The 57671-nt window shown below is 64.4% G+C and carries 52 protein-coding genes and 1 tRNA gene (2 of these 53 only partly in view); 30 read left to right on the forward strand and 23 right to left on the reverse strand.

Annotated features, from left to right (window positions below; all coding sequences use genetic code 11):
• From XH90_RS02420 to XH90_RS02430, 3 genes are all read right to left on the reverse strand, one after another.
• A protein-coding gene (locus XH90_RS02420) for an efflux RND transporter periplasmic adaptor subunit (protein WP_194479041.1) crosses the window boundary here: on the reverse strand, nt 1-265 show its 5' end (the start). Its footprint begins 665 nt before the window's first position; 265 of the gene's 930 nt are visible here — the first part of the coding sequence; its start codon is at nt 263-265; its stop codon lies off the left edge, out of view.
• A 143-nt stretch (nt 266-408) separates the two neighbouring features.
• The gene (locus XH90_RS02425; protein WP_194482561.1) at nt 409-1080 is read right to left on the reverse strand and encodes an OmpA family protein; all 672 of its coding nucleotides are present in this window, start codon (nt 1078-1080) and stop codon (nt 409-411) included.
• 142 nt (nt 1081-1222) lie between these two features.
• Entirely contained in the window at nt 1223-2746 is a 1524-nt protein-coding gene (locus XH90_RS02430) for a caspase family protein (protein WP_194479042.1), read from the reverse strand.
• Between the two features lie 371 nt (nt 2747-3117).
• Here XH90_RS02430 and XH90_RS02435 point away from each other — a divergent pair, with 371 nt between their 5' ends.
• Nucleotides 3118-3924 (forward strand): N-acyl homoserine lactonase family protein, encoded by an 807-nt coding sequence (locus tag XH90_RS02435; protein ID WP_194479043.1) that lies wholly within the window; start codon nt 3118-3120, stop codon nt 3922-3924.
• A 115-nt stretch (nt 3925-4039) separates the two neighbouring features.
• On the opposite strand, the gene XH90_RS02440 is transcribed toward XH90_RS02435, so the two are convergent.
• Nucleotides 4040-4783, reverse strand: coding sequence for a class I SAM-dependent methyltransferase (locus XH90_RS02440; RefSeq protein ID WP_194479044.1), 744 nt, complete (start codon nt 4781-4783; stop codon nt 4040-4042).
• A gap of 49 nt (nt 4784-4832) precedes the next feature.
• Nucleotides 4833-5375, reverse strand: coding sequence for a MarR family winged helix-turn-helix transcriptional regulator (locus XH90_RS02445; RefSeq protein WP_194479045.1), 543 nt, complete (start codon nt 5373-5375; stop codon nt 4833-4835).
• A 110-nt stretch (nt 5376-5485) separates the two neighbouring features.
• On the opposite strand from XH90_RS02445, the gene XH90_RS02450 reads away from it, so the two are divergent.
• The 5 genes from XH90_RS02450 (at nt 5486) to fahA (ending at nt 11156) form a co-directional block, all read left to right on the forward strand.
• Complete coding sequence (locus XH90_RS02450) at nt 5486-7114, forward strand: FAD-dependent oxidoreductase (RefSeq protein WP_194479046.1); 1629 nt, start codon at nt 5486-5488, stop codon at nt 7112-7114.
• Nucleotides 7115-7136: 22 nt separating this feature from the next.
• Nucleotides 7137-7364, forward strand: coding sequence for a DUF2783 domain-containing protein (locus XH90_RS02455; RefSeq protein WP_148777872.1), 228 nt, complete (start codon nt 7137-7139; stop codon nt 7362-7364).
• A gap of 35 nt (nt 7365-7399) precedes the next feature.
• Nucleotides 7400-8356: an MBL fold metallo-hydrolase gene (locus tag XH90_RS02460; RefSeq protein ID WP_194479047.1), complete on the forward strand. Its 957-nt coding sequence runs from the start codon at nt 7400-7402 to the stop codon at nt 8354-8356.
• Between the two features lie 2 nt (nt 8357-8358).
• Nucleotides 8359-9705 (forward strand): homogentisate 1,2-dioxygenase, encoded by a 1347-nt coding sequence (gene hmgA, locus XH90_RS02465; protein WP_194479048.1) that lies wholly within the window; start codon nt 8359-8361, stop codon nt 9703-9705.
• A gap of 176 nt (nt 9706-9881) precedes the next feature.
• Complete coding sequence (fahA, locus tag XH90_RS02470) at nt 9882-11156, forward strand: fumarylacetoacetase (RefSeq protein WP_194479049.1); 1275 nt, start codon at nt 9882-9884, stop codon at nt 11154-11156.
• A 1-nt stretch (nt 11157) separates the two neighbouring features.
• Here the strand turns inward: fahA and XH90_RS02475 are convergent, their stop codons facing one another.
• Nucleotides 11158-11469: a DUF1272 domain-containing protein gene (locus XH90_RS02475; protein ID WP_194479050.1), complete on the reverse strand. Its 312-nt coding sequence runs from the start codon at nt 11467-11469 to the stop codon at nt 11158-11160.
• 73 nt (nt 11470-11542) lie between these two features.
• The gene (locus XH90_RS02480) at nt 11543-12022 is read right to left on the reverse strand and encodes an Lrp/AsnC family transcriptional regulator (RefSeq protein ID WP_194479051.1); all 480 of its coding nucleotides are present in this window, start codon (nt 12020-12022) and stop codon (nt 11543-11545) included.
• A gap of 122 nt (nt 12023-12144) precedes the next feature.
• Between XH90_RS02480 and hppD the strand changes: the two genes are divergently transcribed.
• On the forward strand, nt 12145-13263 hold the full coding sequence (gene hppD / locus XH90_RS02485) for a 4-hydroxyphenylpyruvate dioxygenase (protein ID WP_194479052.1): 1119 nt from the start codon (nt 12145-12147) through the stop codon (nt 13261-13263).
• 32 nt (nt 13264-13295) lie between these two features.
• Here hppD and XH90_RS02490 read toward each other — a convergent pair whose 3' ends face one another.
• From XH90_RS02490 to XH90_RS02505, 4 genes are all read right to left on the reverse strand, one after another.
• A complete protein-coding gene (locus XH90_RS02490; RefSeq protein ID WP_194479053.1) occupies nt 13296-14402 on the reverse strand; it encodes a CaiB/BaiF CoA-transferase family protein in 1107 nt (368 codons plus the stop codon).
• Between the two features lie 205 nt (nt 14403-14607).
• The gene (locus XH90_RS02495; RefSeq protein ID WP_194479054.1) at nt 14608-15405 is read right to left on the reverse strand and encodes a xanthine dehydrogenase family protein subunit M; all 798 of its coding nucleotides are present in this window, start codon (nt 15403-15405) and stop codon (nt 14608-14610) included.
• A 15-nt stretch (nt 15406-15420) separates the two neighbouring features.
• Nucleotides 15421-17763 (reverse strand): xanthine dehydrogenase family protein molybdopterin-binding subunit, encoded by a 2343-nt coding sequence (locus tag XH90_RS02500; protein WP_194479055.1) that lies wholly within the window; start codon nt 17761-17763, stop codon nt 15421-15423.
• An 83-nt stretch (nt 17764-17846) separates the two neighbouring features.
• Entirely contained in the window at nt 17847-18332 is a 486-nt protein-coding gene (locus XH90_RS02505; protein ID WP_194479056.1) for a (2Fe-2S)-binding protein, read from the reverse strand.
• Between the two features lie 562 nt (nt 18333-18894).
• On the opposite strand from XH90_RS02505, the gene XH90_RS02510 reads away from it, so the two are divergent.
• From XH90_RS02510 to XH90_RS02530, 5 genes are all read left to right on the forward strand, one after another.
• Entirely contained in the window at nt 18895-19344 is a 450-nt protein-coding gene (locus tag XH90_RS02510; RefSeq protein ID WP_194479057.1) for a carbon monoxide dehydrogenase subunit G, read from the forward strand.
• Nucleotides 19345-19683: 339 nt separating this feature from the next.
• Nucleotides 19684-21399 carry a PQQ-dependent methanol/ethanol family dehydrogenase gene (locus tag XH90_RS02515; RefSeq protein WP_246755674.1) on the forward strand — a complete coding sequence of 572 codons (1716 nt, stop codon included), beginning with the start codon at nt 19684-19686 and terminating at the stop codon, nt 21397-21399.
• Nucleotides 21400-21536: 137 nt separating this feature from the next.
• On the forward strand, nt 21537-22724 hold the full coding sequence (locus tag XH90_RS02520; RefSeq protein ID WP_194479058.1) for a c-type cytochrome: 1188 nt from the start codon (nt 21537-21539) through the stop codon (nt 22722-22724).
• Between the two features lie 123 nt (nt 22725-22847).
• Nucleotides 22848-23534, forward strand: a complete 687-nt coding sequence (locus tag XH90_RS02525; protein WP_194479059.1) for a response regulator transcription factor — start codon at nt 22848-22850, stop codon at nt 23532-23534.
• A 130-nt stretch (nt 23535-23664) separates the two neighbouring features.
• Entirely contained in the window at nt 23665-24357 is a 693-nt protein-coding gene (locus XH90_RS02530; protein ID WP_194479060.1) for a response regulator transcription factor, read from the forward strand.
• 145 nt (nt 24358-24502) lie between these two features.
• Here XH90_RS02530 and XH90_RS02535 read toward each other — a convergent pair whose 3' ends face one another.
• The gene (locus tag XH90_RS02535; protein ID WP_194479061.1) at nt 24503-25861 is read right to left on the reverse strand and encodes a hybrid sensor histidine kinase/response regulator; all 1359 of its coding nucleotides are present in this window, start codon (nt 25859-25861) and stop codon (nt 24503-24505) included.
• The gene (locus tag XH90_RS02540) at nt 25858-27027 is read right to left on the reverse strand and encodes an FIST N-terminal domain-containing protein (protein ID WP_194479062.1); all 1170 of its coding nucleotides are present in this window, start codon (nt 27025-27027) and stop codon (nt 25858-25860) included. Before XH90_RS02540 ends, XH90_RS02535 begins: the two co-directional genes overlap by 4 nt.
• Nucleotides 27028-27277: 250 nt before the next feature.
• Between XH90_RS02540 and XH90_RS02545 the strand changes: the two genes are divergently transcribed.
• Entirely contained in the window at nt 27278-29317 is a 2040-nt protein-coding gene (locus XH90_RS02545; RefSeq protein WP_194479063.1) for a methyl-accepting chemotaxis protein, read from the forward strand.
• 3 nt (nt 29318-29320) lie between these two features.
• Here the strand turns inward: XH90_RS02545 and XH90_RS02550 are convergent, their stop codons facing one another.
• Nucleotides 29321-29692 carry a DUF3175 domain-containing protein gene (locus XH90_RS02550; RefSeq protein ID WP_194479064.1) on the reverse strand — a complete coding sequence of 124 codons (372 nt, stop codon included), beginning with the start codon at nt 29690-29692 and terminating at the stop codon, nt 29321-29323.
• Nucleotides 29693-29822: 130 nt separating this feature from the next.
• On the opposite strand from XH90_RS02550, the gene XH90_RS02555 reads away from it, so the two are divergent.
• From XH90_RS02555 to XH90_RS02565, 3 genes are all read left to right on the forward strand, one after another.
• Entirely contained in the window at nt 29823-31310 is a 1488-nt protein-coding gene (locus XH90_RS02555) for an MFS transporter (protein WP_194482563.1), read from the forward strand.
• A gap of 3 nt (nt 31311-31313) precedes the next feature.
• A complete protein-coding gene (otsB, locus tag XH90_RS02560) occupies nt 31314-32135 on the forward strand; it encodes a trehalose-phosphatase (RefSeq protein WP_194479065.1) in 822 nt (273 codons plus the stop codon).
• A gap of 227 nt (nt 32136-32362) precedes the next feature.
• Nucleotides 32363-33826: a trehalose-6-phosphate synthase gene (locus tag XH90_RS02565; protein ID WP_194479066.1), complete on the forward strand. Its 1464-nt coding sequence runs from the start codon at nt 32363-32365 to the stop codon at nt 33824-33826.
• Between the two features lie 41 nt (nt 33827-33867).
• On the opposite strand, the gene XH90_RS02570 is transcribed toward XH90_RS02565, so the two are convergent.
• Nucleotides 33868-34209 (reverse strand): hypothetical protein, encoded by a 342-nt coding sequence (locus XH90_RS02570; RefSeq protein WP_194482564.1) that lies wholly within the window; start codon nt 34207-34209, stop codon nt 33868-33870.
• A 194-nt stretch (nt 34210-34403) separates the two neighbouring features.
• Here XH90_RS02570 and XH90_RS02575 point away from each other — a divergent pair.
• Nucleotides 34404-34493, forward strand: a tRNA-Ser gene (locus tag XH90_RS02575).
• Nucleotides 34494-34500: 7 nt separating this feature from the next.
• Here the strand turns inward: XH90_RS02575 and XH90_RS02580 are convergent.
• The gene (locus XH90_RS02580) at nt 34501-35454 is read right to left on the reverse strand and encodes a LysR family transcriptional regulator (RefSeq protein WP_194479067.1); all 954 of its coding nucleotides are present in this window, start codon (nt 35452-35454) and stop codon (nt 34501-34503) included.
• Nucleotides 35455-35552: 98 nt separating this feature from the next.
• Here XH90_RS02580 and XH90_RS02585 point away from each other — a divergent pair, with 98 nt between their 5' ends.
• The 3 genes from XH90_RS02585 (at nt 35553) to XH90_RS02595 (ending at nt 39460) form a co-directional block, all read left to right on the forward strand.
• Nucleotides 35553-36734 carry an MFS transporter gene (locus XH90_RS02585; RefSeq protein WP_194479068.1) on the forward strand — a complete coding sequence of 394 codons (1182 nt, stop codon included), beginning with the start codon at nt 35553-35555 and terminating at the stop codon, nt 36732-36734.
• A 12-nt stretch (nt 36735-36746) separates the two neighbouring features.
• Nucleotides 36747-37781 carry an aldo/keto reductase gene (locus XH90_RS02590; RefSeq protein ID WP_194479069.1) on the forward strand — a complete coding sequence of 345 codons (1035 nt, stop codon included), beginning with the start codon at nt 36747-36749 and terminating at the stop codon, nt 37779-37781.
• 122 nt (nt 37782-37903) lie between these two features.
• Nucleotides 37904-39460 (forward strand): amidase family protein, encoded by a 1557-nt coding sequence (locus tag XH90_RS02595; protein WP_194479070.1) that lies wholly within the window; start codon nt 37904-37906, stop codon nt 39458-39460.
• A gap of 56 nt (nt 39461-39516) precedes the next feature.
• Here XH90_RS02595 and XH90_RS02600 read toward each other — a convergent pair whose 3' ends face one another.
• Complete coding sequence (locus XH90_RS02600; RefSeq protein ID WP_371748379.1) at nt 39517-40815, reverse strand: TadE/TadG family type IV pilus assembly protein; 1299 nt, start codon at nt 40813-40815, stop codon at nt 39517-39519.
• A 281-nt stretch (nt 40816-41096) separates the two neighbouring features.
• Between XH90_RS02600 and XH90_RS02605 the strand changes: the two genes are divergently transcribed.
• From XH90_RS02605 to recQ, 5 genes are all read left to right on the forward strand, one after another.
• On the forward strand, nt 41097-42029 hold the full coding sequence (locus XH90_RS02605) for a glutathione S-transferase family protein (protein WP_194479072.1): 933 nt from the start codon (nt 41097-41099) through the stop codon (nt 42027-42029).
• A gap of 179 nt (nt 42030-42208) precedes the next feature.
• Nucleotides 42209-43510 carry an O-acetylhomoserine aminocarboxypropyltransferase/cysteine synthase family protein gene (locus tag XH90_RS02610; RefSeq protein WP_194479073.1) on the forward strand — a complete coding sequence of 434 codons (1302 nt, stop codon included), beginning with the start codon at nt 42209-42211 and terminating at the stop codon, nt 43508-43510.
• A 12-nt stretch (nt 43511-43522) separates the two neighbouring features.
• On the forward strand, nt 43523-44524 hold the full coding sequence (locus tag XH90_RS02615; RefSeq protein WP_194479074.1) for a homoserine O-succinyltransferase: 1002 nt from the start codon (nt 43523-43525) through the stop codon (nt 44522-44524).
• 105 nt (nt 44525-44629) lie between these two features.
• Nucleotides 44630-45373 (forward strand): polysaccharide deacetylase family protein, encoded by a 744-nt coding sequence (locus tag XH90_RS02620; protein WP_194479075.1) that lies wholly within the window; start codon nt 44630-44632, stop codon nt 45371-45373.
• 104 nt (nt 45374-45477) lie between these two features.
• Complete coding sequence (gene recQ / locus XH90_RS02625; protein ID WP_194479076.1) at nt 45478-47343, forward strand: DNA helicase RecQ; 1866 nt, start codon at nt 45478-45480, stop codon at nt 47341-47343.
• Between the two features lie 173 nt (nt 47344-47516).
• Here the strand turns inward: recQ and XH90_RS02630 are convergent, their stop codons facing one another.
• On the reverse strand, nt 47517-48533 hold the full coding sequence (locus XH90_RS02630; protein ID WP_194479077.1) for a 1-aminocyclopropane-1-carboxylate deaminase: 1017 nt from the start codon (nt 48531-48533) through the stop codon (nt 47517-47519).
• Between the two features lie 159 nt (nt 48534-48692).
• On the opposite strand from XH90_RS02630, the gene XH90_RS02635 reads away from it, so the two are divergent.
• Nucleotides 48693-49157: an Lrp/AsnC family transcriptional regulator gene (locus XH90_RS02635; RefSeq protein WP_194479078.1), complete on the forward strand. Its 465-nt coding sequence runs from the start codon at nt 48693-48695 to the stop codon at nt 49155-49157.
• A gap of 45 nt (nt 49158-49202) precedes the next feature.
• Nucleotides 49203-50348 carry a PLP-dependent cysteine synthase family protein gene (locus XH90_RS02640; RefSeq protein ID WP_194479079.1) on the forward strand — a complete coding sequence of 382 codons (1146 nt, stop codon included), beginning with the start codon at nt 49203-49205 and terminating at the stop codon, nt 50346-50348.
• 59 nt (nt 50349-50407) lie between these two features.
• Here the strand turns inward: XH90_RS02640 and XH90_RS02645 are convergent, their stop codons facing one another.
• Together XH90_RS02645 and XH90_RS02650 are read right to left on the reverse strand one after the other, a co-directional pair.
• Nucleotides 50408-51988 carry a diguanylate cyclase gene (locus XH90_RS02645; protein WP_194479080.1) on the reverse strand — a complete coding sequence of 527 codons (1581 nt, stop codon included), beginning with the start codon at nt 51986-51988 and terminating at the stop codon, nt 50408-50410.
• 144 nt (nt 51989-52132) lie between these two features.
• A complete protein-coding gene (locus XH90_RS02650) occupies nt 52133-53002 on the reverse strand; it encodes a hypothetical protein (protein ID WP_194482565.1) in 870 nt (289 codons plus the stop codon).
• A gap of 214 nt (nt 53003-53216) precedes the next feature.
• Between XH90_RS02650 and XH90_RS39575 the strand changes: the two genes are divergently transcribed.
• On the forward strand, nt 53217-53345 hold the full coding sequence (locus XH90_RS39575) for a hypothetical protein (RefSeq protein ID WP_256442498.1): 129 nt from the start codon (nt 53217-53219) through the stop codon (nt 53343-53345).
• On the opposite strand, the gene XH90_RS02655 is transcribed toward XH90_RS39575, so the two are convergent.
• On the reverse strand, nt 53346-54281 hold the full coding sequence (locus XH90_RS02655; protein WP_194479081.1) for an alpha/beta hydrolase: 936 nt from the start codon (nt 54279-54281) through the stop codon (nt 53346-53348).
• A 149-nt stretch (nt 54282-54430) separates the two neighbouring features.
• Here XH90_RS02655 and XH90_RS02660 point away from each other — a divergent pair, with 149 nt between their 5' ends.
• The gene (locus XH90_RS02660) at nt 54431-55318 is read left to right on the forward strand and encodes a branched-chain amino acid aminotransferase (RefSeq protein ID WP_194479082.1); all 888 of its coding nucleotides are present in this window, start codon (nt 54431-54433) and stop codon (nt 55316-55318) included.
• Nucleotides 55319-55324: 6 nt separating this feature from the next.
• On the opposite strand, the gene XH90_RS02665 is transcribed toward XH90_RS02660, so the two are convergent.
• Nucleotides 55325-55942, reverse strand: a complete 618-nt coding sequence (locus XH90_RS02665) for a trans-aconitate 2-methyltransferase (protein ID WP_194479083.1) — start codon at nt 55940-55942, stop codon at nt 55325-55327.
• Nucleotides 55943-56049: 107 nt separating this feature from the next.
• Entirely contained in the window at nt 56050-56643 is a 594-nt protein-coding gene (gene phaR / locus XH90_RS02670; protein WP_194479084.1) for a polyhydroxyalkanoate synthesis repressor PhaR, read from the reverse strand.
• A gap of 297 nt (nt 56644-56940) precedes the next feature.
• Between phaR and XH90_RS02675 the strand changes: the two genes are divergently transcribed.
• Nucleotides 56941-57671, forward strand: partial view of an acetyl-CoA C-acetyltransferase gene (locus XH90_RS02675; RefSeq protein ID WP_194479085.1) — the 5' portion only. It continues 448 nt past the right edge of the window; only the first 731 of its 1179 coding nucleotides appear in the window; it begins with the start codon at nt 56941-56943; the stop codon falls past the right edge of the window.

Genomic DNA, 57671 nt, shown 5'->3' on the forward strand with positions numbered 1-57671 from the left:
CGCCTTCGGTGACGAAGACGTCGGTGACCCTCGATCCTTCCTGGTCGGCCATGACCACGGCCTCGCGCCGCGGCACGAAGAAGCCGGTCACCCGCACCAGGTCGGAGAAGCAGGCATTGGTCGACTTCGCCACGATGACGAGCGCCTCGCCCGGCGTGTCCTTCGCCTCGGGACGATGCCGATGCTCGAACCAGTAATAGCCGACGCCGAGCGCGATGATGAACGCCACGGTACCCGCAGGCTTGAGATATTCGGAGATGTTCATCGCCGGATCATCCTGGCCTGGCGTGTGGTTATCGGAAAGGTTTCCCTGAAACGAAGCGGCGTCCCGCAGGGCTGCAGGACGCGCGCCGGGCTTGAGACTTTACACCACATCACGACTGGTCACTGCAAAGGATTACGTCGTGGTCACTTCGATGCGGTGGTCTTGTTTTCCATGTTCACGACCTGCACGCGGCGGTTCACCTCCGCCATCGGCTGGCTCGGATCCTTCAGCTTGCTCTTGCCGTAGCCGACGGTGACGAGGTCGGCCGCGGCGATGCTGTACTTCTCGACGAGGTAGCGCTTGATCGAATCCGCGCGACGTTCCGACAGTTCCTGATTGTAGCTCTCGCCGCCGGCGGCATCGGTGTGGCCCGCGACCACGAAGGTCGAGCCCTTCAGGTCGGGGTTGGTCAGCGCGCGGCCGAGCGCCTGCACCGAAGGCAGCGACTTGGCGCTGATGTCGGCCGAGTTGTAGTCGAAGGTGATTTCCAGATCGATGTTCGGCTTGTCCTTGGCGGCGGTGGCGATCTCCTCGCGCTCGGTCGACGACAGCGAGCGCGTGGCGCGGCCGCGGACCGACTGGATCAACTTGGTTTCCGCCGCGTTCGGGACGGGATCCGCCTGCGGGCCGATCGAGAGGCCGCGGGTCAGCGGCTTTTTCGGCGGCGGCGCCAGGGCGCGGACGATCTCGTCCTCGGTGACGTTCTTGCTGTTGCCGTCGTCGCCGGGCAGGGCGGGTGAGAGTGTCAGCGACAGCGCGGCACCGAGGGTGACGACGGACAGGATCGCGGTCAGTCCTTTTGCAGCCAGTCTCATCATCTGTCCCTCCTGCGCAAGCCCGCGCGGTTCCAAATTTCCTGCAACAGGCCCACGACAGGGCCGTCTGCGGCATCCGTTCAGTTAGTCTTGGCGGGGAGGCCTGGGGTTCGAGGCGCCGCCCGCCTCAAATCAAAAAATATCAACGCACTCCGTAACTTGCGAATTCCTGTACGATGTTCGGGTCCATCGCCTTGGCGTTTGCGATGTCGAGTCCGCCCTCCTGGGCGGAGCCGTTGCGCTGCTTGGCCACACCCCGTCCATAGAGGGAGGAGGTCAGGCGGGGGTTGATCTTCAGGGCGGCGTCGAAATCGGCGATGGCGTTCTTCACCGCCCCGGATTTGAGGTTCACCAGCCCACGGCTGTCCAGTGCATCGACGAAATTCGGGCGCAGCCGTAGCGCCTCGTTGCAGTCTTTCAATGCGCCCTGGAGGTCGCCGACCACGGTACGGGTCCAGCAGCGGTTGTTCAGCGCTTCGACGTCCTTCGAATTGATCCGCAGCGTGTCGTCGAAATCCTTGATGGCGAGGCGGTAGGCCCCCTTGCTGGCATAGACCTGGCCGCGCCGGTACAGCGCATTCACGTCGTCAGGGTTGGCGGCGATCTTGGCCGTGAGGCCCTTGATGGTGGGATCTTCCGCCAGCGCGGCCGCGCTCGGACCGCCATCGGCGTTCGGCGCCGGAGCCGTCTCGGCCGGCTTCACCGGCGGTGGCGGCGGAGGCAGCGCGGCGTCCACCTGCGGCTTCGGCGCCGGCGGCGGTGGTGACGGAGGTGCGGGCGGCGCCGGCGGATTGTTCGCAGCCACGGGTGCGGGCGGCGGGGCTGGCGGAGCCGGAGGCGGATTGTTGGCAACGGGAGGCGGTGGTGCGGGGGACGCCGGCGGCGGCGTCATCGCCGTCGGGCGCGATCCGGTCGCACCCGGGATGAACGAGAAATCCTCGGCGAGCGAGGACGAGATCCACGGCACCTGCTCGCCGCGCGAGGCGCGGGTGACGCCCATCTTGGTGCGGTTCAGCGTTTCCTCCGCCATCAGGTCGGGGACGCGGATTTCCTTGAGCAATTCCTGCACGAACAGGCTGTGGTCGCCGCCGGCATCCGACACCACTGACGCCAGGGCGGCCGAATACATCACCAGGGTGCCGTTCGGCGCAATGACCGGCGTCAGGCCTGCCGAGAAGCTGCGGAACCGGCGCTCGAACGGGTTGCGTCTGCTGGCATCGATCAGCGCGATCTTGACGCCGGCACCGCGCGTGTTGAGCTCGCCGAGGATGGCCTCGATGCTGAAACCGTCGCGGCGGACGTCGGACTCGGTCCAGATCTGCGCATCGACCGGGATCATGTAGCTCTGCCGTGCCGACTGGATGCCGAACCCGCTATAGAATATCAGCGCCACCGAGCCCGGCTTGATCTTGCCGTAGAGCTTGTCGAAGGCGCGGCGCATGCCGTCGCCGGTCAGGTTCTCGCCGGTCTCCACCGTGAAGCCGTCGCGCTTGAGCTCGTCGGCGACGTCGCGGGCGTCGTTGATCGGCTCCTTCAGCGGGCTGTCGGCATCGGGATATTTGGCGTTGCCGATCACCAGCGCGAAGCGGTCACCGGCCGCATGCGACGGGGCGGCCGGGATAAACGCGACAAGCAACGGCAGAAGAAAAAGGAAGCGAATTTTCATAATCAGCGCGGTCCAGCCAAAAAGGCGCCGTTCCCAGCTTGCGCCGCGGCGACCTTAACTTACGCAAAGTGCATTATCAAACCGGCGAACGGGGGCGTCAACCGCTTGGAGATTCGGCATTATCGCGACAATTGACCGCGACGCAGAGGCCGCTCGCGAGGGGAAAAATTCGGCGGTCACGGTCTCACTCGACGCGTTCTGGTTCGGGGTTCCGGCAGCCATGTTAGGCCGGCACTCGCGACGAAAATGTGATTGGTCTCACATTCCAGCCCCGCATTCGCCGCGGCCTCGGACGTTTGACCTTTGCGGCGGACGATGGCTTGGTGCGCGGCAGGCCCATTCAGAAAAAAGCAAGAGCCGGGATCAACGCCATGGGAAACGCCTACGAAATCTACGCCCTGCGCTATGCGACGATGTCGCCGCGCACCCCCAGCATGAATTTTCTGGCGCCCGATCCGCATGACAGCGCGGCGCAGGATCTCGACTACTTCGTCTGGCTGATCCGGGGGCAGGGCCGCGATATCCTGGTCGATACCGGCTTCAATGCCGAAGAGGCTGCCTCGCGCGCGCGAAAACTGACACTCAATCCGGTCGACGCGCTGGAGCGCTTCGGCGTCGCGGCATCCAGCATTCGCGACATCATCGTGACGCATCTGCACTACGACCACGCCGGCAATCTCGATCGCTTCCCGAATGCGCGCTTCCATCTCCAGGAGCGCGAGATGGCCTACGCCACGGGCCGCTGCATGTGCAACGGACTGCTGCGACATCCATTCTCGGTCGAGCACGTCACGCAGATGGTCCGCCATGTCTATGGCGAGCGCGTGAATTTTTATTCCGGTGATGGCGAGGTCGCGCCCGGCGTGACCGTGCATCGTGTCGGCGGCCATTCCGACGGCCTGCAGGTGGTCAAGGTCGAGACGGCGCGCGGTCCGGTGGTGCTGGCATCGGACGCCGCGCATTACTACGCCAATCTGCAGCGCCGCAGCCCGTTCCCGATCGTCTACAATGTCGGCGACATGGCGGTCGGCTGGGAGACGATCGAACGTCTCGCCGGCCATCCCGATCGCTACATTCCCGGCCACGATCCGATCGTGACCGAAATCTATCCGCGCGCGAGCGACAAGGTCGATGCCTGGGCGCTGCACCTGCCGCCGACGCGGTCGTTTGCGAAGTGACGACGGTGGCTAATCTGCCTGCCTGGCGTCAGCCTCTTCGCGGGTCTGGATCAGGCCGAGGCTCTCCTCGATCTCCGGATCTGTTCAACCTCCGAGACGAGCGGCGGGCGCGGTGTCAGCGAGTGCCGGCGGGATCCTTGCAAGCAACGATATCGCGGGGAGATTTTAGCGCCGCTGGCTCCGGCGGAGAGAATATCGCCAGGTATCCTGTGTCCCCTGCAAGCTGATATGCGGCGACCTCGCGATAGCCGACGGCGGTCAATTCGCAGCGCAAGAGCTCGATTGGCGTGCCATGCTTCGACGTCGGAAGCTCGAGATCGACAATCCCGATCCGCGCACCCCGCTTCAAGGCGGGCGCGAGATTGTAGAGGAAGGCATAGGGCTGGGCGATCTCGTGATACATGTGCACGAGAATTGCGGCATCCAGCGAGGAAGCGGGCAGGCGCGGGTCGTGTGGTTCGCCGAGCGCGAATTGCACGTTCGTCAACTTCAGAAGTTCGGTTCGCCTGGCGAGCTCGACGAGGTAATCCCGCGTGACGTCCTGGGCAATGACGGAGCCGGCGGGGCCGACGAGGCGCGAGAGCCTGACCGTGTGGTAGCCGCTGCCTGCTCCGATGTCGGCGACCGTCATGCCTGGTTTCAGTTCGAGAGCACGTGCGATCTGGCCGGCCTCATTGAGGGCGTCGCGGCGCTCTTCGGCGGCACGGCGTGGGCTGACGATCCGTGCAACGGGGCGCTGCGGCGAGGGAAACTCGTTCGCAGCGACACCCGGAGGAGCCAGATAACCGATGTCAGCGGCGTATGCGCGAGTTGCGGCAAATGCCACAAGTAGCGCCGCGATATAAGCCTGTGCCTTCACGAGCCTACCAAGCTTTCTCAACCGGTCCAGGCGTCTATGCGTATACGCCCTAATACGCCTGCTTGGCGTCGGCCTCCTCGCTGGTCTGGATCAAATCGAGGCTCTCCTCGATCTTGCCGAGCAGTGCGGAGAGCTGCTTGCGCTCCTGCGCAGAGAGGCACGCCAAAATCTCGTCTTCCCGCCGCAGCAATTGCGGGAACAACTCCTCGTAGAGCGCGCGTCCCTTCCTGGTCAGTTGCAGGCGGAATTCGCGGCGGTCCGCCTCGTTCTCGACCCGCTCGATCAGGCCGTCATGCAGCAGCGTCGTCACCGCGCGGCTGATGGTCGATTTATGCGTGCGGGTACATTGCGAGATGAATTGCGCGCTGCAGGCATCGTTGCGGAATCCGAGCGTCGCAATCACGCGCCAGGCGGGAATGTCGAGGCCATGCCGCTCCTGATACTCGACCGCGAGCGCGGAACTGACTTCCGCCGCGAGTCGGTTGAGGCGGAACGGCACGAACTTGAACAGATCGAGCCGCGATTTGGGCCGCGGCGAAGCCTCGTTGGCTTCTTTTGTCTTCAGCGCGATGTCGCTGGATGTCCTCGCCAAGGAGAGCGCTCCGAATTCCAGTTGACGGCCGGCCGGCCCCGGTCCAAAATAGTTGCACGTGAGACTATCTAGCAGATCAGTCCTGTCCTGACCAGAGCCGAGGTTCGTGTATGGCGGAAGCCAATACGCAAAAGGCCAAAACCCAGTTCGGCTATCGCCGCCACTCCGACCAGGACCGCCCCGGCCACAGCCCGGCCGAGCATCCGGTCGTGGTGGTCGGTGCCGGCCCTGTCGGGCTGTCGCTGGCAATCGATCTCGCCCAGCGCGGCCAGCGCGTCGTGCTCCTGGACGATGCCGACCGCATCGGCGAGGGTTCGCGCGCGATCTGCTTCTCGAAGCGCTCGCTGGAATATTGGGACCGGCTCGGCGTCGCCGATCGCATGGTCGACAAGGGCGTGGTATGGAGCGTCGGCCGCATCTTTCATGGCGAGTCCCAGCTCTATCAGTTCAACCTGCTGCCTGAGGATGGCCATAAGCGGCCGGCTTTCATCAATCTGCAGCAATATTACGCCGAGGCCTATCTGGTCGACCGCATCGGCGATCTTCCCGCGATCGACCTGCGCTGGCGCAACAAGGTGACGGCGCTCGAGCAGCGCAATGATTCCGCTCTGCTGACGATCGAGACGCCCGAAGGCGCCTATCGCCTGAACGCGCAATATGTCGTCGCCTGCGACGGCGCACGGTCCTCGCTGCGGCAGATGGTCGGCGCCGAGTTTGCTGGACAAGTGTTCGAGGACCAGTTCCTGATCGCCGACGTCAAGATGACCGCGGAATTTCCGACCGAGCGCTGGTTCTGGTTCGATCCGCCGTTTCATGCGGGACGCTCCGCGCTGCTGCACCGGCAGCCCGACGATGTCTGGCGCATCGATCTCCAGCTCAACCGCTACGCCGATCCGGTCGTCGAGAAGAAGCCCGAGAATGTGCGGCCGCGCATCGCGCGCATGCTCGGTCACGACAAGTTCGAGTTCGAGTGGATTTCGCTCTACAAGTTCCAGTGCCGGCGGATGGATCGCTTCATCCACGGCCGCGTGATCTTTGCAGGCGATTCCGCCCATCAGGTCTCGCCCTTCGGCGCGCGCGGAGCGAACTCGGGACTCGAGGATGCCGAGAATCTGTCCTGGAAGCTCGACCGCGTGCTGCGCGGCGCCTCCCCCGCGAGCCTGCTCGAGACCTATCATGTCGAGCGGAGCTTAGCCGCCGACGAGAACATCCGCGAATCCACCCGCTCGACCGACTTCATGGCGCCGAACTCCCATCAGGAAGCGCGGCTGCGCAAGGCGGTGCTGTCGCTCGCCAGGGAAACCGAGTTCGGCAAGCGCATGGTCAATGGCGGTCGGCTGTCGGTGCCGTGCAGCTATGACTCGCCGCTGTCATCGCGCGATGCGGATTCCTGGCGCGGTGGACCGCCGCCTGGCTGTTCCATGCTCGATGCACCGGTGACGACACGCGCGGGCGAGCAGGCTTATCTGACGGATGCGTTCCGCAAGGGTGGAGCGGACTTCACCCTGCTCTCGTTCAGCAATGGCGCAGCGATCGACGCGCCGGATGGCGTGAAGGACATCCGCATCGGCGGCGATGGCGGGCTTGCCGATCCCCAGGGCCTTGTTGCCAGGCGCTACGACGCCGAGCCTGATACGGCCTATCTGCTCAGGCCAGACGGCTATGTCGCGGCGCGCTTCCGCCATCCGACGCGGGAGGCGATCGCCGCCGCGCTGTCGCGGGCCCAAGGCTTGAATTGAAAGGTTTGACTCGAGGTTTTAGATGCCGCTCTCCACCAGCTCCAACTTCGCGCGGCCCGACGATGCCTTTCGCGCCATCGTCGAGGCGCATCGTGGCCTTACCGACGAGCAGAGCGCCGATTTCGACGCGGCGCTGGTGCTGATCCTGGCCAACCATATCGGCGACATCGACGTGCTCAGGGACGCGCTCGTGCTGGCGAAACGCCGCATGATCGATGGCCAGCAGCAGCAACAACAGCAACAACAATAACCCAGAACTCAAAGCAAAGACTTGAGGATGAACTGATGGCGAAGAACTTCGCATCTACCGGCGATCTCTCCGAGAAGAAGATCACCTTCTCCGAGATCGGCACCGATCTCTACGCCTTCACCGCCGAGGGCGATCCGAACACGGCCGTCATCGTCGGCGACGACGGCTGTCTCGTGTTCGACGCGCAGGCGACGCCGGCGATGGCCAACAAGGTGATCGAGCGAGTCCGCACCGTCACCGACAAGCCGATTAAATATGTTGTGCTGTCGCACTATCACGCCGTGCGGGTGCTGGGCGCGTCCGCCTACAAGGCGCAAGGCATCGTCGCCTCGCAGGAGACCTATCGTCTCATCGAAGAGCGCGGCAAGCAGGATTGGGATTCCGAGTACGGCCGCTTCCCGCGCCTGTTCCAGGACGCGCAGAGCATTCCCGGCCTGACCTGGCCGACGCTCACCTTCGAAGGCGAGATGTCGATCTATCTGGGAAAACGCGAAGTGCGCCTGATGCAACTCGGTGCCGGCCACACCTCCGGCGACATCGTCGCCTGGGTGCCCGATGCCGAAGTCATGTTCTCCGGTGATCTCATCGAGTATCACTCCGCCTGCTATTGCGGCGACGCGCATTTGCGCGAATGGCCGATGACGCTGAACGAGATCCGAAATTTCAATCCGAAGGCGATTGCGCCCGGCCGCGGCGATGCGCTGAAGGGCGCGGCCACGGTGCGTGAAGCCATCGCGATGACGCGCGACTTCGTGACCTCGCTCTACGGTGCCGCCGAAATCTCGGTCGCCAAGGGGCGCACGCTGAAGGAATCGATGGCGGCAACGCGCGAGGTGATGGATCCGAAATTCCACAGTTTCGCCATCTACGAGCACTGCCTGCCGTTCAACGTGTCGCGTGCCTATGACGAAGCGTCGGGGATCGACGATCCCGTGATCTGGACCGACAAGCGCGACCAGGAAATGTGGGCAGCCCTGCAAGGAGGAGGATAGTCATGAACATCAATACCTCGCCCGATCAGATCGTCCGCAGCTCGGCGCAAGTCACGCCGGGCTACATGTCCGGCTTCGGCAACAGTTTCGAGACCGAGGCTCTGCCAGGCGCGCTGCCGATCGGGCGCAACTCGCCGCAGCGCTGCGCCTATGGCCTCTATGCCGAGCAACTCTCCGGCTCGCCCTTCACTGCGCCGCGCGGCACGAATGAGCGCTCCTGGCTCTATCGCATCCGCCCTTCGGTGAAGCATTCCGGTCGCTTCGAGAAGGTTGATGCCGGGCTGTGGCGCTCGGCGCCTTGCCATGAATACGATCTGCCGATCGCGCAGTTGCGCTGGGATCCGACGCCGCTGCCGAAGGAGGACGTTACCTTCGTCCAGGGCGTGCAGACGATGACGACGGCGGGTGACGTGAACACGCAGGCCGGCATGGCCGCGCATGTCTACCTCGTCACCAGGTCGATGGTCGACCAGCATTTCTACAATGCCGACGGCGAGCTGATGTTCGTGCTCCAGCAGGGCAACTTGCGCATCGTCACCGAGTTCGGCCGCATCGATGCCGAGCCCGGCGAGATCGTGGTGATCCCGCGCGGCGTCAAATTCCGCGTCGAGATTCCGAACGGTCCGGCGCGCGGCTATCTCTGCGAGAACTATGGCGGCGCCTTCACGCTGCCGGAGCGGGGGCCGATTGGCGCCAATTGCCTCGCCAATGCGCGCGACTTCCTTACACCCGTTGCCGATTACGAGGACAAGGACACGCCGACCGAGCTGTTCGTGAAATGGGGCGGCTCGCTGTTCAAGACCACGCTGCCGCATTCGCCGATCGACGTGGTCGCCTGGCACGGCAATTACGCGCCGTACAAATACGATCTGCGCACCTTCTCGCCAGTCGGCGCGATCGGCTTCGACCATCCCGATCCCTCGATCTTCACGGTGCTGACCTCGCCGTCGGAGACCGCCGGCACCGCGAATATCGACTTCGTCATCTTCCCCGAGCGCTGGATGGTCGCCGACAACACCTTCCGGCCGCCCTGGTATCACATGAACATCATGAGTGAGTTCATGGGCCTGATCTACGGCGTCTACGACGCCAAGCCGCAAGGGTTCGTTCCGGGCGGGATGAGCCTGCACAATTGCATGCTGCCGCACGGCCCCGACCGCGACGCCTTCGAGCACGCCAGCAACGGCGAGCTGAAGCCGGTGAAGCTCACGGGCACCATGGCCTTCATGTTCGAGACCCGCTACCCGCAGCGCGTCACGGCGCATGCCGCGAACGCGTCGACGCTGCAGGACGATTACGCGGATTGCTGGAAGGGCCTCGAGAAGCGGTTCGATCCGAACCAGCCGTAGCTCTCTTTCCCTCTCCCCTTGTGGGAGAGGGTGGCTCGCCGCGTAGCGGTGAGACGGGTGAGGGGTTCTCTCCGCGAGTGAACCTCTTTCTTTTGAACTCGCGGATAGAACCCCTCATCCGGCGCTTCGCGCCACCTTCTCCCGCAGGGGGAGAAGGAAATAGGACCGAGCGAAAAGTGACAACCCACCCCAACGACCCCAGCCTCCGCTCCTTCATCGAGGTCGATCCTTCTTCCGACTTCCCGATCCAGAACCTGCCCTATGGCGTGTTCTCGACCGCAGCGAACCCGACGCCGCGCGTCGGCGTTGCGATCGGGAATTACGTGCTCGATCTCTGGGAACTGGAGCAGGACTCGCGGCTCGATGTCGGCGCGCTCGGCGTGTTTTCGGGGCCGTCGCTCAATGCATTCATGGCGCTCGGGCCGAAAGTCTGGACCAGGACGCGGGCGCGGATCAGCGAGCTGTTGCGCCACGATGATCCGGAGCTGCGCGACAACGACGAGCTGCGCAGGCAGGCGCTGGTGCCGATGCGCGATGCAAGACTGCATCTGCCGTTCGCGGTTTCCGGCTACACCGATTTCTATTCATCCAGAGAGCACGCCACCAATGTCGGCGTGATGTTCCGCGGCAAGGACAATGCGCTGCAGCCGAACTGGCTGCACATGCCGATCGCCTACAATGGCCGTGCCTCCACGGTTGTGGTGTCCGGCACCAAGGTGAAGCGGCCGCGCGGGCAGCTGAAGCCGCCGAACGTGGAGGTGCCGAGCTTCGGCCCCTGCAAGCGGCTCGATTTCGAGCTGGAGATGGGCGTGGTGATCGGCCAGCCCTCGCCAATCGGCGGCATGCTCACGGAGAGCCAGGCCGAGGAGATGATCTTCGGCTTCGTGCTGCTCAACGACTGGAGCGCGCGCGACATCCAGCAATGGGAGTATGTGCCGCTCGGCCCGTTCCTCGCCAAGGCGTTCGCGACCTCGATCAGCCCGTGGGTGGTGACGCGCGAGGCGCTGGAGCCGTTCCGCCTGAACGGGCCGGCGCAGGAGCCGGTGCCGCTGGATTATCTCAGGCAGGCGAGGGCGCAGAACTACGACCTGGAGCTGGATGTCTCCCTGCGCGCGGCCGGTGCCAATTCGCCCACGCGCATCAGCCGTACCAATTTCAAATACATGTACTGGTCCTCGGTGCAGCAGTTGATGCATCACGCGTCCTCCGGCTGCGCCATGAATATCGGCGATCTTCTCGGCAGCGGCACCATATCCGGCCCGGAGAAGAACCAGCGCGGCAGCTTGCTCGAGATCAGCTGGAACGGCACCGAGCCGGTCGAGCTGCCCGGCGGCGCCCGGCGCTCGTTCCTTGAGGACGGCGACAGCCTCGTCATGCGCGGCTGGTGCCAGGGCAGCGGCTATCGCGTCGGCTTCGGCGAGGTCGAGGGGACGATCCTGGCGTCGGATTAGCCTAGCGCTTCTCCGGCGGCACGTCGCGCACCCGCGCGCAATGCGCGGCGACGTCGTCAAGGCTGTACTTCAAATGCACGCGCTTGTCGGACGGCGCCTGCTTGCTCGTGCACACGCCCGGCCGCCATTCCTGCGTCGGCCTGATCGGGCGCGGGGCAAAGCCGCCGCCGCAGTTCGGGCAGACGTTGGAGAGCTTCGTCTCGACGCACTCCGCACAAAACGTGCATTCATAGGAGCAGATCCGCGCATCCGTTGCGCTGGGCGGCAGATCGCGGTCGCAATATTCGCAGTTCGGTCGCAGCTGGAGGGCCATCGCTGAGTCTCCCGGATTGACGGCGATCATCGCAGATCGCTCGCAGCGCGCGAATGGCGTAGTTCCCTCGATTTCAGCCAGCCTTCAAATCCTTCAGCGGCAGCTTCGAACTTTCCTTCAGCCGGTCCAGCACGATGGATGAGCGCACATGCGCCACGCTCTGGTGCGGCATCAGCACGTCGTTGACGAGATTCGAGAGTCCCTTGAGGTCGCGCAGCACGGCTTTGAGCACGTAGTCTGCATCGCCCGTCAGTGAATAGGCCTCCTGGATCTCGTCGATCCGGTTCACCAGCGATCGAAATCGCTTGGAATTGTCCGGCGAGTGGGTCGCAAGCCCCACCTGGATGAAGGCGATCACGCCGAAGCCGAGCGCCTCGCTGGAGAGGTCGGCGTGATAGCCCGCGATCACCTTCTCCTCTTCCAGCCGCATTCGCCGGCGCGAGCATTGCGAGGCGGAGAGTCCTGCAAGCTCCGCCAGTTCCTGGTTGGTGAGGCGGCCATCATCCTGGAGCGCGCCGAGGATCTTGAGGTCGAAGGCATCCACTGAAATCATGCGACTTTTGTCCAATTCATGCACGGATCGTGCATAGAATAGCGAAATCGCGCCCCATTTGCACGCCCATTGCACGCGGCATGAAGGATAGTTCCAGCCAGCAGCAAATCCGGGAGAACACCATGGGTCCGTTTCCGCACGATGCACCGCCCGCCACGATCAGCGCCGACAATCCGATGGGCACCGACGGGTTCGAGTTCGTCGAATATGCGCATCCCAATCCGCAGGAACTGCACGATCTGTTCAAGCTGATGGGCTATGCGCCCGTCGCGCGTCACAAGACCAAGAAGATCACGGTCTATCGCCAGGGCGACATCAACTATCTCGTCAACGAGGAGCCCGGCACCCACGGCTTCGAGTTCGTCGCAGCGCACGGTCCTTGCGCGCCGTCGATGGCGTTCCGCGTGGTCGATGCGAGGGCGGCCTATGACCGCGCCATCGCGCTCGGCGCCGAGCCTGCGGAAGCTTCGTCCGCACAGAAGACGCTCGACGTGCCCGCGATCAAGGGCATCGGCGGCAGCCTGCTCTATTTCGTCGATCGCTACGGCGCCAAGGGCTCGGCCTATGATGCCGAGTTCGATTGGCTGGGTGCGCGCGATCCGCGGCCCGTCGGCGCCGGCCTGTTCTATCTCGATCACCTCACTCACAACGTCCATCGCGGTCGCATGGACGTCTGGACGAGCTTTTACGAGAAACTGTTCAACTTCCGCCAGATCCGCTTTTTCGACATCGAAGGCCGCGCGTCCGGCCTGTTCTCGCGCGCGCTGACCAGCCCCGACGGCAAGATCCGGATTCCGATCAACGAGGATGCCGGCGATTCCGGCCAGATCGAGGAATATCTGACGATCTATCGCGGCGAGGGCATCCAGCACATCGCCTGCGGTTGCCGCGACATCCATCGCACGATCGAAGGCCTGCGCGAAGCCGGCCTGCCCTTCATGCCGTCGCCGCCGGAGACCTATTTCGAGCGGATCGATGCGCGCCTGCCCAAGCATGGCGAAGATGTCGCACGCTTGCAGAAGAACGGCATCCTGATCGACGGTGAGGGCGTGGTCGATGGCGGCCAGACCAAGGTGCTGCTGCAGATCTTCTCGGCCAACGCGATCGGCCCGATCTTCTTCGAGTTCATCCAGCGCAGGGGCGACGACGGCTTCGGCGAGGGCAATTTCAAGGCCCTGTTCGAGTCGATCGAGGAGGATCAGATCCGCCGCGGGGTGTTGAAGGTGGACAACGCGGCGTAGGCCACCCTACGCGATGGCTGCGGCGGCCGGACCTATCGCTTCCACGCCGCAGTCACCGCGCCAATGTCCGCGCCTTCCGGCTCCCGGACCGTGGACTGCGTGCGCGAGAAGCGCGGCGCCGGCGCGGGCTGCTTCACGCCGTGGCGCTCGATGAAGACGTTGCGGGCGACCATGTGCGGATGTTCGGTCGCCTCCGACATGGTCAGAACGGGCGCGAAGCAGATGTCGGTGCCTTCCATGATCTTGCACCAGTCCTCGCGCGTCTTGCTCTTGAACACGGCCTTCAGCTTCTCCTTCAGCGCGGGCCAGGCCTTGGGGTCCATCTGCGCGTCGAAGTCGGCGTCGGTGAGGCCCGCGTGCTGGCGCAGCAGCGCGTAGAATTGCGGCTCGATCGAGCCGATCGAAACGAAGTGGCCGCAGGCGCATTCGTAGACGCCATAGAAATGGGCGCCGCCGTCGAGGAAATTCCGGTCGCGGCCTTCGGTCCAGCGGCCGAGCGTCTTCATGTCGAAGAAGAACGACATCAGCGATGCCGCGCCGTCGCACATGGCGGCGTCGACCACCTGGCCCTTGCCGGACTTCTGGGCTTCCAGCAGCGCGGCGAGCACGCCGACGACGAGATAGAGCGCGCCGCCGCCGAAATCGCCGACCAGGTTGAGCGGCGGCACCGGCGCTTCCCTGGTGCCGATCGCGGCGAGCGCACCGGTGATCGAGATGTAGTTGATGTCGTGGCCGGCGGCGTTGGCGAGCGGGCCTTCCTGGCCCCAGCCGGTCATGCGGCCGTAGACGAGTTTCGGGTTGCGTGCGAGCACGACATCGGGCCCGAGGCCGAGCCGCTCCATCACGCCGGGGCGAAAGCCTTCGACCAGCGCGTCGGCGCTGGCGAGCAGGTCGAGCACCTGCCCGATCGCCGCCTTGTCCTTGAGATCGAGCTCGATCACCTTGCGGCCGCGGCCCGCGACCGACTTCATGCTCTTCTTCGCGCCGACGCGGTCGAGCGTGACGACGTCGGCGCCCATGTCTGCCAGCATCATGCAGGCGAACGGGCCGGGCCCGATCCCGGCGAATTCGACGATGCGGAAGCCCGCGAGCGGGCCTGAAGTGCGGACGAACGCGGAGGGGGCTGGTTTATCGAGCACGTGCTTGTTTCCTCGGGTCGCGGGCGGTGCCGATGTTCCGGCAACGCCTCGGACATTCCTCTCTGGGCGATTTAATTGGCTGATTAACTTTTCCTGCCTTCACGCCAGCGAGGCAAGCGCTTTTCATGCATGGGCGCATAATAAAAAGCGGCGCGCATTGCTGCGCGCCGCGGAAGAATTGTGTTGAGGCGCTAGAGAGCGATGGTCAGCTTGCGGCCACCGCGCGCTGCGCCATCACCTTGACGAGGTTGGCGCGGTACTCCGCCGTGCCGTGGATGTCGGCCAGCAATCCGGTCGCAGGAATGCTGACGCTGTCGAGCGCCGACGGCGACCAGTTCGCCTTCAGCGCGGCTTCGATCGCGCCAACCCGCATCACGCCGCTCTGCGAGGCGCCGGTCGCGGCGACGCGGATCTCGCCCGACTTCGTCTGCGCGACGAAGACCGCGGTGAGCGCGAAGCGCGAGGCCGGGTGCCGCATCTTGGCGTAGCCCGCCTTGGCCGGAACCGGGAACGATACGGCAGTGATGATCTCGCCGTCTTCAAGCGCCGTCGTGAACAGGCCCTTGAAGAAATCATTCGCCGCGATCGACCGCTTGTTGGTCTTCACGGTGGCGCCGAGCGCAAGCAGCGCGGCCGGATAGTCCGCGGCCGGATCGTTGTTGGCGATCGAGCCGCCGATGGTGCCGCGATAGCGCACGGCGGGGTCGCCGATCAACGAGGCCAGATAGGCGAGCGCGGGGATCGCCTTCTTTGCGGCATCGCTGGTCGCCACGTCGTAATGCGGCGTGGCGGCCTTGATGGTCAGCGTGTCGCCCGCGGCCTCGACGCCGATCAGCTCCTTGATCTTGGCGACGTCGATGACGTCGGAAGGCCCCGCGAGCCGCTGCTTCATCACCGGCAGCAGCGTCTGGCCGCCAGCGAGGAACTTCGCCTCGCTGCTTTTGCCGAACAGGCTTGCGGCTTCGTCGACCGAGGAAGCGCGATGATAGTTGGTCTGGTACATCTTCGTTCCTCCCTCTCAAGCCGAATGGATCGTGCGCCACACCCGGTCAGGGGTTGCGGGCATTTCCAGGTTGTTCTTGCCGATCGCATCCGTGATCGCGTTGATCACGGCCGCAGAGGCGCCGATCGCGCCGGCCTCACCGCAACCCTTGATGCCGAGCGGATTGCCCGGGCACAGCGTCGTGGTGTGGGAGAGGTTGAAGGAGGGCACATCGTCGGCGCGCGGCATGGCGTAGTCCATGAACGAGGCCGTCACCGGCTGGCCGTTGCCGTCGTAGATCGCGTGCTCGAGCAGCGCCTGCCCGATGCCTTGAACCAGGCCGCCATGGACCTGGCCCTCGACGATCATCGGGTTGATCAGCCGGCCGAAATCGTCGGCGGCGACGAAGTTGACGAAAGAGGTCTTGCCGGTGCTGGGATCGACCTCGAGCTCGCAGATGTAGGCGCCGGCCGGGAAGGTGAAGTTGGTCGGGTCGTAGAAGGCGCTCTCCTTCAGGCCCGGCTCCATCCCGTCAGGCAGATTGTGCGCGGTGTAGGCCGCGAGCGCGACCATCGGCAGCGCAATCGCCTTGTCGGTGCCCGTCACCTTGAACTCGCCGTTCTCGATGACGATGTCGGCCTCCGAGGCTTCCAGCGCATGGGCCGCGATCTTCTTGGCCTTGGACTCCATCTTCTCCATGGCCTTCAGGATCGCGGTGAGACCGACGGCCGCAGAACGCGAGCCGTAGGTGCCCATGCCGAACTGCACCTTGTCGGTGTCGCCGTGGACGATCGAGACCTGACTGATCGGAATGCCCAGGCGATCCGCGACGAGCTGGCAGAACGTCGTCTCGTGACCCTGGCCATGGCTATGCGAGCCCGTGAGGATCTCGATGGTGCCGACCGGGTTGACCCGCACTTCCGCGGACTCCCAGAGGCCGACGCCGGCGCCCAGGCTGCCGACCGCCTTCGACGGCGCGATGCCGCAGGCCTCGATGTAGCAGGACACGCCGATGCCGCGCAGCTTGCCCTGCGACTTCGCCTGCGCCTTGCGCGCGGAGAAGCCGGCATAGTCGATCGCCTTCATCGCGGCGTCGAGCGAGGCATTAAAGTCGCCGGTGTCATAGGCCATGATCACGGGCGTCTGGTGCGGGAACTGGGTGATGAAGTTGGTCCGGCGCAGCTGGGCCGGATCGACCTTGAGCTGCCGCGCCGCCGTCTCCATCAGACGTTCGATGAGATAGCTGGCCTCGGGACGGCCCGCGCCGCGATAGGCGTCGACCGGCGTGGTGTTGGTGTAGACGCCGATAACCTCGGCATGGATCTGCGGGATGTTGTACTGGCCCGACAGCAGCGTCGCGTAGAGATAGGTCGGCACGGCTGACGAGAACAGCGACATGTAGGCGCCGAAATTGGCGTAGGTCTTCACCTTCAGCCCGACGATCTTGTTGTTGGCGTCGAACGCCATCTCGGCATGGGTGACGTGGTCGCGGCCATGCGCGTCGGTGAGGAAGGCCTCGGTGCGGTCGCTGGTCCATTTCACGGGGCGGCCGGTCCTCTTGGAGGCCCAGAGCGCGACCATCTCTTCCGGGTAGATGTAGATCTTGGAGCCGAAGCCGCCGCCGACGTCGGGTGCGATGACGCGCAGCTTGTGCTCGGGGGCGATGTTGTAGAACGCCGACAGCACGAGGCGGGCCACGTGCGGGTTCTGCGACGTCGTGTAGAGGGTGAAATGCTCCTCCGCGGTGTCGTAGTTGGCGATCGCCGAGCGCGGCTCCATCGGGTTCGGCGCCAGGCGATTGTTGGTGACATCCATCTTCACCACGTTCGCGGCCTTGGCGAAGGCGGCATCCGTCGCGGCCTCGTCGCCGATCACCCAGTCATAGACCTGGTTGCCGGGGGCCTCGGGATGGAGCTGTGGCGCGCCTGATTTGATGGCGGCATGGACGTCGGCGACCGCGGCAAGTTCCTCGTAGTCGACGACCACGGCTTCCGCCGCGTCACGCGCCAGATTCTTGCTCTCGGCGATCACGACCGCAACAGCCTGGCCCACGAAGCGCACGGTCTCCGGCGCCATCGCCGGCCATGCGCCCATCTTCATCGGGCTGCCGTCCTTGGAGGTGATGGCCCAGCCGCAGATGAGGTTGCCGACCTTGTCGTCGACGAGCTGCTGCCCGGTGAGCACCGCGACCACGCCCGGCATCTTCAGCGCGGCGGACGAGTCGATCTTCTTCACCCTGGCATGCGCGTGCGGGCTGCGGATGAAATGGGCAAAGGTCATGCCCTGTAGCTTGATGTCGTCGACGTACCGGCCCTTGCCGGTAATGAAACGCTTGTCTTCCTTGCGCACGACGCGTGCGCCGATGCCTTCAACACCCATGTCTGGTCCTCCCGACCGGAATTGTCTTGACCGCGCTTTCCCTCGAAAGCTGCAGCGGTTGTTGTTCTATCGAGGCGCGCCGCCTACTCGGCCGCCTGCGAGACCTTCATGCGTCCGGCTGCGTCCAGCACGGCTTTGACGATGTTGTGGTAACCGGTGCAGCGGCAGATATTGCCCTCGAGCTCGTGACGGACCGTGGCTTCGTCGAGCTGGCCACCGTGACGGTGCACGATGTCGATCGCCGACATGATCATGCCCGGCGTGCAATAGCCGCACTGCAGGCCGTGATTGTCACGGAAGGCGGCCTGCATTGGATGCAGCTCGTCGCCCTTGGCGATGCCTTCGATGGTGGTGACGCTGGCGCCGTCGGCCTGGCCGGCCAGCATGGTGCAGGACTTCACCGCCCTGCCGTCCATGTGCACGACGCAGGCGCCGCACTGGCTGGTGTCGCAGCCGACATGGGTTCCGGTGAGGTTGAGGTGATCGCGCAGGACGTGAACCAGCAGCGTGCGGTCCTCGACGTCGACAGCAACGGCCTTGCCGTTCACCGTCAGTTTGACTGTAGACACGTGTGTACCTCCCGATGTTTGTCGTTATCCAATTAGAGACAGCGCGAACGGAACTTTGCAACTGAGATTTTGATGATCGCGTGTCATGGAAAGGTCACCGTGGCGGCCGTCGCAGATGTGCGATTCGGTCACGACTTTCCGTGGCGCCGCCGGCGCATGACGCGACCATGCAAGGACTTTCCGCTGCGCTGTGATCGCGCATGCGCAATGGCCACCGCGTAAGGCGATTGCCTGGTCGTGTCCGAGACCTCGGCCCGGTCGCGCGCCCGTTTCTCCCCTCAAATGCCTCGTTCGTTGCGCGAATAGGAGCACGCACCCGTGCCTTTGTAATCGCGATCTTGGTAGTAGGGGGTGGCGAGCTAAGTCATTGATTTCACGCGCGGCGATGCAGCGAACTCGGGCCGGCAAGTTGCGCGGGCGCGCGCCTTCGTTGCGGCCAGCAACGACGTTTCTCGCGTGAACGAGACGTCAGGACAAGCAGCCCTAGTACTTCCTGGCGATTGATCGCCGCGCCACGCCACCCTAGTCGAGCCTCACAAGCAAAAGTGAAAGGGTGGACGCGATGCAGATGAACGACAGTCAACGTATCCCGGCGTCGAAGGCCAAAGTGTGGGCCGCGCTCAACGATCCCGACATTCTCCGGCGCTGCATTCCGGGCTGCCAATCGCTCGAGATGTCATCGCCGACGGAGATGGTTGCGACCGTGGTGCTGAAGGTCGGCCCGGTGAAGGCGACGTTCAGCGGCAAGGTGACGCTGACCGATATCGATGCGCCCAACGGTTATCGCATCATCGGCGAAGGCGCCGGCGGCGTCGCAGGCTTTGCCAAGGGCGGTGCGAAGGTCAGGCTCGAGGAAGAATCGCCCGAAATGACCATCCTGCACTACGAGGCCGAGGCGCAGATCGGTGGCAAGCTCGCGCAGCTCGGCTCGCGGCTGATCGATTCGACGTCGCGCAAGCTCGCGGCGAATTTCTTCGAAAGCTTCGCGGCCGTGGTAGCGCCGACCGCGTGATTTCGAACCCATTGCCGACGCGCGCGGTAGCTCGTCGCAGCCGTCGTCCCGGATCTGCACGTCGCTTCGCTCCGCTTGCCCGGGACGACGGTCGAGTCCTGGGACTTCCCAAAATCCGATAGTCCGTTTCGAGCTGTAAAATAAGGGCAAGACGCAAGCTTCGACAACGAGATGCGCGGCCAAAGTCGCCAATGATTTGCACTACTACCTTCCGCCCATACTAAGCGCGCAGCGGCGATGTTGTAATTCCCGACGATGGTTCGCAGACAAACTGCGCATCGCGAGCGCGCCGCGCTCGAGCGCCCAACGCGGTGCACACAACAACATCGGAGGGAATACATGACCTTTGGAACCAAGGGCTTCTTGGCTGGCATTTCGATGATTGCGATGCTGGCCGCCGCTACGCCAGGCGCTCGCGCCAACGACTCCCTGATCAAGGCGCAAGCCGATTCCAACCAGTGGGCCGTCGCCGGTCACGACTACGGCAACACGCGCTTCAGTCCGCTCAAGCAAATCAACACCGAGAACGCCGGCAAGCTGACGCTCGCCTATTCGTTCTCGCTCGCCTCGCTGCGCTCGAACGAATCCTCGCCGATCGTCGTCGGCAACACGCTCTACGTTTCCAGCTCGTGGGGGCCGAAATACGTCTACGCTCTCGATGCAGCCACCGGCGCGCGCAAATGGACCTTCGAGCCCGATATTCCCGATGACGTGCTGCAATTCGCCTGCTGCGACGTGAACAACCGCGGCGTCTCCTATGCCGACGGCAAGATCTTCGTCGGTCGCCTCGACGGCAAGCTGACGGCGCTGGATGCCGCGACCGGCAAGGTGCTGTGGACGACGAAGGTGGTCGACTACAAGCAGGGCTCGGTCATCACCTCGCCGCCGCTCGTGGTGCGCGACAAGGTCATCACCGGCTTCGGTGGCGGCGAGTACGGCGTGCGCGGCTCGCTGCAGGCCTTCGATATCAATACCGGCAAGCAGCTCTGGCAGACCTTCACCGTTCCCTCGCCGGACGAGCCCGGCGGCGACAGCTGGAAGGGCGACACCGCCCAGCACGGCGGCGGCGCGGCCTGGCTGGTCGGCTCCTACGATCCGAAGAGCGACACGGTGTATTGGGGCACCAGCAATCCCGGCCCGTGGAACACCGCGGTGCGTTCGACCGGCGACAGCAATTTCGGCAAGCTGACCAACCTCTACACGGCTTCGACGCTCGCGCTCGATCCCAACACCGGCAAGATCAAATGGCACATCCAGACCACGCCGGCCGATGCCTGGGACTATGACGGCGTCAACGAAGCCGTGCTCGCCGACCTGAAGATCGGCGGCAGCACCGTCCCGGCGCTGATGAAGGCGGATCGCAACGGCTACTTCTTCGTCGCCAATCGCGAGACCGGCAAGGTTCTCTCGGCCGAGAAGTACGTCTTCTCCAACTGGGCCAAGAAGTGGGACGTCAACACCATGCGCGCGGAGGAGGATCCGGACAAGCGTCCGGGACCGAACCATCCGGCCAAGGACATCTGCCCGAACCTGATCGGCGGCAAGAACTGGCAGCCGATGTCGTTCAATCCGCAGACCGGCCTCGTCTATATCCCCAGCAACAATGTCTGCATGGACTGGTCCGTCTCTGACGTGTCGTACAAGCGCGGCGTGTTCTATCTCGGCGCCGAATTTCCGACCAAGGAAGGTCCGGGCGGCTTCCTCGGCGAGCTGATGGCCTGGGATCCGGTCGCGCAGAAGAAGGTCTGGTCGATCAAGGAGGACCTGCCGTTCAATGGCGGCACGCTGACCACCGGCGGTGGCCTGGTGTTTGCCGGCAACCTTCATGGCGACTTCCGCGCCATCGATGCGAAGAACGGCAAGGTGCTGTGGAGCAAGAATCTCGGCTCCGGGATCGGCGCGGGACCTGTGACCTACCAGGTCGACGGCAAGCAATATGTCGCCGTCGTCGTCGGTCGCACGGCTGCGTTGCCCGCGTTCCTGGGCGAGGTAGGCAAGAAGATGACGGCCGCTGCTCCCGAGGGCGGTTCCCTCTTCGTGTTCTCCGTCCAGTGACCCTCGCGCGCGTATCCTCGAGGTGACGGGATACGCGCGCGCTTTTTCAGGACAATGGTTGCGGCATCGGCGGATGCCCGGTGCCGCAACCCCTGGTTCAACAAGGTTCCGGCCCAACGAAGCTATGGGAGACGAGGGTGCGTCCGAATCATTCCGGCATTGGCACGAACCGAAATCGCGCCATCTCAGGCCTGCTCGCATGTGTCGCCGCGGCTTTGGTCGTTCCGGCCTCGCCGTTGCACGCAGACGAGGCCCAGCCTTTCCGGCTCTGTGCCGATCCGACCAATCTGCCGTTCTCGAGCGATAGTCCGTCGCAGCCGGGCTTCTATGTCGAGATCGGGCAGGCGCTGGCGCACGCGCTCGGCCGGCCGATCGCCTATGACTGGTACAAGTCCTATTTCGGCAAGCGGACCGTCCGCGTCACGCTGCTCGGCAAGCAATGCGACGCCATGATCGGATTGCCGCGCTCCGAGGATTTCATGGGGCCGGCTGTGATCTTCTCCAACGCCTTCGCCAAGGAGGGCTATGCCCTGGTGGCGGCGAAGGGACAGGCGATCGGCGGCGTCGATGGGCTCAAGGGCAAGCGGGTCGCGGTTCAGTTCGCCAGCACGCCACAAAACCTGCTCGCGAGCCGTGACGACATCCAGAAGGTGACCGTGCTGTCGCCGGAAGAGGGCATGCAGGCGCTCGATCAAGGCAAGGTCGACGTCGCCTTCATCTGGGGACCCGTCGCCGGCTGGCTGAACAAGACCAGCTACGACGATCGCTATCAGATACAGCTCACCGAGGGCGAAGGCCTGTCATGGGATGCCGCAATCGGCTTTGCGAAGACATCCACGGAGCTCCGCGATCGCGTCGATGCCGTCTTGCCGCAGCTTCAGAAGACGATCGGCGAGCTCGCGGTGAAGTATGGCTTGCCAACCGGACAACCGGTGCGCTTCGGCGCGGCGCGAGCAGTGCCGGCGGGAACGACGACGGGGGCGGGAACCGGCGCCGGTGTGAGCGAGGTCGCCAATGTGGTGGCGACCGAGGCCAAGGGTGACGCGGCCGCGCCAAGCGCCGCGGCCGTCGGCGCGGGCAAGGAGATCTTCAACGGCACCTGCGCCCATTGCCACGGGCCCGACGCCATCCAGAGCGAGCGGAAGATAGACCTTCGGCTCTTGCATCACCGCTACGGCGACGACACCCGCGATGTGTTCTGGAAGACAGTGCATGAAGGCCGGCCGTCCAAGGGCATGCCGGCCTGGCAGGAGGTCTTCACCGACGAGCAGTTCGACAGCATCTATTCCTTCCTGCAGACGGTCCAGACGGAATCGAACGACTGAAACGCCTTGACCGTACGGGAGTGCGCAGATGTGCTAGCGTCCAGTCACCATCCTCCCGACGCCAGACCGACGCGGGGTGAGTGCGCTACTGCCGCCCGTGCGGTGGATTTCCTGGAAGGTGCCATGGCCAGCTTCCTGATCATCGATGATCATCCGCTTTTTCGCGAGGCGCTCGGCAATGCCGTGCGGCTGGCGCTGCCCGAGGCGCGGATCCTCGAGGCGATGTCGATCGAGGATGCCATGCGGACCCTCTCGGCCGAGCAGGGAATTGACCTCGCATTGCTGGACCTGTCGCTGCCGGATGCCACGGGCTTCTCCGGCTTTCTGCGGCTGCGCGAGGCCTATCCGCGCCTGCCCGTGGCCATCGTGTCCAGCGAGGAGGACCAGCGTGTGGTCGGCGAGGCGCTGGCGCTGGGGGCCGCCGGCTATCTGCCCAAGTCGACGTCGAAGCGTGAGCTGGCGCAATCGATCGAGGGCGTGCTGAGCGGATCGGTGTCGGTCCCGAAGGATTTCGTGGGGGCGCCGCAGCGGCGCCGCGCCGACGCCAGCAAGGCGATCGAGGTCAAGCTGCGCGAGCTGACGCCGCAGCAGCTTCGCGTGCTCGACCTGCTGCGCCGCGGCCACCCGAACCGGCAGATCGCCCAGGAGCTTCAGCTCGCGGAATCGACGGTGAAGGCGCACATCACCGAGATCCTGCGCAAGCTCGGTCTGTTCAGCCGCAACAAGGCGGTCATCGAGATCGGCAAGATGGATCTGCCCGATCCGCGCAATCGGCCCAATGCGCGCCCCGATCGCGGGAGGTCGTCGTGATGGGCGGTGTGGTTCTTGAGCTGGATCAAGCCGGCGTGAGCTGGCTGGGACATTATCATGGTCCGGCAATCCACCGTCGATCCCGGCGACGTCCAGGCTCTGGACAGACATTCAGGATGGCTTACGCGCGATGCGGTTTCTGATCGTCGAAGACCATCCGCTGTTTCGCGAGGCGCTCGAAGGCGCGCTTCGGATGGTCGAGCCTGCGGCCGAGATTCTCCAGGCGGTTTCGATCGACGGAGCGCTCGAGCAGGTCGCGATGACCTCGGAGTTCGACCTCATTCTGCTTGACCTGTCGATGCCGGGCACCACGGGTCTTTCGGGCGTCATCCGCATTCGCAAGACGTTTCCCAGGATTCCCGTGGTGATCGTCTCCGCGCATCAGGACCCGCAGATCATTTCCGCTGCATTGTCGCTCGGCATCGCCGGCTACATCCTGAAATCCTCGTCCAAGCAGGATCTTGCGCAGTCGATCGGCGAAGTGCTGCGCGGCGCGGTCTGTGTTCCCGTCGCCTATCGTGCGACGCGTCCGCAGCGTGCCGGCGGCCCCGCGCAGGATCTCATCAAGCGCCTGCACGATCTGACGCCGCAGCAATTGCGCGTGCTCGAAATGCTCAAGCGCGGCCTACAGAACAAGCAGATCGCCTACGAGTTGAAGATCTCGGAGACGACGGTGAAGGTTCACGTCTCGGACATTCTGCGCAAGCTGAACGTCTTGAGTCGCACCAAGGCGATCGTCGAAATGTCCCGGATCGATTTTTCGACGCTGGCCGCTGAGGGCAATTCGGCGCGGCGCGAGCGGGCCCAGCCGGATCAGCCGTGACGCGATGTTTTCGTGCCGCGCCTCATTAGGCGCATGCAATTCACCGGATGGTTTCTACGATGAATCAGATCGTTGCATGATATTATTATGATACCGCTACTGTGCATGGGGTTGTTTTGCGGTGTTTGTGCGTGCCGCCGTGCAGCTAGCTCAAAAGGAACGAGAGCAGCGCGCGCATCTCGGCCGGCTTGATCGGCTTCTTCAGCACTTCGAGCCCGCACAGGCTCGCCTCTTTGGCGGCCTTTTCGGAATAGTCGGCGGTGATGATCATGGCGGGCACCTCCATGTCCAGCTTGCGCCTGATCTCGCCGATCGCCGACAGGCCGCTCTCGCCGTGGTCGAGGTGGAGATCGGCGATGACGGCGTCAGGCGCGCCGCCGAGTTCGCTGAGGCGCAGCAGTGCGTCCGCGCCCGACCGCGTGGTGGCGACATCGCAGCCCCAGCCTTCGAGCAGGGCAGCCATCGCCTCGGAGCCCGACGGATCGTTTTCGATCAGAAGGATCTTGGCGCCTTCGAGCCCGCCATATTGCCGTTCCGCGAGCTTGACGGCCTGGGCCTCGTCGCCGACGTCGGCGCGATCGGCCGGCTCCATCTCGAGAGTGAAGGTCGATCCCTGGCCGATCTGCGACGACAGGCGCACCTCGTGCCCGAGCACGGTCGCGAAACGGCGAACGATGGACAGGCCGAGCCCGAAGCCCGCCTGGTCGGTTGCGCTGGCATCGCCGCGCTGGAATTCGCGGAAGATCGCCTCCTGCTGGGCCTGTGGAATTCCCGGCCCGGTATCCGACACCTCGACGTAGACCCGGTCCAGGCGATGCCCGCAGGTCATGGTGACGCGGCCAGCGCGCGTATAGCGGATCGCATTCGCGATCAGGTTCTGCAAAATCCGCCTGAGCATCATCGCATCCGAGGACACCGTCAGGTCCGTCGTGCAGATCTGCAAAGCGAGGCGCTGCCGGGCGGCGATGGGCTCGAATTCATTGCGGAGCTGCTCGAACAGGGGCGCCAGCGCCAGGGGACGCACGTCGGGCTTGAGTGCGCCGGCATCGAGCTTGGCGATCTCCAGCAAGGAGCGCAGCAGGTCTTCCAGCGTCAGCAGCGAGCGGTCGACCTGATCGATCAGCAGGCCGGCCTCCTGCGATTCCATCATCTCCGTCAGTGCCGACAATGTCAGGCGCGCGGCGTTCAGCGGCTGCAGCAGATCGTGGGTGACCGAGATCAACACCGAGGATTTCAGCGAGCTCGCCGCCTCCGCCTGCTGCTTGGCCCGATACAGTCCCTCGTTGGCGCGTTCGACCGAATGCAGTGCCTCACGCAGCTGATACGTGCGGTCGCGAACCTGGTGGTCCAGCGCGATGGCCGTCTCGAACAGCGAGAAGGCGTTGAACTGCTGGTCCATCGAGCGCTCGACGCGGGACATCAACGCGGCATTGATCTTCTTCAGCTTCGCGGCCTCGCGCCGCAGCTGCTCGACCGTCGCAGGATCCTGCCACGTCTCGCTCACGCCTGCCGCCTGCCGATCGCGACGCCCGTGAACGTCTGGTTCACATGCATCGAGCCGAACTGTTCGCCGTAGGTGTGAAAACCGACCACCCGGTTCTGCCGATAGAGCTCGGACATGTCACGGGCGAGCTGGTGCTGCTCGGCATCCAGCCGGCGCAGCAGGCACTCGAAGCCGATATAGAGAGACACCTCGCCGATCTGATCCTGCGTTTGCGCGAAGACGTCCTGCGTCGAGCCGACGAGACTTCGCGAGGTCGCGGCGGTGAGCACCATGCCCTCGTCGATGGCGCAGAAGAAATGCAGTGAGCCGTCGGGCTCGACGCGCTGGATCGACCGCGCGTAGTAGGAGCCGCCGACGCGAACCAGCACCGGGTGGGACGCAAAAGAAAAAGGGTCGAGCTTGGCGTCCTCCATGATCCCGACCATCCGGGAATATTCCTCGGCGGCGGGCTCCGCGTTCAGCTCCTTCACCGTGCGGCTCTCGATGTCGGCTTCGGTCACCACCATCTTCTGGGGCATCGGCTCGAAATTGTCGCACTTGAAGACCCTGAAGGGCAGCGACGTGTTCAGAAGGATCAGGAGGGCGGCATTCGTATAGGCGTTGCCTTCGAAGAACACCCAGGTCTTTTCAAAGCGCAACCCGTCGCCTGCCGACCCTCCGACGACCGGGATGTCGTCGAGCGAGGCGTAGATGGCGGACATCACCGCTTCTTCCCGGCGGCAGAGCCCGTCGATCAGGACCAGGCCGAACGAATTGCCCCGGTCCACCTCTGGCGTCACGCGCAACAGCTCGTGGCGCAGCTCGCCGCCGATCCGCCGCCCGTCCTCGACCCGGAAGCTGTCGAGATTGAGGATCGGCCGGACCACTGCGGAAAAATCAGCGCGGCTGAATGCCAGCGCCACGACGCTGTTTTCGTCCCAGCCGTCGGGCGCGAGCTCGCCCGCGGTGGTGCAGCCGCAGACAGGGGTCGTGTCGAATTGCCGGGTGATCTCGGCAATGAAATGGTGAGGGTCGTAGTGAGGTGAGAGGAAGACCAGGATCAGGGCGAGGTCGTCCGAAGGCAGCTGCGCCGCAAGCTCGGCTACAGCTCCATCGACGGTCGCAGCCTTCGATTTCGCGACGGCAACGCCGGATGCGTCGCTCATCCGAAAGTCGGCTTGCCCCACTCCGTTTCTCCCTCGAGGCTCACCTTGGTCTTGCGCCAAGTGCCTGACAAGTATCCAGACTGTATGGCTTTTTCGGTCCTGCCGCAACTCGGAGACCGGCCACGGCCAGCATCTGTCGGGCCGAACAGATCAGCCTTGCCGGGGGTGCCGAATTTACCGCCCTTTATCGATTCTGCCCTAGTTTTGCGCATCCGGGTCCGGGGGCGGGGCGCCTCTCGATTGCGGCTGGAAGAGCATATGGGGGTTGGGAATGTCCGGGCGTACCGCGTCGCCGTCTAAGCGCAGCATCTTTCCGACCCTCCGGTTCCGCGCCAAGATCATCCTCGGCTTTGCCGCGGTGCTGGTGATCTCGGCCGGCAGCATGGCGTTCGCGTATTTCGGCTTCGAGCGGGTCTCATCCGGCGTCGGCTCCTATCGCAGCAGCGTCTCGGAGGCCGATCTCGCCCGCAACATCGACCGCGAGCTGCTCGGCTACCGCTCGGCCGTCAAATATTTCGTCGTCACCGGCAAGGAAGACGACGCCAAGGCGGCGCTGGACGCCGAAGCCAGCCTGAAGAACGCCATCGACCTGGCCGTCAAGAGCGCCAAGACGCCGGCGCGGCAGGACAGCCTCGACAAGCTCGCCAAGGAGTTTGCCAATTTCTCGGCGACCTTCGCCAAGGTCCTCCAGGCGAAGCGTGACAGCGCGCTGCTGGTGCAGAACCAGCTCTCGCGCCAGGCCAACCTGCTGAAATACAAGCTCGATGACATCGGCAACAACGCCTCCGATTCGGAGGCCCAGGCCATCGAATTCGGCACCAAGCAGGTCAATGCCCAGTTCCAGACCGCAAGCGCCGCGGCGACCAATTTCGTGCTGACGTCCGACCAGTCGATCGCAAACAGTGCACTGGCGCGGCTGAAATTCGTCGAGAATTCGCTCGGTGCGGTCTATTCCATGGACGACAATATCGTGGCCGGCCTGAAGGACGCCAAGGCGATCCTCGTCGCCTATCGCGAAGCGCTGCAGAAGCTGATCGCCAACGCGAAGCTGGTCGATGAGCTCGTCACCGAGATGAGCGGCTCGGCGGGCGCGATTCTTCGCGGCGCCACCGCCATGAAGGCGGATCTGGTCGCCGAACAGCAGCGGCTGGATTCGGAATCGGAAGCGACCATCGGGAAGACCGAGCACCTGGTGCTGATGCTCGCCGTCGGCGGCACGCTGCTGGGCGTGGTTCTCGCTTTCCTGCTCGGCACCGGCATTTCGCGGCCGATGATCGCGATGTGCAAGGCGATGCGGGAGCTCGCCTCGGGCAATTTCGACGTCGTGCTGCCGGGCCTGGGGCGCAAGGACGAGATCGGCGAGATGGCCGGCGCGGTCGAGGAGTTCAAGGTTCAGGCGGTCGCCAAGGCCGAGCGCGACGCCGCAGCCAGCGAAGTCCAGAACAAGGAACAGGCAGCGGCTCGCCGCTCCGAGCTGATCCGCTTTGCCGATGATTTCGAGACCGCCGTCGGAGCGATCGTCTCCAACGTTTCGGCCTCCGCCGTGCAACTCGAGTCGTCTGCGTCCACCCTGACCCGTACCGCCGAGACCACGCAGACGCTGTCGAGCCAGGTCGCCGGCGTGTCCGAGCAGGCTTCCAGCAACATGCAGTCGGTCGCGACCGCGACGGAAGAGCTGTCGGCCTCGGTCGAGGAGATCGGCCGTCAGGTTCGCGACTCCAGCCGTATTGCCGAAGCCGCCGTCGTGCAGGCCAAGGAAACAGACGGCCGCATCGGCAAGCTCTCTCACGCCGCCCAGCAAATCGGCGAGGTGGTCAAGCTAATCACCGCGATTGCCGAGCAGACCAACCTATTGGCGCTCAACGCCACCATCGAGGCGGCACGCGCCGGTGACGCTGGCCGCGGCTTCGCGGTGGTTGCGAGCGAAGTGAAGTCGCTGGCCAGCCAGACGGCGAGGGCCACCGACGAGATTTCCTCGCACATCGCGGGCATGCAGGGCGCCACTGCCGAGTCGGTCGCCGCGATCAAGGAGATCGGCGCCACCATCGGCAAGATCTCGTCGATCTCGACTTCCATCGCCAGCGCGGTGGAAGAGCAGGGCGCCGCGACCCAGGAGATTGCCCGCAGCGTTCAGAACGTCGCGCAGGGCACCCACGCCGCCGCGACCGACATCGGCCAGGTCAACCGCGGGGCTGCCGAAACCGGCTCGGCCTCGGAAGAGGTGCTGAACTCGGCCAAGACGCTGTCGTCCGAAAGCACGCGCTTGCGCGCTGAACTCGACCGCTTCATGGGCAACATCCGGGCGGCGTAGGGATCACTCCCTCCCAAACGCCCGCTTCAGCTCCACCTTGGCCTTCTCCAGTCTTGCCCGCTGCGTCTTCGGCAGGGTCGTGCCGGCGCGGTTGATATAGAACGTCAGCATCGAAAGCGCGGAGCGATAAGCGCCGGTCTTGCGGCGCGCGCTGTGCTCGGCCGAGCGCTTCAGCGATGCGGCGATCTTCCTCGGGCTCGAGAGTGTGAACACGCCGCGCTTGAGGTCGAGCGCGTCGCTTTGCTTGGTCACGCGCTGCGACCAGCACTTTGGCGCCACGCGCCTGGTACTCTTGCGCGCGGACGATCGCCGAGCGCCGGACTTCTTGCGTGTTGCTGGTTTGCGCGAATGTGTCGTCTTTCTGACATGAGCCATGCGTCAACTCCTTGCGGCTCCAGCAGAAACGGCCGGTATTCGCGGCCGTTCCCAGGGGAACCGGCCTCTGCCGCAAGCGTTGTCGCAGGTGGCAGGCGGAATGCCGCGTCCCCACGACTCCAGCAACGCGATGAAATTGCAGCAGAGCCCCGCGCTGAACGATGGACCTGCAGTCTCGGCAGCCGCCGGGACCGATCGCATCGTCGAGACCAGCATTCCCGCGCGGCTCGATTCGCTGCCGTGGAGCGGCTTTCACACCCGCGTCGTGCTGGCGCTCGGCATCACCTGGATTCTCGACGGTCTCGAAGTGACGCTCGCCGGCGCGCTCTCGGGCGCGCTGAAGCAAAGCCCGACACTGCACTTCTCCAATCTCGATCTCGGTATCGCCAACTCCGCCTATCTCGCCGGCGCGGTGCTCGGTGCGCTCGGCTTCGGCTGGCTGACCGACCGCATCGGCCGCAAGAAACTGTTCTTCATCACGCTCGCGCTTTATCTCTCCGCGACGGCTGCGACCGCGTTGTCCTGGGATGTCGCGAGCTACGCGCTGTTCCGCTTTCTGACTGGCGCCGGCATCGGCGGCGAATATACCGCGATCAACTCGACCATCCAGGAACTGGTGCCTGCACGCTATCGCGGCTGGACGGATCTCGTCATCAATGGGAGTTTCTGGATCGGCGCGGCAATGGGTGCAGTCGCGGCCATCGTGCTGCTTGATCCCGCGGCGATCGGCCCTGACCTCGGCTGGCGGCTCGCTTATCTCATTGGCGCAATCATCGGCCTCGTCGTGCTGCTGATGCGGATGTGGATCCCGGAAAGCCCGCGCTGGCTGATGATCCATGGTCGCCCCGACCAGGCCCACGCCATCGTCGACGACATCGAGCGCTCGGTGATCGGACGAGATCAGGATGCGGACGAGAGACGCTTTCCCAAGATGCGGCTGAAGATGCGTGATCACACCCCGATCGGCGAAGTCGTGCAAACGCTGTTCGGCACCTATCGTCAGCGCGCGCTGGTCGGGCTTGTGCTGATGGTCGCGCAGGCCTTCTTCTACAACGCGATCTTCTTCACCTTCGCGCTGGTGCTGACCGACTTCTACGGCATCAGCGCCGATCACGTCGGCTGGTACCTGCTGCCGTTCGCTGCCGGCAATTTCCTAGGGCCGCTGCTGCTCGGACGTCTGTTCGACACGCTCGGGCGCCGCGCCATGATCATGTTCACCTATGGTGTCTCGGGTCTGCTGCTGGCGTTCTCGGGCTATCTGTTCTCGATCGGCGCGCTGAGCGCACAGGGGCAGACCATTGCCTGGATGGTGATCTTTTTCTTTGCCTCGCCCGCGGCCAGCGCAGCCTATCTCACGGTAAGCGAAACCTTTCCCTTGGAGGTTCGCGCGCTCGCGATCGCGGTGTTCTATGCGGTCGGCACCGGCATCGGCGGCGTCGCAGGCCCCGCACTGTTCGGGGCGCTGATCGATACGGGGTCGCGCAACAGTGTGTTCGCCGGTTATTTGCTGGGGGCGTTTTTGATGATCGCGGCTGCGATCGTGGCGTGGCGCTACGCCGTCTCCGCGGAGCGCAAATCGCTCGAACAAATCGCACGGCCGCTCGCTTCAATGGAGTAGACTATGACATCGCAACTCGCTGAACTGGACCAGACACGCGCCATGCCCGACGAAGAAGCGCCCGACGCGGTGCCGGTGCCGCACGCACTCGTCCCGCATCTCGACGAGACCGCGATCCTGCTCGACATCGACGGCACGCTGCTCGATCTGATGCCGACGCCGCGTGAGGTCTGGGTGCCGCCGGGCCTGTCGGAGACGCTGAACCGGCTGACGGAGCGTACCTCGGGTGCGCTGGCCATGGTCAGCGGCCGTTCGCTCAACGACATCGACCTGATCTTTGCGCCCGATGTGTTTCGCGCCGTCGCCGGTCACGGCGCGGAGATGCGCCTGACGGTGGAGAACGAGGCCGACGACGTGCACGCGCCACCGATGGACAAGGAGCTGAAGCGTCGACTGGCCGCGATCGCAAAGCTCAGCCCCGGCATCCTGCTCGAGGACAAGGGCTATTCGCTGGCGCTGCACTATCGCCTCGCGCCTCATGCGGAAAAGGCGATCTATGAAGCCGTCTCACTGATCCGCGCAGATCTGCCCAATGCACCGATCGAGGTATTGCCCGGCAAGTTCGTTTGCGAGATCAAGCATTCCGGGTTCACCAAGGCGACCGGCGTGCGCGAGCTGATGAAGCATGAGCCGTTTAGAGGGCGCCGCCCTATCTTCATTGGCGACGACGTCACCGATGAGACCGTATTTGCGATCATGCCCGACATGAACGGTCTCTCTTTCTCGGTCGGCCGGCGCGCCATCGGCGTCAACGGTCACTTCGATGCGCCGAACGACGTTCGTGCGTTCCTTGCGCGCCTGCTCGACGACACAAGGTTGGAATAAGGCAACGTCACGCGGGAGCCACATTGTGACGCGCGCAGTGCCGTTTCAGGCGCAGCTCATGCCGTGGCGAATTCGATCTTTCACCAAATGAAATCGCCGGGTTCCCTGCAAGGAAACTGGTTCCAACGCGCTCGCCCGACTTTGGTTTCATTTCGTGGAAATGATGACAGGAACCATATTGATGAACGGCAGTTAAACGGGGTGGAATGAACAGGAGGGGACGACCTGTGAACTTAGTCGTCGTTTCAAATCGAGTTGCGCGCGGCAAACCTAACGAACCCATGACGGGCGGCCTGGCAGCGGCATTGCTTCCCGTTGTTGAGTATTCGGGTGCCATCTGGGTGGGGTCCTCCGGCCGTGTGCGTGATGGCCATCAGAAGGAACCGTTCGCGGAAATAGAGGCGCTTGGCTCGGGCGCCATTGCGACGCTGGATCTGCCGTCGGCGCATTATGGCGGCTACTATGAAGGATTTGCCAATTCTGCGCTCTGGCCAGCGCTGCATTCGCGCAGCGATCTGATTCGCGTCTCGCGCGACGACTATGTCAGCTATCGCGAGGTCAACGCCTTCATGGCGCGCGCCTTGATGCGTTTCCGCAAACCACAGACGGCCTTCTGGGTGCAGGATTACCATTTCCTGGCGCTCGGTGCGGAGCTGCGCGACCTCGGCGTTGATGATCCCATCGGCTTCTTCCTGCATACGCCTTGGCCGGTGGCAGCCGTGATGCAGGGCGTGCCCAATCATCGTGAGCTGATCACGGCGATGCTGGCTTACGATCTGCTCGGTTTCCAGACCGAGGAGGATCGCCAGAATTTTATCGCCTATGCCAGCGGGGAGCTTGGCCTCATCATCGACGACGGCGTCGTGCTCTCGCAGCACGGTCGTACGCGCTGCGAGGTGTTTCCGATCGGCATCGACGCGGAGAAGTTTGCAGCCTATGCCGCGAAGTCGGCGTCGCATCCCGACGTATCGCGACTGCGCCGCAGCCTCAACGGCGAGCGGCTCGCGATCGGCGTCGACCGGCTCGATTATTCCAAGGGTCTCGTCAATCGCATCAGTGCGTTCGATCGGCTTTGGACCGACCAACCGCAGCTTGCGCGCAGCATCTCGCTGCTCCAGATCGCCAATCCCTCGCGCGGTGGCATCGAGGCTTATGGCAACCTCCAGAACGAGGTCGCGCGTCTCGTCACCGACGTCAACGGCCGCCATGGCGAGGTCGACTGGACGCCGATCCGCTATCTCAACAAGGGATTCAGCCAGGCCGTGCTCGCGGGCCTCTATCGCACCGCGCAGGTCGGCGTGGTGACGCCGCTGCATGACGGCATGAATCTGGTCGCCAAGGAATATGTCGCCGCGCAAAACCCTGGTGATCCCGGCGTGCTCGTGCTCTCGAAATTCGCCGGTGCCGCCAACGAACTCGATACCGCGCTGCTGGTCAATCCGCACGACATCGACGGCATGGCACGAGCGATCGCTGTCGCTGCCGCGATGCCGCTCACCGAGCGCAAGATGCGGTGGGAGGCGATGATGAAGACATTGCGCGGCCACACCATCCAGCAATGGTCGTCGGATTTCGTCGCCGAGCTGGAGAAATGCCGCACCGAGAAAGTCGCAGCGGCGCCGCTCGCTGCCCAGCCGCCGCAGGCGCTGCGCTGGCTGAAATCCGCGATCTCAGGTGTGCGGTTGATCTAGCCTCTTTGCCTCTCCCGGTCCTCGACGGGAGAGGCGAGCTCTCAATAGCAATACGACACGCCATCCAGGATTGCGCATTGCCGCTTGTTCGGCGCGTTCGGATCATCCATCGGCACAACACCCTTGCCCTGGCCGACGAACACGCCCGGCCCGACATGCACCGAACTCTTGTTGCCGATAATCACGCTCTGATGCGGAGTCGAGCTGGAACGGGTCCCGTCCGGCCAGAGGATTGCATCGCCTGAAAGGATCCCGCGCCGCCCGTCGTCGCAGGTCACATCGACACCTTGACGCGTGCAGGCCTGGGCCTGAGCCGGGGCGGCAGTGGCCACCCCCACCGCAGAAATCAGACAAAGAGCGGCGAGAGTCTTGCGGATGGTCATGGTGTCCTTGGGCATGTTTGGCATCTTCAAGGGAATCGTCGCGCCAAACCCGTCACCGGTTCAGTGCAGGCGGTTCCGGCTGGTCGCGTGACGCCAGATATTCGATAGTAATTGCAATATGTTACGGAAAATTCATCCGATTTACCCGCGATCCCTTGCAAAATCGCCGGCGCCCCTTCAAGAGAGGGCGCTCCGGAGAGATGGCCGAGTGGCTTAAGGCGCACGCTTGGAAAGCGTGTGTGCGGGAAACCGTACCGTGGGTTCGAATCCCACTCTCTCCGCCATACAGCCTCATACCATCAATTTCCACTTCCCCTCCCCCGCGCGCTTCAGCGCTGGATCGTTCACCCGGACATGCTCCGCCAAAAAGTCGATGAAGGCGCGCACGCGGGCCGGCAGGGGCGCTGCATGGCCGACATAGACGGCGTGGATGTCTTCGCGGTCGCCGGGATTATAGCTTTGCAGCACCGGCACGAGGCGGCCGGCTTCGATGTCGGGGCCGATGTGGAAGAGGGCGAGGCGAGCGAGGCCGGCGCCTCCGAGGCAGAGGCGGCGCGCGGCTTCGCCGTCGCTGACGCGGGCGGCAGGCGGCGGCACCGCCTCCTCGGTACGGTCGCCGCGTTTGAACGGCCAGCCGCCGCGGATGCGCGAAAAGGTCCAGCCGATGCCGCGATGCTCCGCAAGATCCGCCGGAGTCTTCGGCGTGCTCGCGCGCGCCAGATAATCCGGCGAGGCGACGACGACCATGCGGCTGGTGCCGAGCTTGCGCGCAATCAGGCGTGAAGTCTTCAGCGGACCGACGCGAATGGCGACGTCGGCGCGCTCCTGCATCAGGTCGATCAGCGTGTCCGTCAGCACGAGATCGAGCGTGATTTCGGGATGTCGTTCGAGAAAGCGCGGGACCAGCGGCATCAGATGCAGCATGCCGAAGGGGATGTTGCTGTTGACCGTGAGACGGCCGCGCGGCGTGGCGCCCGATGCCGCCTCGCGCTCGGCCTCCTCCATCTCGCCGAGGATGCGCAACGAGCGCTGGTAGAAGGCCTGGCCCTCCTCGGTCAGCGTCAGCTTGCGCGTGGTGCGGTTGATCAGCCGCGAGCCGAGCCGCGCCTCCAGCCGCGAGATCAGCTTGCTGACGCCCGACGGCGTCAGGCGCAGCCTTCGGGCGGCCTGCGTGAAGCCGCCGAGATCGACGACGCGGACGAAAACTTCCATCTCGGCGGAGCGGTTGGTGTCGAAACGGGCCATGTTGAATTCAGGTCACAAATGATTGGATTGCGGACGTTCTAATGGTTTTGTGCGAGCGCCGCTATCTGCGTGGCTCGTCTCATCCAATGGAGCCACGCATGCCTCCCGCCGTTCTCGCGCTCACCGCCGGTGCCTTCGGCATCGGCACTACCGAATTCATCATCATGGGCCTGCTGCTCCAGGTCGCCGCCGACATGCACGTCTCCGTGCCGGTCGCGGGCCTGCTCGTCTCCGGCTACGCGCTCGGCGTTTTCGTCGGCGCGCCGGTGCTGACGCTCGCGACCCGCCGGCTGCCGCGAAAGACCGTGCTGCTGGCGCTGATGGCGATTTTTACCCTCGGCAACGCGGCGTGCGCGCTGGCGCCGAACTACGAGCTCTTGATGGCGGCGCGCGTGCTGACCTCGCTGGCCCATGGCACCTTCTTCGGTGTCGGCTCGGTGGTCGCCACAAGCCTGGTCGCCGAGGACAAACGCGCCTCCGCCATCGCGACCATGTTCATCGGCCTCACGGTCGCAACCCTGCTCGGCGTGCCGTTCGGTGCCTGGTTCGGCCTGATGCTCGGCTGGCGTGCGGCGTTCTGGGCGGTGACGGCGATCGGGGTGATCGCCTTTGCGGTGGTGGCGGTGCTGGTGCCCGGCCATGTCGGCAAAAACGACAAGCCGATCACGCTGGCGGAGGAGGTCGCGGTGCTTGGCCGACCGCAGGTGCTGCTTGGCCTTGCCATGACCGTATTCGGCTTTGCCGGTCTGTTCGTCGTCTTCACCTATATCCAGCCGATCCTGACGCGCTTCACAGGCTTCTCGGAAGCGGCGGTATCGCCGATCCTTCTGGTGTTCGGCGTTGGACTTGCGATCGGCAATGTCGCCGGCGGCAAGCTCGCCGATCGTGGCCTTGGCCGCGCGCTGACCGGCACGCTGGCTGCACTTGCCGTCGTGCTGGCTGGTCTTGCGGCTGTGCTGTCCGTGAAAATCCCGACGATCGCTCTGATCCTGCTGCTCGGCGTTGCGGCGTTCGCGACTGTCGCGCCGCTCCAGCTGCGCGTGCTGGAAGCTGCCGGCCCGAGCGGCCGTACGCTGGCTTCGAGTCTCAACATTGCTGCCTTCAATCTCGGCAACGCACTTGGTGCCTGGGCCGGTGGCGTCACCATCGATCGCGGGCTCGGCCTCTCCGCGCTGCCGCTGGTTGCGGCCGGCATCACGGCGGTCGGGCTGGCGCTGGCGCTGTGGAGCCTTCAGCTCGACCGCGGCCAGGCAGTCGTCGCGGCGTGCCCGGCAGAATAGGAGGAAGGTCACATGGAATATCGCAATCTCGGCGCTTCCGGACTCAAGGTGCCCGTTCTCGCCTTCGGCACCGGCACGTTCGGCGGGGAGGGCCCGCTGTTCTCGGCCTGGGGCCGCAGCGGCACTGACGAGGCGCGTCGACTGGTCGACATTTGCCTGGAGGCCGGCGTCAATCTGTTCGACAGCGCCGACGTCTATTCGAGCGGTGCCTCCGAGGAGATTCTCGGCGCCGCCATCAAGGGCCGGCGCGACAAGGTGCTGATCTCGACCAAGATGAGCCTGCCGATGGGCGATGGTCCGCTGGATGCCGGCTCGTCGCGGCATCGGCTGCTGGCTTCGGTCGATGCCGCGCTGCGGCGGCTCGGCACCGATTGTATCGACCTGCTCCAGCTCCATGCCTTCGACGCCTTCACGCCAATCGAGGAGGTGCTGTCCACGCTCGATACGCTCGTGCTCTCAGGCAAGCTGCGCTACGTCGGCGTCTCCAATTTCGCCGGATGGCAATTGATGAAGTCGCTGGCTATCGCCGACCGCCGCGGTTGGCAACGCTACGTCGCGCATCAGGTCTATTACTCGCTGCTCGGCCGCGACTACGAGTGGGAGCTGATGCCGCTCGCGCGCGATCAGGGCGTCGGTGCGCTGGTCTGGAGCCCGCTCGGCTGGGGCCGTCTCACCGGCAAGATCCGGCGCGATCAGCCATTGCCGCAAAACAGCCGCCTGCACGCGACTGCGCAGTTCGGACCACCCGTGGATGAGCAGCGGCTCCATGCCGTTGTCGATGTGCTCGACGCGATCGCCGCCGAGGCCGGCCGCACCGTGCCGCAGGTCGCGATCGCCTGGCTGCTGTCGCGCCCGACGGTCTCCTCGGTGATCATCGGCGCCCGCGACGAGGCGCAGCTGCGCGACAATCTCGGTGCCGTCGGCTGGTCGTTGAGCGCGGATCAGCTGAGACGCCTCGACGAGGTCAGCACAGTGATGCCGCCTTATCCTTATTATCCGTATCGCATCCAGGACGGGTTTGCGCGGCTGAACCCGCCGCTTGTGTGAGTCCATCGATCCCTGACAATTCGTCGCATTGGCGGCCGCCGCCAATGCGCCATGCAGAAACGCCGCTGTACAGGCTGCAACGCCGTCCGTAACCTTCGCGTCGCAATTTCAGGAGATGCAACGTGGCGAAGAAGACGGCGACCAAGAAGAGAAGCGCTTCGAAGAAAGCAGCGAAAACCGCGAGCAAGATGACCGCCGTTCGCAAGGCGGCTGCGGCGAAGCCGGTCAAGAAAACAGTCAAGAAGGCCGCGCCACGTCGTCCCAGGGGGCCGGCCTGGCAATGGTCGGCGGTCGACACCGCGGCGGCGATCCGCTCCGGCGCAATCTCGGCGGTCGAGACCGTCGAGGCGCATCTGGAGCGGATGCATGCGGTCAATCCCAGGCTGAATGCGGTCGTCGTCGATCTCGGCGAGGACGCGCTGAAGGCCGCGCACGCGGCTGACAAGCAGCGCGCCAGGGGCGGCGGACTCGGCCTCCTGCACGGCGTGCCCATCACCATCAAGGAGAATGTCGATTACGAGGGCCGGCCCAATTACAACGGCGTACCCGCCAACAAGGGTCTCATCGCGCCGTCGGATTCGCCTGTCGTCCGCAACCTGAAGAAATCAGGAGCGATCGTCATCGGGCTCACCAACACGCCTGAATTCTCGTTCCGCGGCTTCACCGACAACCCGCTGCATGGGCTGACGCTCAATCCCTGGGACCCTGACATCACCTGCGGCGGCTCCTCGGGCGGCGCGGGATCGGCGGTCGCCGCCGGCATCGGCACCATCGCGCATGGCAACGACATCGGTGGCTCGCTGCGCTGGCCTGCGCATTGCAACGGCGTCGCGACGATCAAGCCGACGCAGGGCCGCATTCCAGCCTTCAACGCCAGCGCGACGGCAGAACGGCCGATGCTGGCGCATTTGATGTCGGCGCAGGGGCCGCTCGCCCGCCACGTCGGCGACGTCCGCCTGGCTCTTGAGGTCATGAGCCAGCGCGACCCGCGCGACCCCTGGTGGGTGCCGGCGCCGCTGACGGGGCCGAAGCCGAAGGGCCCGATCAAGGTCGCGCTGGCCAAGATCCCCGACGACATGAAGGTCGACCCGGCGGTCAGCGCGGCGCTCCGCCAGGCAGCGGATCATCTGGAGCGGTCCGGCTATCGCGTCAGTGAGGTCGACGTGCCCGACATCAACGGTGTTTGGCAGACCTGGTGCGACATCATCACCAACGAGACGGTGGTGATGCAGGAGGCCGGCATGCTGAAGGTCACGTCGGAAGATTTCCACAAGGCGTGGGGCGGAATGAAAGCCAAGGCCAATATCCTCGATCTCAAGGCCTGGATGCAGGCGACCGCCGCGCGCAACGGCCATATCCGCGCCTGGCAGCTGTTCTTCGAGGAGTACCCGGTGGTGCTGGCGCCGACCACGGTGAAGCCGACGCCGGGTCCGCGCGAGGACACCGTCAGCGCCGAGCGCGTCCAGGAAATATTCTGGGGCGAGATCCGCTTCATCTCGGCGATCAACGTGCTTGGCCTGCCCGGCGCCGTGGTGCCTGTGACCGTGCACGATGGCAAGCCGATCGGCGTGCAGCTGATCACCGGACGCTATCGCGAGGATCTCGCGCTGGATGCGGCCGCCGCGATCGAGAAGCGCGCCGGCGTGCTGGCCCATCGGCTATGGGAAACCATGGCCTGACCTTTGCTTTTCGGGCCTTCGCGCAACAAGCGCGAGGCCCTGACGAGGCGGCCGGATCAGTTCGTCAGATGCGAGGCCGCGATCGCCTTCTGGAACAGCGCGTTCAGCGCCGCGCTGATGCTGGAATCGCTCGAGACCTCGTAATAATAACCCGACGTCGCGCAAGCCTGCATCTTGGTCGCGATCGAGCTGCGGAACGGTGCGATGTAAGTGTTGTACCAGGAGTTGTTAGTGATCGCGAGATAGGTAGTGTAGAGCACCGCGATCTTGACGCCGCGCGCCTTGATGGTGTCGCAGATCGTCGTCGTCAACGGCTCCTGGCACCGACCGGACGAAGTGATCACGGTCTGGGTGCAGGTCGAGGGATAGTAATAGTCGGCGACACCATCCGTGACGAAGAACAGCCATTTCTGCGGCGAGGAGGACGAGCCGTCGCCTGGCGTCGGGATCGTGGTGTTCATCGACGACATGGTGCCGTCGAAGTCGGTACACATATCGTTGTTGTAGTTGGTGTAGGGGATCGTCATCAGGTCGACGCCGGCAACTGCGGTCTTCACCGAGGACAGGCTCGAGGTGAGCGCAGAGATCGTGGTCAGGCCCATCGCGCCGCAGTCGCTGCCCATGGTGTAGACTGCCATCCGGTATTGATTGCTGACGAGCTGGCTGGCGGTGGCGGTGTCAGTCAGCGACTGCGTCGCGTCGCGCACCAGGTCGATCCGCATCTTGATCCCGAGGTTCTTCGCGATCGAGTAGTAGCTGTTAGTCTGCTTGGTCTTCTTCGAACTCGACGTATAGGTGTCGTGGCAGGCGAAGGCGCAGCTATCGGAGGTCGCGCTCTGCAGGGCCGTCATGTCCGCCGTGGTCGCGCCCAGTCCCTGCGACGGCGAATTGTCCAGCAGCACATAGAAATCGACATAGGCCGGCAATGAGGCCGCTGCGGTCGAGGATGCCGAGACGTCCATGGTCTTGTAGCCGAGAATCCCCATGAAATAGGTCGTCACCGTCGCCGACGCCGTTCCCGTGGCGGTTCGGGTGGTGACGCTGTCGACCACGTTGATGGTCACGGCGGTCGAGCTCATGCCGAGCGCGGACATCTGTCCGGTGAACGTGTTCAGCGCATCGCTCTGCGCCGCCGAAGTGCTCCTGGTGATTTCGCTCTTGGCGGTGGCGACCAGTACGGCGGTGTCGAGCGCAGAGGCCAGCTTCGCTCTCGCCCGGGCGGCCAGGGAATAGTCGACGGCGGCGCCGACGAAGGACAGCAGCGGCACCAGCGCGAGCGCGAAGATGACGGCGATATTGCCACGGCGGTCGGAAGCAAATTTCGACAACAGGCGATGAGCATTCCCGGTGGCAATGTTCAAGCAAACACATCCTTACGCGAACAACGATGCGCGGACGCTAGCATCGTGGAACTTACGCAAGGGTTGACCGGGTTCCATAAACGCGTGTCTGTATGTTGCTGATCGTATCGCCGGTGGGGCGAAATTGCCTATAAAAATAGCCGTTTTTGCGTACCTCACTCGGCGAATCCCGTAGTACTCCGGGGGCGCGCTTGACCGGCGCCGTCGTTTGCATCCAACCTGCACGCAGGTCGCGCCGAGCGAGAGCGCGTCAACTTGCAGTAGGGGAGGACGACATGCCGGACAATCTTCCGGTCATCCTGCATCATTTCGACGAGTCGCCATTCTCCGAGAAGATCCGTCTCGTCTTCGGGCTGAAGAACATGGCGTGGACCTCGGTGCGCATCTCCAGGATCATGCCACGCCCCGACCTGATGCCGATGACCGGAGGGTATCGGCGCACACCGGTGATGCAGATCGGCGCGGACATCTATTGCGACACCCAGCGCATCGCCCGTGAGCTCGAACGTCGCTTTCCTGCGCCGACCCTGTTTCCTGATCGAAGCGAGGGGCTCGCCTGGGCGAGCGCGATGTGGACCGACAAATCCTTCTTCCAGAACACGGTGAACCTGGTGTTCGGTTCACTCGCCGACAAGGTGCCGCAGAGCTTCATCGAGGATCGCGAGAAGCTGCGTGGCGCCAGGTTCGACATCGCGGCGATGACGGCGGCGATCCCGCAAATGCGCGACCAGTATCGCGCGCATGTCGGCTGGATCGAGGCCGAGCTGGCCGGAGGTCACCAATGGCTGTGCGGGAGCGCGGCGGGCCTGATAGACATCAACGCTTACATGAATGTCTGGTACGTCCGCTCCAACCTGCCGGTCGCCGATCAACTGCTTGCCGAGTTTCCCAGGGTGCGCGCCTGGGAGGAGCGCGTCCGCGCGATCGGCCATGGCATGCGGACCGAGATGTCGGCCGCGGAGGCGCTCCAGGTCGGCCGGGCAGCAACGCCGCAGACGCAGGAGACGGACGACCCCCACGATCCCAACGGCCGCAAGGTCGGCGACCTCGTCGACGTCAGGCCCGACGATTACGGCAAGATCGCCGTGCGCGGACGAATCGTGGCGCTGTCGGCCCAGAGCATCGCCATCCGCCGCCACGACGACCTCGCGGGCGAGATCGTCGTCCACTTTCCGCGCGCGGGCTTCCTGGTGACGCCAGCGGCGTAGTTAATCCAAATCGACTCAAATTTTAGCCGATTCACCAACAACCATTAGGGTTACTTCCTCGATCTCTAAGCGAATTATTGTCCGCTTTACCACCGGCCTCTAACAGAGGGACGGCGGACAACGCACATGCCTCATACAGGCCAATAAGTGCGGCCCGCGTCCCACGCGGAGGTGGTACGATGCGCAACGAGACGATCGCTATTCACGCCGGCTACGAGCCCGAAGCCACCACGCACGCGGTTGCCGTGCCGATCTACCAGACCGCGGCCTACGCGTTCGACAGCGCCGACCACGGCGCGGCGCTCTTCAATCTCGAGGCCGAAGGTTTCCGCTACAGCCGCATTGCCAATCCCACCAGCGCCGTGCTGGAGAAGCGCATCGCCCAGCTCGAAGGCGGCGTCGGCGCGCTCGCGGTCGCGACCGGTCAGGCCGCACTGCATTTCGCCTTCGTCAACGTCGCCGATCACGGCGGCAACATCGTTTCCGTGCCGCAGCTCTACGGCACCACGCACACGCTGCTCTCCCACATCCTGCCGCGGCAGGGCATCACCGGCCGCTTTGCCGAGAGCGATGCACCTGACGCCATCGCAAGGCTGATCGACGAGAATACCCGCGCCGTATTCGCCGAGACCATCGGCAATCCTGCCGGCAATGTCTGCGACATCGAGGCGCTGGCCAAGATCGCGCACGCCCATGGCGTGCCGCTGATCGTCGACAACACGGTCGCAACGCCCATTCTGCTCAAGCCGTTCGATTACGGCGCCGACATCGCCGTGCACTCGCTGACCAAGTTTCTGGGCGGCCACGGCACCACGCTCGGCGGCGCCATCGTCGATTCCGGAAACTTCCCCTGGGCGGAGCATGCCGACCGCTTCCCGGCCTACAACAAGCCGGACGCCTCCTATCACGGCCTCGTCTATGCCGAGCGCTTCGGCAAGACCGCCTATATCGAGCGCGCCCGCAGCGTCTATCAGCGCACCATGGGTTCGGTGCTGTCGCCGTTCAACGCCTTCCTGCTGCTCCAAGGCATCGAGACCGTGGCGCTGCGCATGGAGCGCCATTGTGAGAACGCCCGCAAGGTCGCCGAATTCCTGCGCAACGACCCGCGTGTCGCCTGGGTGAATTACACCGGCTTCCCGGATAGCCCCTATTATCCGCTGGTCCGGAAATATCTCGATGGCAATGCCTCATCGCTGTTCACCTTCGGCATCAAGGGCGGCATGGAGGCCGGCAAGGCCTTCTACGATGCGTTGAAGCTGATCACGCGTCTCGTCAATATCGGCGACGCCAAGTCGCTGGCCTGCCATCCCGCATCGACCACGCATCGGCAGATGTCGGCGGAGCAGCAGCGCACCGCCGGCGTGCTGCCGGAGACCATCCGCCTCTCGATCGGCATCGAGCATGCTGCCGATATCATCGAGGACATCGACCAGGCTCTGGAAAAGGCCTGTCCGGCCGCGCGTCTTCAGGCCGCGGAGTAGGCAATCGGGCCGATGAGCGTCCTGATCGCCAGGGATCAAGGTATCGCAAGTCCGGCGCTGGTGCCGGCCGAGGGCGATCCCGCGCGCGATCATGGAGACGCTGAGCTCACCATCGGACTGATCAACAACATGCCCGATCCTGCGCTGAAGGCGACCGAACGGCAGTTCATGAAACTGCTCCAGGCCGCTGCAGGGCCCCGCCGCATCCGCTTCCATTGCTTTTCGCTGCCGACGGTGAAGCGCTCGCCGGAAGCGAAATGGCACGTCGAGAGTGAATATTCCGATCTCTCCGATCTCGGGCGCCAGACATTCGACGGGCTTATCGTCACCGGCGCCGAGCCGATCGCGCCCGAACTGGACCAGGAGCCATATTGGCGCGACCTCACCGAGCTGATCGACTGGGCCAAGGTCAACACCCGCTCGACGATCTGGTCGTGCCTCGCCGCCCATGCGGCCGTGCTGCATCTCGATCGCGTCGAACGCCGGCGCCTGCCGACCAAATGTCACGGTATCTTTGACTGTGAACCCACAACCGCCGATCCGCTGACGCGCGATGCCCCGGCACCGCTCAAGGTCTCGCATTCGCGCCTGAACGAAGTCACTGCCGGCGATCTCACGCAGGCCGGCTATCAGGTGCTGACCCGGTCGGCCCAAGCCGGGGTCGACGTCTTCGTCAGGCAATATGCCAGCCGCTTCGTGTTCTTCCAGGGCCATCCTGAATACGACGCGCTGTCGCTCCAGCGCGAATATCTGCGCGACATCGGCCGCTACCTCGCGCGCGAGCGCGAGGTCTATCCGGCCCTTCCCGTGAGTTATTTTGACGCAGCGACGGAAGAGAAGCTCGCTCGCTTCGAGAAGCGGGCGAGGCACCAGCGCCATCCGGCGCTGACCAACGAGCTGCCGGCGCTGACTTTGCGCGCCGATATCGCCGCTGGCACCGCTGCAGCGGCGCTATTTCGCAACTGGCTGCAATATCTCGGCGCGGAGACGGATGCTCCGCTGCTCGCGCGTTGACCCGGAGCCGCAGGTTCCGCGTTAGGATTACCGGGGCGTTAAGCTTGCCTCAGGCCGTGCGCAAATGTTTCAGTGCAGAAATATGAAATCACAGGAAACGCACCCGTGCTGTCGGCCCTCAACGGACGCGTGAGCAATCGACTGGCCCGGCATTTCCGCGCCGCGCCGCACCGTTTGCCGGCGCATGCGCCGATGGTTAGCTTCACCTTTGATGACGCGCCCGACAGCGCCGCAGGCGAGGGCGCCGCGCTGCTGGAGGCTCATGGCGGGCGCGGCACCTTCTATCTCTCCGGCAGCCTGATCGACCAGCCCGACGATCATTGGCACGGCCTGTCGAACGATGCGATCGTCCGGCTGCATCGTGCCGGCCACGAGATCGGTTGCCATACCTTCTCGCATCTGCGCGCGGTGGATCTCGACGAGAGCGCGATGGCGCACGAGATCGAACGCAACCGCAGTCATTTCCTCGGCATCGACTCCTCGATCCGGCTCGAGAATTTCGCCTATCCTTATGGGCTCGCCTCGGTCTGGCGCAAGCCGCAGCTCGCCCAAAACTTCCGCTCTGCGCGGGGCATCCTTCCGGGCGTCAACAGCGACGTCATCGATCTCCAGTTCCTGCGCGCTTCGCCGCTGGTCAATTGCGAGATCGACACGGTGGGCGTGGACCGCTACTTCGACGAGGCCGTCGCAAGCGGCGGCTGGCTGATCTTCTACGGTCATGACGTCGTCGATGCGCCGAGCCCCTATGGCTGCACGCCGGCCCTGCTGCGCCACGCGCTGGAGGCGGCGGAAAGGCGCAACATGCCGATCGTGACCGTCGCGGAGGCCCTGCGCAGGATTGGGGCGTAGCTTTTCACCTCTACCCGCTTGTGGAGGAAGAAGATGTGCTTGCCACGCCAACGCCGCCATGCGACTGGCGTTGTGACGAATCTCTCAAAGCCTCCGACACGCCCATGTCCGCCCCTTCCACCGCTCCGCTGCCAGCGCCGGCCGACGGCCGTGATGCGCTGTCGGTGCTGCATTCAGTGTTCGGCCTGCCGGGCTTTCGCGGGGCGCAGGGCGAGATCGTCAGGCACGTCACCGATGGCGGCAATTGCCTGGTGCTGATGCCGACCGGCGGCGGCAAGTCGCTATGCTATCAATTGCCGTCGTTGCTGCGCGAAGGCTGCGGCATCGTGGTCTCGCCGCTGATCGCGTTGATGCGCGACCAGGTCGCAGGCCTGATCGAGGCCGGCGTCAACGCCGCCGCATTGAACTCGTCGCTGTCGTTCCAGGAGGTTTCCGACATCGAGCGGCGCCTGATCGCGGGCGATCTCGACCTGCTCTATGTCGCTCCGGAGCGGCTGGTGACCCCGCGCTGCCTGTCGATGCTGGCGCAGGCCAAGGTGGCGCTGTTCGCGATCGACGAGGCGCATTGCGTCTCGCAATGGGGGCACGATTTCCGGCCTGAATATGTCGGCCTCTCCATCATCGCCGAGCGCTTTCCCGACGTGCCGCGCATCGCGCTGACCGCGACGGCGGATGAGCCGACGCGGAAGGAGATCGTCCACCGGCTCCAGCTCGCAGACAGCCCGCAATTCGTCTCGAGCTTCGACCGCCCCAACATCCGCTACGAGATCGTCGACAAGCGCAACGCGGTGTCGCAGCTGAAGGAGTTCATCCGGGACCGCCACACTGGCGACGCCGGCGTGGTCTATTGCCTGTCGCGCAACAGGGTCGAGGAAGTCGCCGCTGCGCTCGACGATGCGGGCATTGCGGCGCTGCCTTATCACGCCGGGCTCGATAGCCAGGTGCGCTCGCGCAATCAGGACCGCTTCCTCAACGAGGACGGCATCGTCATCGTCGCGACCATCGCCTTCGGCATGGGCATCGACAAGCCCGACGTCCGCTTCGTCGCCCATCTTGATTTGCCCAAGAGCATCGAGGCCTATTATCAGGAAACCGGCCGTGCGGGGCGCGACGGCAAGCCTTCGGCCGCCTGGATGGCCTATGGCCTCTCCGACATCGTGCAGCAGCGCCGCATGATCGACGAGTCCAGTGGCTCCGACGACTTCAAGCGCGTGTCGATCGGCAAGCTCGATGCGCTGGTCGGGCTCGCCGAGACCGCGCAGTGCCGGCGGAGGCGGCTGCTCGCCTATTTCGGCGAGACCCTGCATGGCGAGAGCTGCGGAAATTGCGACAATTGCCTGACGCCGCCGAAAATGCGCGAAGGCAAGGTGTTGGCCCAGAAGCTGCTGTCCTGTGCCTACCGCACCGGACAACGTTTCGGTGCGATGCACCTGATCGATGTGCTGATCGGGCGTCTGACCGAAAAGGTGACGCAGTTCGGCCACGACAAATTGTCCGTGTTCGGGATCGGGCGCGAACTCAACGAAAAGCAGTGGCGCACCGTGCTGCGGCAGCTGGTGGCAATGGGACATTTGCAGGCCGATAGCGAAGCCTTCGGCGCGCTGAAGCTGACCGACTCTGCGCGCGGCGTGCTCCGCGGCGAGACCGAGGTATGGTTGCGCGAAGAGGCGCCCACGACGCGCGTGCGTGCCAGCCGAACAAAATCCCGCCGCGGCGACCTCGCGCCGGCTGCCGGCGCGCCGCAGGGCGATGTCGATCCCGCGCTGCGCGCGCGCTTGCGGTCCTGGCGTTCGGATGTGGCGCGCGAGCGCGGCGTGCCTGCCTATGTCGTGCTGCACGATGCCACCATCGACGGCATCGTCCGGGCCTGGCCGACCACGCTCGACGAATTGCGCAACGTCCCCGGCATCGGTGACAAGAAGCTCGAGCACTACGGCGACGAACTGCTGCAGATCGTCAGGACGCGGTAGGATATCTTGTCATCCCGGACAAACGCAGCGAAGCGGATCGCAGATCCTGGATCCATACCGCGTGATTTATCTTGAGGCAGGGGGGAGACGTCCTTCGCCAAACGTCTCCCTGGGGTCATGGGTCCCGGCTTTCGCCGGGACGACAGTTGAGGGCGGGCTCGAGCCAGGCTACCTCAGCCGTTCCTGAACGCGTAACCATAACCGTTCAGCGCCGGCGCGCCGCCGAGATGGGCGTAGAGGATCTTCGCGCCCTTCTCGAAATGGTTCTTCTTCACGAGGTCGATCAGGCCCTGCATCGATTTGCCTTCATAGACAGGGTCGGTGATCATGGCTTCGAGGCGCGCGGTGAGGCGGATCGCTTCCTTGGTCTCTTCCGAGGGAACGCCATAGGCGGGATAGGCGTAGTCCTCGATCAGCACGACGTCGTCTGCAACGATGTCCTTGCCGAGTTCGACGAGTTTCGCGGTGTTCTGGGCGATCGCGAGCACCTGCGCTTTCGTCTGCGCCGGGGTGAACGAGGCATCGATGCCGATCACCTTTCGCGCACGGCCGTCGGCGGCGAAGCCGACCAGCATGCCGCCATGGGTCGAGCCGGTGACGGTGCAGACGATGACGTAGTCGAACTTGAAGCCGAGCTCGGCTTCCTGCTTGCGTACTTCCTCGGCAAAGCCGACATAGCCGAGCCCGCCGAATTTATGCACGGAGGCGCCGGCTGGGATTGCGTAGGGCTTGCCGCCGGCGGCTTTCACTTCCTCGATCGCCTGCTCCCAGCTCTTGCGGATGCCGATGTCAAAGCCGTCGTCGACCAGGCGCACGTCGGCGCCCATGATGCGCGAGAGCATGATGTTGCCGACGCGGTCATAGACGGCGTCCTCGTGCGGCACCCAGGCTTCCTGCACCAGGCGGCACTTCATGCCGATCTTGGCCGCTACGGCCGCGATCATGCGGGTGTGGTTCGACTGCACGCCGCCGATCGAGACCAGCGTGTCGGCGTTCGAGGCGATCGCGTCGGGAATGATGTATTCGAGCTTGCGCAGCTTGTTGCCGCCGTAGGCGAGGCCGGAATTGCAGTCCTCGCGCTTGGCGTAGATCTCGACGTTGCCGCCGAGATGCTTCGACAGCCGCTCCAGCTTCTCGATGGGCGTCGGGCCGAAGGTGAGCGGATAGCGTGCGAATTTGTCCAGGTTCATTGGATCATCCCAATTGGCGTTGTGTCTGGGATGTGCCTAGCATTGCACCGCAAGAAGGTGCTTTCGAATATTGCACCGTTTTTGTGAGTGGTCTTGCATGATATTCGAGTTTAGCTATTAGTTCTTCCAGAATGTGCCTATTTCACGGAAGTTTCTTCCATGTCAGCTAGACTGGACCGTATCGACCTCAAGATGTTGAGATTGCTGCAGAATAACGGTCGGCTCAGCAATGCCGAGCTAGCCGCATCAGTCGCGATCAGCCCCGCCACCTGCCATCGCCGCACCCAGCGCCTGTTCGAGGATGGCTTCATCGCCGCTGTCCGGGCCATGGTGGAGCCGAAGAAAGTGGCGAAGGGCACGCTGGTGATGGTCGGCGTGGTGCTCGACCGCTCGACCCCGGAGAGCTTTGCCACCTTCGAGCAGGCGATCGCCAGGCTGAAATTCGTGCTCGACTGCCACCTCGTCGCCGGCGACTTCGACTATTTCCTCAAAATCCGCGTCGGCGACATGGAAGATTTCAACCGCATCCACGGCGAGCAGCTCATCGCGCTGCCCGGCGTCCGGCAGACCCGCACCTTCTTCGTCATGAAAGAGGTCGTCGACAACGCGCCGCTGGAGTTCTAAGCGGGACCCATTGATGCGCAATATGCCTCATGCGAGATTCGACCGATGCAGCCGCTTCCCTTTCGCCAACACGATCCCGCCGCCCCCAGCTATCGGCGCGGCTGGGTCGACGAGGCCATCGCTGCGATCGAAGCCGACCAGTGCCGCACGGCCGACACTCATCTGATCCGGCTGATCGTTCCGGCACTCTCGGGCATCGACCTCTATCTGAAGGACGAGTCCACGCACCCGACCGGAAGCCTCAAGCATCGGCTGGCGCGCTCGCTGTTCCTCTACGCGCTCTGCAATGGCCACATTCGCCAAGGTACGCCCGTTGTCGAGGCGTCGTCCGGCTCCACTGCGGTGTCGGAAGCTTATTTCGCACAGATGATCGGTGTGCCCTTCTACGCCGTGATGCCGCGCACGACCTCGGCGGAGAAGATCGCCGCGATCGAGCATTACGGCGGCAATTGCCACCTGATCGACGACAGCCGCGCGCTCTATGCCGAGGCGGCCGCGCTCGCCGCGCGTCTGGACGGTCACTACATGGACCAGTTCACTTTCGCCGAGCGTGCCACCGACTGGCGCGGCAACAACAACATCGCCGAATCGATCTTCACGCAATTGAAGGGCGAACCGCGGCCGCTGCCGGACTGGATCGTGATGGGAGCGGGCACCGGCGGCACCTCGGCCACCATCGGCCGCTATTTGCGCTATCGCCAGTATCCGACACGGCTATGCGTTGCCGATGTCGAACATTCCGCTTTCTTCGACTGCTTCCGCGCGCAGGATCGCTCGCGTGTTTGCGAGCGTCCCTCGTTGATCGAAGGCGTCGGCCGGCCGCGCTGCGAGCCGTCCTTCGTGCCAGGCGTGGTCGACCGCATGATGAAGATCCCGGATGCGGCGACGATCGCCGCGATGAACGTGTTGTCGCGCCGGCTGCGCCGCGCGGTCGGCGGCTCCACGGGGACCAATTTCCTTGTGCTGTGCCGGTTGGCCTCGGAAATGCGAAAGGCAGGCCAGACCGGATCGCTCGTGACGTTGATCTGCGATTCCGGCGAGCGTTACCGGCAGACCTATTATGAGCCGAATTGGCTGAAGGCCCGCGGCCTCGATCCGGGGCCGGTCGAGGCGGCCCTATCGTCGTTCCTCGCGACGGGTGAGCCGTTGACGCTCACAGTCGACGACGTCGGAAATCCGCAGAGCATATGAAGCCCTGCGTCATAGCCGGGGCCGCGGTCCGCGCCAGGAACGGTTCCGCCGCGTCCTTATCACTCCGCCGCCTTGCTTGCAGGTGGCTCGGGCGTCCAGGCGACACAGCGATTGCGGCCTTCGTCCTTGGCCTGATAGAGCGCCTGATCGGCCGCACCCATCAGCGCGTCGATGCCGGACATGCCGACTGTGGCCTCGGCAATGCCGATGCTCACGGTAACGCCGAATTGCACCTGATGCGCGTTCAGCCGGGTCGCCATCGCACGCTTGCGGATTCGCTCGGCGACGAGCTTGGCGCGTGAGAGGCTGGTCTCGGGCAGCAGAACCGCGAACTCCTCGCCGCCAATGCGACCGACGAGATCGGACTTGCGCTTGCCCTCGTTGCATGCGGCTGCAACGGCCTTGATCGCTTCGTCGCCGACCGCGTGGCCGTAGCGATCATTGACCGACTTGAAATGATCGATGTCGAGCATCAGGACCGAGACCGAGCGGTAGTAGCGCTGGAAGCGGCTCCATTCCGCATCGAGTGCCCCCAGGAAATGCCGACGGTTGAACAGGCCCGTGAGTGGATCGGTGGTCGCCAGCCGCTCCAGCATGGTGGCCTTGTTGTTGAGATCGGTGATGTCGACATAGGTCAACATGCGGCCGCCGTTCGACATCGTGGTGCAATGGGCCCTGATCCGCCGCCCGTCGGGCGTCTGTAGGTCGCGCACGTGATCGCCGGCCATGACCTCGGCGACGCGCTTGGTCGGAAATTTTGCCAGCTCGTTCGCCGGAAGGTCCGGTGCACTGGCGCGGTGCGCGCGGCTCACCAGCCAAGCATAGGCCGGGCGGGCGGCGGCCTCCTCTTCGCTCACCTCCCAGAACCGCCGCATCCGCAGATTCATGAAGCTCGCGTTCAGGCTGGAATCGAGCAGGAGAACGCCGTCCTGAACATTCTCCAGGGCGTCCCGCAGGAGCTTCAGCTCGTCCGAGGCACGCACGATATCGGTGACCGGAGTATAGGTCAGCATGCGCCCGCCGTCGGGCAATGGCGTGCACTGTACGCGCACGACATCGCCATTGGTTCGACGTACATCGACCGGTGTCGGATCGCCCGCCTCAATGACGCGGACACGCTCCCTGACATGGGCATCGAGGGCAGGATCCGGCACCTCATAGGCTCCGATGTCACGTCCGTGATGCAGCAGTGTGAGAATGGATGGATTGCTGTCGGCAACCTCGTCGGGCAGGTGCCACATCTGGCGAAACGAGCGGTTGATGAGGCGGGCCCTGAGGTGGGTGTCGAGCAGCACGATCCCGGTCGGCACATGATCGAGCGCGGCGCGTAGCGCCAACATCTGGCCGCGCATCAGCGCGTCGGACGAACGGTCGCGCTCCTCGCCCGTCGGGTGCTCGCCGCCGGGCTGTTCGAAGGCGACCCCGACTTGGCGGTCGGCCCGCCAAACCACCCGACAGGCTAGGCTCTCGCGCCCCGCGAGTCTGAGCTGGAAGCGCTCGGGCACGCCGAGGCCGCTTTCCATCTCCAGTGTCGCGGCCTCTTCGGACAGCCGACGCACGACACAGTCGATCGACGACTGGCCGAAATTGAAGAAGATCTTCCCAGCAAGGAACGTCCGTTCCGTGACCAAGCGGGACATTCGCAGTCTCCGACGCTGAACTTCATGCGAAAAGCCGCCTGAGTGTCGCGCAAGGTTACTTGCGGTAATCTAACACTCTCGATGTTTTCGAATGAGGATTAACGACCGGTTGACGCGGAACCTACAAAATTCCCAAGTTCGCGGTTAGTTGCGCACCGCGTAGAGCGGTGTGCGCAGGGTCACCTGGTAGGACGGCTTCGGCATCCACGCGATCTGCGCGGTGATCCCGAACAGGCGATTGTCATTGTCATCCATGCGATCGAGGTCGAGCCGCAGGATTGGCTGCGTGAAGGGCTCCGCGAGCGTCCGGCCGGCGAGTTGCGCGCCGCCGAATGACTGCACGCCGAGGCGGCCGGTGAACTTCCAGTCGTTCGGCCACTGGTAGTAGCCGCCGGCATAGAGGATCGTGTTCGGCTTGATCCGGGCGACGAGGCTCGCGATGTCGGTGTGGGTGTATTGCATGCCGGCGAGCCAGCCCCGAGTCTCATCCTCGTCCAGCGCGTAATCGAATTCGAGCACATTGTTGAACGAATTCGTCATGCCCTGTTCGTTCGGCACCGACTGCGTCAGCGTCGATTGCAACGTGATGGTCGGGATCTTGCCGCCGTTCTGCTGGTGGAGATCGGCCTGCACGCCGATGTTCCAGCTGGTGATATCGAAGGACGACCAGCCGCCGCCGATGTTCGTCGACGAGCCGGAGACACCGCCATACAGCGACACGCGGTCGCTGACATCCACGGTCAGCGGCAGGTCGACCGCGATCGATTTTGCGGCCGGCAAGCCGTTCGGCAGGGTCACGCCACGTTGTGCCGCGAGCGCCTCGAACGCGGCTGAGAGGGAGCTGTTGCCGAAGCCAAGCCCGAGCGTGCCCGCAGGGATCGTGGCATAGGTCGTGCGGAGATCGAGATAGATGTTGGGAACGGCCGGTTTTGCCGGCGAATCCTCCTCGTCGGCAGCACGGGCGGCGCCGACCGGGATCGTCGCACAAAGCAATCCCGTCGCGACAACGCGCAGGGCTGAGCGGGTCGATCGGCTGCAATGAGACACGTGACAATCCGACGCGCGGCGATTTGATGACGGAGCCGTTGTTAGTTGGAACGTGATCGTTTGCCTGGTCAAGCGTTATCCGCAAACGATGGACGATATCGAAGTGCCCGGTTACCGCGCCGTGCTCGTCCTGACTCCTCTTACGCCAGAGTGCAGGTCTGACAATTGAAGGACAACAGCCATGAACACGTCACGCCGCTTCCTGCTCGCTGGCCTGGCGGGCCCTGCCGCGGCTCCGGCGGCCGTCGCCGCCGCGCATTGGCCTGATTATGTCGAGGCGGCCAGGGCCGTGCTCGACGCGCGCGCGTGACTACTTCTCCACCGCGCGCCTGACCTGCTCGCCGATCTGTGACAGCACGAGCTGTGCCTGCGGCAGGATCGCGCCCATGGCGTGGAAATTATGAACCATGCCGTCGTGGCAGACGTGCTCGACGGCGACGCCGGCGGCGAGCAGCTTGCGCGCATAGGCATTGCCCTCGTCGCGCATCGGATCGAATTCGGCGGTGTGGATGATCGCGGTCGGCAGATCCGTGAGCCGCGTCGCGCGCAGCGGCGAGATGCGCGGATCGGCGGCATCCAGTCCCTCGGGCAGATAGTCGGCCAGATCGGCCTCGATCGTGACGCGGTCGATCAGATGCCCTTCCGCGAACGCCTCCCGTGAGGGTGAGGTCTCCTCGAAATCCAGCACCGGGCAGATCAGGCATTGCGCGACGATGGAGAGGCCGGCGCTCTGCGCTGCCTCCTGACACACGATCGCAGCCAGCGTGGCTCCGGCGGAATCGCCGCCGATCACCAGCCGCTCGGCGTCGATGCCGAGCGTTTCAGCTTCTCGCGCGACCCATTCGGTGGCCGCGATCGCGTCGTCGACGGCGGCGGGATATTTGTGCTCGGGCGCGAGCCGATAGTCGACCGAGACGAGGCGGCAGCCGGTCGCATGTGCCAGCGCGGCCGCAATGCGGTCATGCGTTGCGACGCTGCCGGCCACGAGCCCGCCGCCATGAAAGAACACGAAGCCCGGCGCGCGTTCGCCTGACGACGCGGGAGAATAGAGCCGATAGGGCAGCTCTCCGCCGGGGCCCGGCAGCGTTCCGTCGGACGCGGCCACCTCGGGCGCCTCGGCTCGCGCGAACTGCATCAGCTTCGCCAGCGATTGCCGCCGTGCCTCGACGCTCGGCCGGCTCGGCGCCCGTGGCGCAGCCGCAGCCATCATGGTCAACAAGCGCTTTGCGAGCGGATCGAGCGGCATGGGAAAACTCCGTGACGTGCCCGACATTATAGCCGGTTCGGACGCGATGGTGTCTTAACCTCCTGGACGGGAGAGGTGGTGCTTCCCCACAGCAAATCGTTTAGAAATTGGGACAATAGTACCCGGATATTTTCGAGGGGAGGCCTGATATGGCCGAGATCAAGAAGCCGATCGAATATTCGCCGAGTTGGACCTTCTTCGATGGCAAATGGCACGAGGGTAACGTGCCGATCATGGGACCGCGTACGCACGCCGCCTGGCTCGGCTCGGTGGTATTCGACGGTGCGCGCGCGTTCGAAGGCGTCGCCCCCGATCTCGATCGCCACGTCGCCCGCGCCAACCAGTCAGCGATCAATTTTGGCCTGAAGCCGGTGGTCGATGCCGCCACCTGGATGACGCTCGCGAGCGAAGGCATCGCGCGCTTTGCGCCGAATGCCGAGCTCTATGTCCGGCCGATGTATTGGGCGCAGAACGGCTCGGGCGGCGGCGTGCTGTTCGATCCCGAAACCACCGATTGGTGCCTTTGCATCTACGAGGCACCGATGCCGAAACCGACAGGCAATGCGATCACGCTGTCGCCGTTCCGCAGACCCACGGCGGAATGCGCGCCGGTCGACGCGAAGGCCGCCTGCCTCTATCCGAACAATTCGCGCGCGCTGGCGGAAGCGGCCTCGCGCGGCTTCCAGAACGCGCTGATGCTCGACATGCTCGGCAACGTCGCGGAGTTCGGCAATTCCAACGTGTTCATGGCGAAAGACGGCGTGGTCTTCACGCCGGTGCCGAACGGCACCTTCCTCAATGGCATCACGCGCCAGCGCGTGATCAGCCTGCTCCGCGGCGACGGCATCACCGTGGTCGAGAAGACACTGCGCTATGCGGATTTCCTCGCCGCCGACGAGATCTTCTCCACCGGCAATTTTGCGAAAGTCGCACCGGTGATTCGCATCGACCAGCGCGAGCTGAAGCCGGGCCCGCTCTACACCAAGGCGCGCAAGCTATATTGGGACTTTGCTCATGCGTTGAAGCTGGCGGCCTGACGCGAGCTAGCTTCGCCGCCGAAACCGACTGAACTGAAAGGCCTGCGTCGAATGCCACGGCGTGTGATGGGTCTCGCTGCGGGTCTCGACCAGCGAGAACTCCGGCCCAAGCTCCGCGGAAAGGCTGGCGCTGTCGTGCCGCTGCACCGGCAGGCCGCTGCATTTCTCCGGACCGTCAGGCGCAAACGTCGCGATGATCACTTGGCCGCCCGGCGCAAGCGCCGAGCGCAGGCGCTCGACGTAGGCGGCCCGGTCGCGCGGATCGGTCAGGAAGTGAAACGCTGCACGATCGTGCCAGACGTCCCAGGTCTTTGCCGGCCGCCACGTGGTCGCATCGGCAACGATCCAGTCGACCATTGAGGCGGCCGTACCGAGGCGCTTCTTTGCCGCATCGAGCGCGTTGGCGGAGAGGTCCAGCACTGCGACGTCGCGATATCCGTCGTGCAGCAAGGCATCGACCAGCCGCGACGCGCCGCCGCCGATGTCGATGATGCCAGCGTCATGATCCGGACCGGCTGCACGAATCATCTCGAGCGAGATCGCCGGGCTATCCTGAAACCAGCTGACCTCGGCCTCGCCCTTGGTGGCGTAGACGTTCTGCCAGTGCGTGGTTCGGTCGGACATGGCGGCTCCGGCCCTTTGCCGGGATGGTGGCGCGACAGTGGCGACGCCGCAATCAATTGTCAGTTCGCGCGCCCGCATGTGCGGACGCGCAGGTACGAAGGCGAGGCCTACTCGTCCTTCTTCGACATCCGCTCGAGGCGTTCCTGCATGTCCTTCATCTGCTGGCGCAGGTCGTCGATGTTGCTGTCCGTCGCCGCCGGGGCGTTGGCATCGGGCTCCGGCTCAGGGGTTGCCGGGCGCCCCGCGGAGGGGGCGAAGGGCTTGAACATCGAGAAGGTCTGCTGGAACAGCTCCATGTTGCGGCGGACCTGTTCTTCCAGCGGAGCAAAGGGGGTGCCGGACAGCGTGTTGGCGATCTGCTTGCGGAACTTCTCCTGCTCCTGGGTCAGCGTCGCGATCGACTGCTCCAGATATTTCGGCACCACCATCTGCATGCTGTCACCATAGAAGCGGATCAACTGGCGCAGGAAGGTGGTCGGCAAGAGGTTCTGGCCGGCCTTGTTCTCCTGCTCGAAGATGATCTGGGCGAGCACGGAGCGGGTGATGTCGTCGCCGGTCTTGGCGTCATAGACCAGGAAATCTTCGCCGTCCTTGACCATGGCGGCGAGGTCTTCCAGCGTCACATAGGTGCTCGTTCCGGTGTTATAGAGCCGGCGGTTCGCGTATTTCTTGATGGTGGTGGGTTGGTCTGATTTCGCCATGGGCTCTCACTTGAAAGACGCTGAGAACGGGAACCCAGCGGCCAATGCCGCAGGGCGGGAAGAGTACGCAACGCAACAAAATAAGCATTTTCAAAGGGCTCACGCTACCGTTTTGTGCGGCACGGTTAATCGCACAGCAAAAACCTGCTTGCGAAAGCGCCAAGAACGCTATTTTGAATGCGCTGCGGCATTGACATGGTTCAATGACGTTAACAGGATGCCGGACGAGACTGACGGGCCATTTTCCAACGCCCGCCTGCCCCTTTTCTTCAGAACCTCAAGCCTCAGGAGATGCCCATGTCAGACGATGTCGTCATCGTCAGCGCCGCCCGCACCCCGGTCGGAAGCTTCAACGGAGCCTTCGCGACCCTTCCCGCACACGATCTCGGCGCCGTCGCCATCAAGGCTGCGTTGGAGCGCGGTGGCATCGAGCCCGGCCGGGTCTCGGAAGTCATCATGGGCCAGATCCTCACCGCCGCCCAAGGCCAGAACCCCGCCCGCCAGGCCTCGATCGGCGCCGGTATTCCGGTGGAGAGCCCGGCCTGGGGTGTCAACCAGCTTTGCGGCTCGGGCTTGCGGACCGTCGCGCTCGGCTACCAGGCGCTGCTCAACGGCGATTCCGAGATCGTGGTCGCCGGCGGCCAGGAGTCCATGAGCATGGCTCCGCACGCCCAGTACCTGCGCGGCGGCGTCAAGATGGGCGCCCTCGAATTCGTCGACACCATGATCAAGGACGGCTTGTGGGATGCCTTCAACGGCTACCACATGGGCAACACTGCCGAGAACGTCGCGCGGCAGTGGCAGATCACTCGCGCCCAGCAGGACGAGTTCGCCGTTGCCTCGCAGCAGAAGGCTGAAGCTGCGCAGAAGGCCGGCAAGTTCAACGATGAGATCGTTCCGGTCACCATCAAGACCCGCAAGGGCGACGTCGTCGTGAGCGCCGACGAATATCCGCGTCACGGCGCCACCCTCGATGCGATGGCGAAACTTCGCCCCGCCTTCGAGAAGGATGGCACGGTCACTGCAGG

This window comes from Bradyrhizobium sp. CCBAU 53338, from assembly GCF_015291665.1.
Lineage (GTDB): Bacteria > Pseudomonadota > Alphaproteobacteria > Rhizobiales > Xanthobacteraceae > Bradyrhizobium.

What these genes read in the sequence shown, in the direction of transcription:
- XH90_RS02425 (WP_194482561.1), bottom strand. Translation starts at nt 1,080, where the DNA reads ATGAGACTGGCTGCAAAAGGACTGACCGCGATCCTGTCCGTCGTCACC.
- XH90_RS02430 (WP_194479042.1), bottom strand. Translation starts at nt 2,746, where the DNA reads ATGAAAATTCGCTTCCTTTTTCTTCTGCCGTTGCTTGTCGCGTTTATC.
- XH90_RS02435 (WP_194479043.1), top strand. Translation starts at nt 3,118, where the DNA reads ATGGGAAACGCCTACGAAATCTACGCCCTGCGCTATGCGACGATGTCG.
- XH90_RS02450 (WP_194479046.1), top strand. Translation starts at nt 5,486, where the DNA reads ATGGCGGAAGCCAATACGCAAAAGGCCAAAACCCAGTTCGGCTATCGC.
- XH90_RS02455 (WP_148777872.1), top strand. Translation starts at nt 7,137, where the DNA reads ATGCCGCTCTCCACCAGCTCCAACTTCGCGCGGCCCGACGATGCCTTT.
- XH90_RS02460 (WP_194479047.1), top strand. Translation starts at nt 7,400, where the DNA reads ATGGCGAAGAACTTCGCATCTACCGGCGATCTCTCCGAGAAGAAGATC.
- hmgA (WP_194479048.1), top strand. Translation starts at nt 8,359, where the DNA reads ATGAACATCAATACCTCGCCCGATCAGATCGTCCGCAGCTCGGCGCAA.
- XH90_RS02475 (WP_194479050.1), bottom strand. Translation starts at nt 11,469, where the DNA reads ATGGCCCTCCAGCTGCGACCGAACTGCGAATATTGCGACCGCGATCTG.
- XH90_RS02480 (WP_194479051.1), bottom strand. Translation starts at nt 12,022, where the DNA reads ATGATTTCAGTGGATGCCTTCGACCTCAAGATCCTCGGCGCGCTCCAG.
- hppD (WP_194479052.1), top strand. Translation starts at nt 12,145, where the DNA reads ATGGGTCCGTTTCCGCACGATGCACCGCCCGCCACGATCAGCGCCGAC.
- XH90_RS02495 (WP_194479054.1), bottom strand. Translation starts at nt 15,405, where the DNA reads ATGTACCAGACCAACTATCATCGCGCTTCCTCGGTCGACGAAGCCGCA.
- XH90_RS02500 (WP_194479055.1), bottom strand. Translation starts at nt 17,763, where the DNA reads ATGGGTGTTGAAGGCATCGGCGCACGCGTCGTGCGCAAGGAAGACAAG.
- XH90_RS02510 (WP_194479057.1), top strand. Translation starts at nt 18,895, where the DNA reads ATGCAGATGAACGACAGTCAACGTATCCCGGCGTCGAAGGCCAAAGTG.
- XH90_RS02515 (WP_246755674.1), top strand. Translation starts at nt 19,684, where the DNA reads ATGACCTTTGGAACCAAGGGCTTCTTGGCTGGCATTTCGATGATTGCG.
- XH90_RS02525 (WP_194479059.1), top strand. Translation starts at nt 22,848, where the DNA reads ATGGCCAGCTTCCTGATCATCGATGATCATCCGCTTTTTCGCGAGGCG.
- XH90_RS02530 (WP_194479060.1), top strand. Translation starts at nt 23,665, where the DNA reads ATGCGGTTTCTGATCGTCGAAGACCATCCGCTGTTTCGCGAGGCGCTC.
- XH90_RS02545 (WP_194479063.1), top strand. Translation starts at nt 27,278, where the DNA reads ATGTCCGGGCGTACCGCGTCGCCGTCTAAGCGCAGCATCTTTCCGACC.
- XH90_RS02550 (WP_194479064.1), bottom strand. Translation starts at nt 29,692, where the DNA reads ATGGCTCATGTCAGAAAGACGACACATTCGCGCAAACCAGCAACACGC.
- XH90_RS02555 (WP_194482563.1), top strand. Translation starts at nt 29,823, where the DNA reads ATGAAATTGCAGCAGAGCCCCGCGCTGAACGATGGACCTGCAGTCTCG.
- otsB (WP_194479065.1), top strand. Translation starts at nt 31,314, where the DNA reads ATGACATCGCAACTCGCTGAACTGGACCAGACACGCGCCATGCCCGAC.
- XH90_RS02570 (WP_194482564.1), bottom strand. Translation starts at nt 34,209, where the DNA reads ATGACCATCCGCAAGACTCTCGCCGCTCTTTGTCTGATTTCTGCGGTG.
- XH90_RS02580 (WP_194479067.1), bottom strand. Translation starts at nt 35,454, where the DNA reads ATGGCCCGTTTCGACACCAACCGCTCCGCCGAGATGGAAGTTTTCGTC.
- XH90_RS02585 (WP_194479068.1), top strand. Translation starts at nt 35,553, where the DNA reads ATGCCTCCCGCCGTTCTCGCGCTCACCGCCGGTGCCTTCGGCATCGGC.
- XH90_RS02590 (WP_194479069.1), top strand. Translation starts at nt 36,747, where the DNA reads ATGGAATATCGCAATCTCGGCGCTTCCGGACTCAAGGTGCCCGTTCTC.
- XH90_RS02605 (WP_194479072.1), top strand. Translation starts at nt 41,097, where the DNA reads ATGCCGGACAATCTTCCGGTCATCCTGCATCATTTCGACGAGTCGCCA.
- XH90_RS02610 (WP_194479073.1), top strand. Translation starts at nt 42,209, where the DNA reads ATGCGCAACGAGACGATCGCTATTCACGCCGGCTACGAGCCCGAAGCC.
- XH90_RS02615 (WP_194479074.1), top strand. Translation starts at nt 43,523, where the DNA reads ATGAGCGTCCTGATCGCCAGGGATCAAGGTATCGCAAGTCCGGCGCTG.
- recQ (WP_194479076.1), top strand. Translation starts at nt 45,478, where the DNA reads ATGTCCGCCCCTTCCACCGCTCCGCTGCCAGCGCCGGCCGACGGCCGT.
- XH90_RS02630 (WP_194479077.1), bottom strand. Translation starts at nt 48,533, where the DNA reads ATGAACCTGGACAAATTCGCACGCTATCCGCTCACCTTCGGCCCGACG.
- XH90_RS02635 (WP_194479078.1), top strand. Translation starts at nt 48,693, where the DNA reads ATGTCAGCTAGACTGGACCGTATCGACCTCAAGATGTTGAGATTGCTG.
- XH90_RS02640 (WP_194479079.1), top strand. Translation starts at nt 49,203, where the DNA reads ATGCAGCCGCTTCCCTTTCGCCAACACGATCCCGCCGCCCCCAGCTAT.
- XH90_RS02645 (WP_194479080.1), bottom strand. Translation starts at nt 51,988, where the DNA reads ATGTCCCGCTTGGTCACGGAACGGACGTTCCTTGCTGGGAAGATCTTC.
- XH90_RS39575 (WP_256442498.1), top strand. Translation starts at nt 53,217, where the DNA reads ATGAACACGTCACGCCGCTTCCTGCTCGCTGGCCTGGCGGGCCCTGCC.
- XH90_RS02655 (WP_194479081.1), bottom strand. Translation starts at nt 54,281, where the DNA reads ATGCCGCTCGATCCGCTCGCAAAGCGCTTGTTGACCATGATGGCTGCG.
- XH90_RS02660 (WP_194479082.1), top strand. Translation starts at nt 54,431, where the DNA reads ATGGCCGAGATCAAGAAGCCGATCGAATATTCGCCGAGTTGGACCTTC.
- XH90_RS02665 (WP_194479083.1), bottom strand. Translation starts at nt 55,942, where the DNA reads ATGTCCGACCGAACCACGCACTGGCAGAACGTCTACGCCACCAAGGGC.
- phaR (WP_194479084.1), bottom strand. Translation starts at nt 56,643, where the DNA reads ATGGCGAAATCAGACCAACCCACCACCATCAAGAAATACGCGAACCGC.